Source organism: Kosakonia sp. AG348 (assembly GCF_003337365.1).
Classification (GTDB): Bacteria; Pseudomonadota; Gammaproteobacteria; order Enterobacterales; family Enterobacteriaceae; genus Kosakonia.
Genome location: NZ_QPJR01000002.1, coordinates 172,038 through 228,353, shown reverse-complemented (window position 1 = coordinate 228,353; position 56,316 = coordinate 172,038). Strand labels below are relative to the sequence as shown.

Sequence of the window (56,316 nt, the reverse complement as noted above, 5' to 3'; positions counted from 1 at the left end):
ATTTTAGCGATTTGCCCCACCGTGGCGCCTACCGGACCGGTTGCGGCGGCAACAACTAACGTTTCACCGGATTTCGGCTGGCCGATATCCAGCAATCCCATATAGGCGGTAAACCCTGGCATACCAAGAATGCCGAGCGACCACGACGGGTGCGGCGGGTTGTCTCCCAGTTTGACCAGGCCTTCGCCGCCCGAGATGTCGTAATCCTGCCAGCCGCTGTAGCCCAGCACCCAGTCACCTTCTGCGAAATCCGGGTGTTGCGATTTCACCACGCGGCTAACGGTGCCGCCGCACATCACTTCACCAATTTTCACCGGCGGCGAATACGACGGCGCATCGCTCATCCGCCCGCGCATATAGGGGTCTAACGAGAGGAAAACCGTGCGCAGCAACACCTGCCCTTCACCTGGCGTGGCGATAGCGTCTTCTTCAAGGCGGAAATTCTCTGCGACGGGCGCACCGTGCGGGCGGGAAGCCAGTACCCAGCGGCGGTTGCGGTGAGGATCTTGTTTCATTGTTCGCTCCTGTACGTGTCAGACTAACTATTGATACTAGTCCCTGACGGCCAGGAGCGCGTTTACATTACGAGCTGGAAGGATTTAGCCGTACCACCAGATAACGGCAAGGCGCGTGGCTTTCATTGATAAAGCGGCAATCATTTGGCGGGCCGAGCTCCAGACAATCTCCGGCGTGCATCTCATGTCGCGTGTCGCCTTCAACGAACACCAGTTCCCCCTCCTGTAACCAGATAAGCTGGCGCGCCAGCGCATAGGCGGACGCAGGCATCGGAATATCGCTCCCGGCGGGCAGCTCGATTTGCACCAGGTCGATAGGTAAATCACTGCGCGGTGAAACATGACGGCGCAGATAGTGGCTCTGCGGATCGCGCCAGACGGGCTGATCGGCGTGGCGCAGCAGTTTACCTTCCTGCATTTCCGCGCGTGCAATCAGCGTTGACATACTGATGCCAAACGCGCCGGAAAGCCGCGCCAGCAACGCCGCCGTCGGGCTACTTTCGCCGCGTTCAATTTTGTGGATCATCGCCCGCGACACGCCGGCGCGCTCCGCCAGTTCGCTCAGTGACCAGCTACGTGATTCACGTTCAACACGAATTCGCGCACTGATCCGTTGATTTATATTGTCTGAGATAGTATTCATAACGTAATACTATAGTGTACAAATTTGAGGTTCAACCATGAATATTCGTTACGCCGGGAAAGAAGATTGCGCGGCCATCGCCGTCATTTATAACCATGCAGTGGTTAATACCGCAGCCATCTGGAATGACCAGACGGTCGATGTCGACAACCGTATCGCCTGGTTTGAAGCACGCGCCGCGCTCGGCTATCCGGTGCTGGTCAGCGAAGAAAACGGCGCAATCACTGGCTATGCTTCGTTTGGCGACTGGCGCGCTTTTGACGGTTTTCGCCACACGGTTGAGCACTCGGTTTATGTCCACCCGGAACATCAGGGCAAAGGTATCGGCCTGGCGCTGATGGAGCGCTTAATTGAGGAAGCCAAACGCATCGGTAAACATGTGATGGTCGCGGGTATCGAAGCGCAGAATCACGGCTCGATTCATTTGCACAGCAAACTTGGGTTTGTGATTACCGGGCAAATGCCGCAGGTCGGCACGAAGTTTGGCCGCTGGCTGGATCTGACGTTTATGCAGCTGCAACTCGATGACCGCACCGAACCGGACGCCATTGCATGAATCAGTCGCTCACCCTCACCTTTTTGATTGCTGCCGGTATTGGCCTGGTGGTGCAAAACACGTTAATGGTGCGCATTACCCAGTCGGCCTCGACGATCCTTATCGCCATGCTGCTGAATTCGCTGGTCGGCATTGTGCTGTTTGTCTCTATTTTGCTGATCAAACACGGTGTGGCCGGGTTTCAGGAGTTGTACGCCAGTGTCAAATGGTGGACGCTCATTCCCGGTCTGCTGGGGTCGTTTTTTGTCTTTGCCAGTATCAGCGGTTATCAATATGTTGGTGCGGCAACCACCATTGCGGTACTGGTGGCAAGCCAGCTTATCGGTGGTCTGGTAATGGATGTGGTGAGAAGCCAGGGCGTGGCGCTGAAAGCGCTGATTGGCCCGGTATGCGGCGCGGTGCTGCTGGTGATTGGCGCCTGGCTGGTAGCCAGACGCCAGTTTTAATTACAGGATCTCGCCACCTTTGGTGAGCTGTTCACGGCGCGCTTCCATATCTTCTTTGTGCTGCCGACCATGGTGCGCAATTGCCTGACGCAGGCGCTGTTGCTGGGTGTAGCGTTCATCCCGGCTCAGTGCCGCATCATCGCTGAGTTCAACCAGTAACGCATTCATCCCGGTAATAACGCCCTGTTCGATAGCCGCGTCGACACGTGCGATAACCTCATCCAGATGTGACATAGCCTCTCCTTTAATTCAGCTTCGCTTTAGAAAAATCGCTGCCCATCAGGCTGACGGTATAACCGCTAACATTACTGCGGGTAGCGTAAAACGTTTTGCCGTTAGCCAGCGCGATCCACGGTGCCTGCTGGTAGAAAATCTCCTGCGCCTGGCTGTAAAGTTTGGCGCGCTCGGCAGGAGCGGCAGTGACTTTGGCTTTCTGCACCAGGGCATCATACCCCTTATCGCACCAGCGGGCGGCGTTGGAGCCGGTTTTGATGCTGTTGCAACCGAGCAGCACATCGGCAAAGTTGTCCGGGTCGCCGTTATCCGACATCCAGCCGAACAGCGCGGTATCGTGTTCCCCTTTGCGCATCCCGGCCAGATATTCACCCCACTCGTACGAGACGATCTTCGCCTTCACGCCAACTTTCGCCCAGTCCGCCTGAATCATCTCGGCGATGCGCCGCGAATTCGGGTTATACGGACGCTGCACCGGCATCGACCACAGCGTGGCTTCAAAGCCCTTTTCCAGCCCGGCCTGCTTGAGCAGTGCTTTGGCTTTTTCAGGATCGTAGCTGTAATCCTTCAGATCTTTATTAAACCCGAGCATGTTCGGCGGCAGCGGTGATTTTGCCACCGTACCGGAGCCGAGGAACACCGCATTGACGATAGCTTGTTTGTCGGTCGCATAGTTCAGCGCCTGGCGCACCAGCACATTATCAAACGGCTTTTTCTCGGTGTTAAACGCGAGGTAGCCCACATTCAGAGCATCAATGGTATGCAACGTTAAGTCTTTGTTGTTTTTGATCTGATCAAACTGCACCGGTGCCGGGGCGGGAATAATCTGGCATTCATTGGTTTGCAGCTTCGCCAGACGGGTTTGCACATCCGGCGTAATAGAGAAGATCAGATGTTTGGTAGGCACTTCACCTTCCCAGTAATTTGGATTGGCGATATAACGGATTTGCGCATCGGTTTTGTACTGCTGTAAAGCGTACGGGCCGGTGCCGATTGGCCAGTTATCGACGTTTTCCGGCGTGCCTTTTTTCAGCATCGCATCCGCGTATTCCGCAGAGAGAATCGAGGCGAAATCCATGCCCCAGTCGGCAAGAAACGCGGCATTCGGCTCATTCAGTACAAACTGAACATGGTTATCATCGATTTTTTTCACTTCTTTGATCAGCTTATCAAGGCCGACATCGGTGAAGTATTCGTAATTACCTTGCGAAACATTATGATAAGGATGTTTCGGATCCATCTGGCGCATCACAGAGAAGACGACGTCATCGGCGTTAAAGTCGCGCGTCGGTTTGAAATATTTATTGCTGTTAAATTTAACGCCCTGGCGCAGCGTAAAGGTCCAGGTTTTACCGTCTTCAGAGACTTTCCAGTCGGTCGCCAGCGACGGCACCGGTGTGTTTTTCTCCGGATCAAAGGTGACCAGGCGGTTATAAAGCACCTGCGAGCTGGCAACAAATGTCGGCCCGGAGCTGGCAATTTGCGGGTTGAAGGATTCCGGTGACGCTTCGGAGCAGTAAATGATTGTATCGTTGGACGCCGCCCATGCGGCACTTGCCGGTAACAGTGTGCTCAGCGCAAGGGCGAGCAGCGTTTTTCCCGTGGACATTATCAGGAGCCTTCTTTTTTTATATGGAGCATTAATCTCAGCACAGCAGATGAGAACTGGCAAATAATGATTCCGCATCAGGTTATTCTAAAGCATTTGTTTTTGCTGAAATATCCACCATTATTAATGAATAAATTTGCGTTAAATAAATTTCGTGCCGTCAAGCGGGTTCGACGCGCTCAATGCGTCGAGAATTCAATGGTTTTGCGCTTTCTTCTGCCTTTTACTGGTAAGAAGTTTGCGTATAGTAGACGCGTGAAGAAGTCTATGGGATGAAAACGTGGCAAAAACTCTCTTGCGTAGCGGCGATTTGGATGATTTCCAGGCCGTTGGCGGCGGCGGTCAGGCCGTATTCGATTCGGCATTGCAAATTCGTGAAGCACTGCGTCTGCGTAAGCAGCAGGCGCTGGTAGATTGCCTGGCAATACCCCAGGTCAATGATGAAGGGGATCGTGTCGACTGGTATTCGCCCATTGATGGTCGCGCCCAGTCATGGAAAGCGGCGGAACCCGAGGCGCGCGCCCGTGCGCTGCGTTACCTTGAGAGCACGCTGGACAGCGCCGCCGCGCTGAGCCGCAAATGCCTGCAATCACCGAAAACCGCGCAGCAACTGTTTGGCTCGCTGCTGGAAAAAGCGCTGCAATTCCCCGGCGAAAACCATGTTTTCCTTGTTGATGGCAAACCGGTCATCACCTTCTGGGGCTTTGTGAATCTCAATGAAAGCGCCCGCGAAAATGTGCTCGAGTGCCTGCAAGAGCCGGAGCCAGAAATCCCTGAAATTATTATCGAACCGGAGCCAGAGCCGGAAGAAGAGCCCGCTGTCGAGGTGACATTCAGCCAGGCAGATGCGCCGCTACTCACGCCGCAAGCGGAAATCAAACCGCAGCCCGTAGCCGCACCGCCCGTGCAGGAAGCAGCACCGGTGGTTGCCCCTGAACCCGCTCCTCAGCCTGAACCTGCACCGGTGGTGAAAAAACGCCGCCGCTACGGTCTGTGGGCATTACCCGTTGCCGCGGCAGTCGCGGCGGCAATTGCCGTGCCGCTGGTGCTTAATCAGCAACAACAAGCGCCTGCCCCTGCCCCCGCCGAACCAAAAGCTGAGCCGGTCGCTATTGCGCCGCCGCCGATGCAAGCCGAGCCGCTGCCTGAACTGGCGGGGAGATTGCCGCTGCATCAGGCTGAAATTGTTGCGCCTGCGGTCAAAACACCGGAAGTCAAACCGGTTGACAAAGGGACGGTGGTTATCGCCTCTATCCCGAAAGATGTACTGGTGATGGATGCGTTAGAAGTGAAAATTGGCTCTACCAAATTCCTTAACGGTAACTGGCGTGTGGCGATGGATGTGAAAGATCCGGTCACTGGCAAAGCCCCTGCCGTGCGTTACCAGATCCAGAACAATAAAGGGACGGCGCGTATTGTGATGGGTAAAAATGTGACCTGTCGCGCAGATCTGTTCTCCGGCCTGCATGAAACCGGCGAACTGTTGATTAAGAGCCGCAGCAACGCACGTTGCAGCGACGGGACGCGTTACCCGATGCCGGAAATTTCCTGTAAAGCAAGCAGCAATGACGTCGCGGAATGCAGCGCGCGTTTTGACGCCAACACCACCGTTCCGGTGACGTTCAGAAAAACAGGTGACTGAGTTTATGCTGGTTAATCTTTGCGACTACAAACAGAGCGTGACGCTGATTGCCAATAGCGGCGTGCAGTTTCTTGATTTTGGCCTGACACCGCAGGATTCTGCCAACAGCGGTCGATTTGTGCGTAAAACCGCCAACGGCCCGCTGCTGCGTCTGGATTTCGATCTGGTCAACGAGCGTTATACGCTGCCGAACCGCGACGGCGGTCAGCCGGAAGTGGTAAAACCCGAAAGCACGCATTCGCTGCAATATTCGTTGTCGATCCTCGATGGTATCTGGCTACCGATCCCGTTCCTGCGTTTCAACCCGCCCCGTACTTTCGTTGAAGGCCCGGATAACTGGGCACGCGTGCAGATCCGCAAGCTCAGCGAACCGGACAGCGCCGGAAATACCCACCGCGTGGCGCTGGCGCTCGACAGCCAGATTAACGGCAACTCGCCTGCCGCACTGGCGCCGCAGGAAAACGATATTCTCAATGGTACGCGGTTCTCACTGGCCTGGCGTGATGACGAAGTGGCGGATTTTCTCGATCAAACCTGGGTCGATGGCTGGCTGCGCGAAGCGTTTTTGCAATTCATTACGCAACACGAAACCCGCAGTGAGCGCGAAATTAACCAGGCATTGCGCGGTTTTGAATACCAGGCGCACTGGCTGAATCTGATGAGCCTGCTCGGCATGCAATTGCAGGTGCCGGAAGTCAAAATCGTCACGCACACGCTAAGCACCCCGGCGATCCCGGTCGATCTGATTCTGGATGTCGGCAACACCCACACCTGCGGCGTGATCATTGAAGATCACGGCGATGCCAACGATGGGTTGCGCCAGACGGCGGAATTGCAGGTGCGTTCGCTCAGTGAGCCTCAGTTCCTCAATGAGCCGCTGTTTACCAGCCGTCTCGAGTTTTCTGAAGCGCGCTTCGGCAAACAGCACTTCTCGGTCGAGAGCGGTCGCGAAGACGCCTTTATTTGGCCTTCAATTGTCCGCGTGGGCGATGAAGCCCGCAAACTGGCAACGCAGCGCCTTGGTACTGAAGGCAATAGCGGTATCTCCAGCCCGCGCCGCTATCTGTGGGACGAAACACCGGTATTGCAGGACTGGCGCTTTAGCCAGATGAACAGCAAAACCCAGCGTGAACCGCTGGCGACCGCCTTCCCGTTAATGAACCTGATGAACGACGAAGGCCAGCCGCTGTATAGCCTGCCGCTGGATGAGCGTTTACCGGTCTTCTCCCCCCAGTACAGCCGCAGCACGCTGATGACTCACATGCTGTGTGAATTGCTGTCGCAGGCGCTCGGGCAGATCAACAGTGTCGCCACGCGTCTGCGTTTGGGTTTTCCGGCGTCACCGCGCCAGTTGCGCACCATTATTCTTACCCTGCCCTCGGCGATGCCGAAGCAGGAGCGTGAAATTTTCCGTCGCCGCATGTTTGAGGCCATCGCGCTGGTGTGGAAAGCCATGGGCTGGCATCCGCAGGATGAAGACTTTGCTAACCGCAAACAGCAGGAAAAAAGCGTGGTGCCCGTGCCGCACATTCAGATGGAGTGGGACGAAGCCAGCTGTGGCCAACTGGTATGGCTGTATAACGAAGCGATTTCCCGTTTTGCCGGGCAAACTGAAACGTTTTTCGCCTCGCTTGCCCGTCCGGATCGCGAAGAAGCACCTGGCGCGGTAAAAGGCCGTTCGCTGCGCGTGGCCTCCGTCGATATCGGCGGCGGCACGACAGATATGGCGATTACCCATTATCAACTGGATGATGGCACCGGCAGTAACGTCAAAATCACCCCGCAACTGCTGTTCCGCGAAGGGTTTAAAGTCGCCGGGGATGACATTCTGCTGGATATCATTCAGCGCTGTGTGCTGCCGGCGCTGCAAACGCAGATGCAGAAAGCGGGCATTACCGATGCCGCGGCGATCATGGCGACGCTGTTTGGCGATTCCGGGCGTATTGATACTCAGGCCGTACTGCGCCAGCAGACGACGCTGCAACTGTTTATGCCGATTGGTCACGCCATTCTTGCCGCGTGGGAAGAGAGCGACATTAACGATCCGCTCGCCGGATTGCATGCAACCTTCGGCGAACTGCTCACGCAATTGCCGACGCGCAATGTCATGAACTACCTGAAGCAGGCGATCGATCATGCGCTGCCGTCCGGTTCAGCGGAATTCGATGTGCTGGCTGTCCCGCTGCAGGTCAATTTCCGCGAGTTGCAGGATGCGATGCTGGCCGGACAATTTACCCTGACCGCCCCGCTGCATGCGGTTTGCGAAGCCATCAGCCACTACTGCTGCGATGTGCTGCTGATCACCGGCCGTCCTGGCTGCTTACCCGGCGTGCAGGCGCTGATTCGCCATCTGCAACCCGTGCCGGTTAACCGCATGATCTGGCTTGATAAATACCGCGTACATGAGTGGTATCCGTTCAGCCAGCAGGGTAAGATCGGCAACCCGAAATCAACCGCCGCCGTTGGCGCGATGCTGTGCAGCCTGGCGCTCGATTTGCGTCTGCCGCGTTTTAACTTTAAAGCGGCAGACATCGGTGCCTATTCCACCGTGCGCTACCTCGGTGTGCTGGATAACGTCGTCAATACTTTGCGCGATGAGAATATCTGGTATCACGATATCGACCTTGATAAACCCGGCGCAAAACTGGACGCGCGTTTACACTTCCCGCTGCGCGGCAATGTTACGCTCGGTTTCCGCCAGCTCGCGAACGCCCGCTGGCCAGCTACGCCGCTCTACACGCTGAGTATCAACTCGCAGGAACTGGCGAAAACCATCGCGGGCGACGGCGTGCTGAATGTCCGTTTGCAGTTCAGCGGCGGCAATAAACAGCACGGGCCCGAATCGTTCACCTTGAGTGAGGCCTGGCTCCAGGACGGTACGCCGGTCGCCGCAGACGCGTTAACTTTTAAACTGAATACGCTGGCCGATCGCCGCCATAGCGGCAGCCATTACTGGATCGACAGCGGGAGTGTGTATCTGAAATGAGTGCGAGCGTAAAAACCACCCAGGCACTGGCGACATGGATCAACGAAAACCGCCAGCACGCACCTTTACTGGATGATGATGCCGACGCGCTGCTGTCGCGTCTGACGACTGCCGCCGCCGAGGAAAGCGCGCTGCGTGAAGCGGTTGACGCGCCCTGCACCGTTGGGTTGTATGGTCATTCACAAGCGGCCAAAGCGCATCTGTTGACAGCCCTGTGCGGCAGCGGTAACGGGCGGCTTAATGTACGTCCCGGTGAAAAAACACTGGATTACTTCACCCATATCAATCCCGGCCATGCCCTGACCAGCATGGCGCTGCGCTTTAGCCAGCATCTCGCGCCGATGGATGAGGGTTTCCCGCTGTGCCTGCGTATTATCAGCGAAGCCGAGCTGGTGCAGATCTTTATTGCTCATGCCGTTCAGCAGCCGGAATTGCGCGCCGTTGATAAATCGGTGATCGAAGACCGCGTCGCGAAATGGCGCTCACTGCGCCAGCCGAATGCAGTGCCGGGGATCACGGCGGAAGATATCGGCGCGATTGCCCGCTTCTGGCGCGCGGCAGTGCCTTCGTCGCAGCAACAGATGGATGATGCGTTGTGGTATCAGTTTGCCTGCCTGTTGCCATCCCTCGATCTCAGCGCCCGTGCCAGCGCCTGGTCGCTGTTATGGGGCGAGCAGCAGGAACTCACGCAGCAGTGGTTGTCGCTGGCGCATACCCTTCACCAGACCGGGAACGCGCAGGAACTGGCGGCGCCGCTCAGTATTCTGGTGGATACCTTTGCCCTGCCAACCGACGGTTTCTTAACGCCATCGGAACCCGGTAGCGATGAGATCCATGACGAAGTGGTGGTTCACCCGTGGTCAAACGAGCAGTTGCACAATGCGGTCAGTATTCCGCTGGCCACCCTTGCGCTGATTACGCGCGAACTGGTGTTGCCGGTGGAAAACGCGGTGTTAACGGCCGTGGATATTCTCGATATTCCGACACCTGGCCCACAGGATGGCCAGCCGTTGTGGCGTAGCAAATGCCGCTGGTTGCTGGAAAGTTACCGCCAGCGCCTGCAACCGGATGTATTGATGATTTGCAATGCGACGCTGGAGCGCTCAGCAACCGCAGCCACTGCGCGCGCATTATTAAACTGGGTCAAAGAGACACAATCCGGTCAGGAAACGGCGCTGCCGGGGCTGGTCTGGGCGATTACGCCGCAGGATGCGCGCTTTACGCTGGCGCAGAATCTGGACGAAGCCGTTCAGCAACTTATTGGTAAACCGGGTCAGCACTGGGGAACGTTGCAGGCGCTGGATGCCAGCAGTCTGCAGCGTCTGCTGGAGTGGCTGGTGCAGGCGACAGCGCCTGGCCTGCGTCAGCAGCGTCTGAAAGCGCTGACTGAGCGCCATCAGCGCGCCCTTCGCGATCTGCTGCAACCCTGGCTTGCCACCGCCGCGAAAGACGCGGCGGCGCAACGCGCGAGCGCGGAGTCCGTGGTGCGTGAACTGCAAGGCCAGGCTTCACGCCACGGTGAATTACTGGAAGGCTTACAGCCCGATATGCAGCAGTTCGATACGCTGTGGAAAGTTCAGCAGCCGCGCGAAGAGAAAGTCAGCGGCTTGTTTAATGAATCTATCGATCTGTTTGCTGAATCCGCAGAAAGCAGCGAACCGCAGGTGGTGTCGAAAGATATCGGTCAGCAGGCGCATGCCTTGTGGGTCAACCATGTGCGCCAGTGGAGCCGCAACGATGATAACGCCGCGCGTCTGGGGCTCAGCCCTGCCACGCTGCGCCAGATGGCGGAGATTGTTATCGTCAGCAGCTACCGGCTGAATTTACCCGATCAGTTGCAAAAAATTATGCAGCGCGATACCGCCTGCGCCGCGCAACTGTACGCCGCGATTGGTAACTTTGTCGCCTGGCTGGGTTACGCGGAGATCGCGCAAGCGGATCGCCCGGAAAGCCGTGTCAACAAAGGCAGTACCATTTTTTCCAGCGGTACGGATGGCGCTACCCAGGCGCGGTTAACCCGTCTGAGCGAACAGCCGGTACACGCCGCCACCCGCTATGTTTATGACTGGCTGGTGGCGTTGTACCACCGGGCTATCGAAAACATTGGTTACAGCCATCCGCTGGATATCAGCCCGGCGGCGCGCAAAAAACTCAAATCCCTGCTTCCCTGAAAATCACCCGGCCATGCAAATGTGCCGGGTTTCTTTTTACTCGTGTTCCGCAATAAATGCCGCTAATGACTGTGCCAGTAAGGCTGGCTGTTCGTCAGACATTGAATGACCGGCTCGCGGAATAATGCGCAGCTCAATCCCTTGTTGCAGCACACTGTCGGCATCGTTATCCGGTAGTGACAGCTCGCCAAAAATCAGCGTTTTAGGGCGCGGAAACCGGGCAAATAACGACATCCACGACGGCTCAATACCATCAACCAGGCTTTTCGCGCCGCGCCATACTGCCCAGGGCGCGCTGCTTTGCAGGCTTCCGGCCCAGGCGGTTTTTTCCTGCGCCAGCATCGCCGCGTAGCCGCAGGTGACAAAATCGGCCTCATCCTGGGCCGCGATAATGCGGCTAAACGCCCCGCCACTGGCGTGAAAATTAGGTTCAGATACCGCCAGCGCGTTGACACGCTGCGGGATACGCGAAGCGACTTCAATGGCGATACTGCCGCCCATGCTGTGGCCGTATAACCAGAATGCGTCAAGCCCAAGATGATCCAACAGTTCAATCACCACTTGCGCCTGATCGCTGGTGCGATAAGAGAAGCTCGCCGGACGTTCACTGTAACCGTAGCCCGGCAAATCGATAAGAATGGCGCACCTGCCAGCAAACGCCGGATCGGCGACGATGCGCGGGTATTCGTACGAAGACGCGCAACCCAGACCATGAATAAAAACCACCGGATCGCCTTTGCCCGGTAACGCGTGCCAGCGCACCTGCGCCTGCGCGTGGAGTGAATAGAGACTGTTCATACCTGCCCTCTCTGCTGCAATACTGTTTTTATATACAGTATCACAGCATTATGGCAAGGACACGATTAAAAGAGAGAAAAAAGTAACGCGACGGGAAAACTGATGGGCCAGGTCGCACCGACTAACAAAGCGCTAAGCAGGCGGATTTTGCGGCTATCTTTGGCGAGAAACCAGGTTGCCACGGCGCATAACACCGCCATGACAACGTAGAAAATAAGCAGTTTGGTGTAGAGTTCCAACGTCTGTCTCCTGTCCTTAGGTAAAACATCCGCCTAACATGTTGCACTAATTTTCAAGGCGTTATCGCTTTCGCCGTCACGCTTTGCTGGCAAAATTTAGAATATGGAAAATAACAGCGCAACCGGGAAGCTCATGGGCCATGTCGACCCCACTAAAAACGCGCTCAGCAGGCGAATACGTTTACGATCGTGAGAAAGAAACCAGGTTATCAGCGCGCAAATCAGCGCCATGACAAAGTAGAAAACCAACATTTTTTGGTATAACGACATAACAAACATTAACCCAGAAATAACAAAACGAACGCAATATGCTCTTTTTATTGATGTATATCAAGTCGAATAAGGATTACCACGAAAGGTGTAGCGGCGAGTTTTGATTTAACAGGCTGATAGTTCGAAAGAAGCAGTAAGCACTGTCTCGGCCTTCGACCTGCCAATACGCTTCACGCCGCTGTGCCACAACCGTGTAATTTGCTGAACAGAATGCTGATTTTGTCAGTGACAAAACGTTTCGGGACAAAGCGCGCTGGCAATCGCTTGCGACATGCCGGTATGAAGAAAAAGAGAAGCATGGTAAATCTTGCCTGTATTAAGGCGGTAGGCACTACCGAGTTGTCCCGGACGAAACAACCCAGCGCTCATTACAAGATTCTGCAAGGCTGCCGATCCAGCAATCTGGCGACGCCAGTGAAGGATATTGCAGACCCTGCTACGTCGCCGATAAGTGCTAAAAGCAACAAACTGCAGGCTGATAGCGTTCGGGTCTGCTTAAATAAGAGGTTTCGTGACGCCTGCTTAATCCTTGAATTTCCCCGGCATCATTCTTTTTAACGTGTTATCCCGCCAGATATAGTGATGCATCAGGGCTGCCGCGGCATGTATACCAATGATGAAATAACCGGTGTTAGCCAGTAGTTCGTGAATTTCCTTCAGGCTGTGTTGTAAAAAGGTATTTTTAATGCCCGCTACAGGCATTGTAATAAACAGGAAAACCCACTCTTTCTGCCCAAAATAGAGCGAAACTACGCCAAGAAGGGGAAGTACGATAAAAAGCGCATATAAAATAAAATGAACAACAGTGGCGCTGAGTTTCTGCCATTGCGGTAAAGGTGGGATAACCGGTGGCTCCGGCGTAACAAACCGGAATATCATTCTGACCAGCATCAGAATAAATACAGAAACGCCACACGTATAATGAGTAATAGCCATCCAGTAACGCCCTGCAGACTCTTTGGGGAAAATACCCTTAAATTCCATCGCTGCGTACGTTATCGCAATCAGTAATAAAACCAGCCAGTGTAACGCTATCTGACTACCCGAATATTTTTTCATTTCTTATCTTTCCTGAGAATTAAACGATCTTCTAAGCCAGTACATGGCCAGCAAGTGTGCCTGCGCCCATTGATACAGCCATTGCCATGGCACTCCAGAAAGTGATTCTGAGTATCGCTTTCAGTGGTGATGCTTTGCCCACAATCGATGAGATATAGCCAAGGAGAGTGAGTGAAAAGAGTGTGGAAAGGATGACGAAGGGAAAAACCAGTGTTGCGGGCGCCAGCCATGCAACAATCAACGGCAACACCGCGCCCGCAGAAAAACTCAGCGCCGAGAAAATGGCCGCTTGCAGAGGTTGTGCCGAATTGGTTTCCGTCAGGCCCAGCTCCTCACGGGCATGTGCGTCCAGCGCATCCTTTGCCATAAGCTGCTGTGCAACCTGATGAGCAAGAAGAGGCTCCAGACCCCGCTGAATGTACAACGAAGTCAGCTCCAGCACTTCGCCTTCATAGTCGTCAACCAGCTCCCTTTTCTCCTGAGCGAGAGCTGCGTTTTCTGTATCCGTCTGGGAGGAAACGGAGACATATTCTCCGGTTGCCATCGACATTGCGCCCGCGACAAGCCCGGCAATCCCCGCCAACAAAATACCTGATGATGGAGTACCCGCCGAGGCAATACCGAGCACGAGACTCGCCGTTGACACGATACCGTCATTTGCCCCCAGCACTGCCGCCCTTAACCATCCCACTGTTCCGATACTGTGTCGTTCCAGATGCATTGCGCGGTTTTCCTGTTAATCAATAATTAATAATTCATACATTACCGATATTAAAAAGCTGCGTTAGCCGATAATTTATTCTCTCAGCCTTAACACCACATTAAGATCACCTGAGTATAATCCTAAATCTGTTTTTTATTTCGCGTGGCAGCCATATGCGTAATGATAATGGGTGTCAGTAACGTTCAGCCCGTACACAAAAACATCTGCCAGCGCTGGCATTAATTTTATTTCACCGCTTATGCGGATGCTTAGTGGCATATTATCAGTAACGCAGGGAGTGATTGCTGATGGTATTCATTCTCTTTCTGATTTAGCCTCTTATTTTTTTGTGTTGCCCGACAATAAAAAAATCTGACCGCTTTCACCATTATGGGCAAAGCAGTATTTGCAAGATGCTTCAATGCGTTTGGGGACGATGTTAATGCAAATAAATTGCGGTATCTGGCAACGCTTGCTGAGTTATATATTGCCACTTTATGGCTGACGATGAGGGCAGTAATAATAAAACAAGGTTAATCCGCGTTGCCCTGTGTCTCCTGTTTGCAAACGCATGGCATCGCATCAGCGTGGTAGACGAAGGGCAATGAAACGATATATCCAGTAATTTAACTTAAGGATTAACTGATGTGTTATTGCGGCCGCTAATAATGTCGGGAAGTTTGGCGAGCCGCGATCATCTCTGATATTGTCTACCGGCAAGGCAGACATCAGATGAAACAAGGTAAGGTTATGCAGAAATATGACGACCTGTGGCAAGCCATAGAAGTTCGGGTGCGTGAAAACAATGACATAACGCACGTCGATATGACCACTGATACCGCCCGGGGTAATGCGGCCCGGCAGCGCATCGCGCAGATATTCGTCCTTGAAGTGTTGCTCTCTCGCCACCGGGAAAAGTACGCCAGCAGCTTCGTTCCGCTTGCCGGTGAAGAGGCGCTTTATCATTTAATATTTAAACGCACCGGCTGGAAACCCTTTGAAGTAAAACAACTCTCGTTTATTGATGCCATGTTCGTGCTGGCAGAATTATTCCGCGATGAAACGCTGCCGGCGGAAGTGCGCGCCGTTCTGCGTTCGCAGGGCGTAAAAGATGAGCCCTTCTCGACCTATGATTTTTCAGAGAAAGATTGGGCACCGCGTGAAAATGAGGTATTCCTGAAAAGGTAAGCCTGCAAATTAATTGCATTGTTAAATAAATAAGGGCTCTGATGAGCCCTTATTTTTTAATTCAGCATGGAGGGTGCTGTTTCATTACCTGCGAGACTTTCAACGCGGGCAAAATAAAACTCTTCACCTTCGCAATAGTAGGTTTCGATAGGCATGCTGGCACTTGCCGCCCCGCCATCAAGCCCCGCTATCGCCCATTGTACCGAGGTTTCGCCATCTTCAACGGTCAAAAATTCAGACGCGCCCCCTGGTACGAGCACGACTACGATTTTACTCATTACTCTTTTTTCCTTGCCTGATTTTTTTAAAAGCCAGACATTCTTGCCCACAGTAATGACTGCCATTTTTCGCGCTAATGACATTCATGTGACAACCAATCGGGGCAATGTCTGCGTGCGGTTTTATTTAAATGTTTTTATTTCGCCACTCCGCTGATGGCTGGCTATTATTAAACCAGTTTTTCATTAATAACAACACACTTAATTTACTATGCGATTTACCTCATGTTTCCTAAGGAAATAAACGTGATAAACGCCGTCCGTGGCGTTTATTTGTGGATTAATGTTTGATCATCACATGGCGAACTACGGTGTAATCTTCCAGGCCGTAGAGCGACATATCTTTGCCATAACCTGAGAGTTTCTGCCCGCCGTGCGGCATTTCACTCACCAGCATAAAATGCGTATTTACCCAGGTGCAGCCATATTGCAGACGCGCACTCAGGCGATGCGCGCGCCCCACATCCCTGGTCCACACCGATGACGCCAGGCCATATTGCGAATCGTTGGCCCAGCTCAGCACCTGCTCCTCATCATCAAACACCGTGACGCTCACCACCGGGCCAAACACTTCCCGCTGTACAATAGCGTCCTCCTGTTTTGCGCCTGCCAGCAGCGTTGGCGGGTAATAATAGCCTGCGCCTTCATGCCTTTGACCACCGGTCACCACACGAATATGGCTGAGCGCTTTGGCTTCATCGACTGCCTTGCTAACTCGCGCCAGATGCGCTGCGGAACTGAGCGGCCCAAGCTCTGTCGATTCATCGTCCGGCGCGCCCATTTTCAGGCTGGCGACCGCCGCACCCAGTTTTTCCACCAGTGCGTCGTAAATACCTTTTTGCGCGTAGATACGGCACGCGGCAGTGCAATCCTGCCCGGCATTGTAAAAACCGAAGGTACGAACGCCTTCCACCACCGCATCGAGATCCGCGTCGTCAAAGACGATCACCGGCGCTTTGCCGCCGAGTTCCATATGGGTGCGCTTAATCGACGAGGCAGTATGACCAATAATGTGTTCACCAGTGGCAATCGAGCCTGTCAGGGAAACCATGCGCACTTTTTCATGGCCGGTCAGCGGATCGCCCACGGTGCTGCCGCGCCCGAACAACACATTCAGTACACCCGCCGGGAAGATATCTTTCGCCAGTTCCGCCAGTTTTAACGCGGTGAGAGGCGTAATTTCCGACGGTTTGATCACCACGCAGTTCCCCGCCGCCAGCGCCGGGCCGAGCTTCCAGGCCGCCATCATCAGCGGGTAGTTCCAAGGCGCAATCGAGGCGACCACACCCAGCGGATCGCGGCGGATCATCGACGTGTGCCCTTCCAGATACTCGCCCGCCGCCAGCCCATTCAGGCAACGCGCTGCGCCAGCGAAGAAGCGGAACACATCTACTACCGCCGGAATTTCGTCATTCAGGACGCAGTGCAGAGGCTTACCGCAATTGAGGGATTCCAGCCGGGCGAGGATTTCCGCATTATCCTCAATTACCTGCGCCAGTTGCAGCAGGCATTCGGCGCGCGCCTTAGGCGTCGTTTGTCCCCAGCTTGCAAACGCGCGATCGGCAGCCTGCACGGCGGCGTCGACTTGCGCGGCAGACGCTTCGGCGATCTCCAGCAACACGTCACCGGTAGCCGGGTTATAAACGGGCTGCTTCTCACCTTCGCCGTTAACCAGTACTCCATTGATAAACAGTTGATGTTGCATAGTTCAGTCCTTTTAGCATGGTCAGTTATTTGCCGGTTCCGGCAATCGTGTCGGTATCACGGGTCAGCCACCAGGCCCCCAGAATCGGAATCATCGTCACCAGCATTACCAGCAACGCCACAACGTTAGTGACGGGCACATCGCGCGGACGCCCCAACTGGTTGAGCAACCACAGCGGCAGCGTACGCTCGTGACCTGCGGTAAACGTGGTGACAATGATTTCGTCAAATGACAACGCAAACGCCAGCATGCCGCCCGCCAGGAGCGCCGAACCCAGATTGGGTAACACCACATAACGGAAGGTTTGCCAGCCGTTCGCGCCCAAATCCATTGATGCTTCGACCAGGCTCCAGGAGGTTCGCCGAAACCTGGCTATCACGTTGTTAAACACCACCACGACGCAGAACGTGGCATGCCCCACGACAATGGTGAAAAAGCCCGGCTCCAGATTGACCGTTTTAAACGCGGTCAACAGTGCAAGCCCGGTGATAATTCCCGGTAAAGCAATCGGTAACAGCAGCAGCAAGGAAATGGCGTTTTTACCGAAAAATTCGCTGCGCCATAAGGCCATTGCAGCAAGTGTGCCAAGAACCAGGGCAATTGCCGTCGCCAGCGCCGCGATTTGCAGTGACAGTGTCACCGCATCGAGAATATCTCCCCTCGCCGCCGCCACGCTAAACCAGCGCAACGTAAAGCCCTGCGGCGGGAAGCTGAACGCGGCATCCTCAGTATTGAAAGCATAGATGGCGATGATCAAAAGCGGAAAGTGCAGAAAGATGACGCCGCCCCAGGTGGCGACTTTGAGCAAAAACGGTGCGCGTTCAGAGTGCATCAAACGCTCCCAGGCGTTTCACAAACGCCAGATAAAGGGCGATCAACACCATCGGGACAAGGGTAAACGCGGCGGCCATCGGCATATTACCAATCGCCCCTTGCTGCGAATAAACCATATTGCCGATGAAATAGCCCGGCGGGCCAACTAACTGCGGCACGATAAAATCTCCCAGCGTCAGCGAAAAGGTAAATATCGAACCGGCCGCCACGCCCGGTACCGCCAGCGGTAACACCACATAACGGAAGGTCTGCCGCGGATGGGCGCCTAAATCGGCTGAAGCTTGCAGCAGCGACGGGGGTAAGCGTTCGAGCGCCGCCTGAACCGGCAAAATCATAAACGGCAGCCAGATATAGACGAACACCAGAAAGCGGCCCAATCCTGAAGTGGAGAGCGTATTGCCGCCCACGGCGGGTAGTGTCAAAAACGCAGCAAGTAGCGGCTCCAGCCCAAGATGGCTTAAAAACCACTGCGCCACGCCATCTTTCGCCAGCAGCAACGTCCAGGCGTAGGCTTTAACGATGTAGCTCGCCCACATCGGCAACATCACTGCGATATAAAAGAAGGCTTTCCATTTGCCCTGCGCATAACGCGCCATATACCACGCCATCGGAAAAGCGAGAATGGCGCTCGCTACCGTCACACATAGTGCCATCAGCAGGGTACGAAGAATGATGTCGTAATTGGCCGGATTAAACAGCGCCAGCAGATTGGCGAACGTTAAATCCGGCGTGACCGACATGGTGAAATCATCGAAGGTGTAAAACCCCTGCCATAACAACGTGAGCAGTGAACCTAAATAGACAATGCCAAACCACATCAGCGGGCCGAGCAGCAGCAAAAGCAGCCCGTACACCGGTTTGCGCCAGAAGATGGCGCTAAGATTGAGGCGGCGCGGCGAGCGTTGCGCAATACTCATCACCCTTTCACCCCGCGCCCTGTAACGGCACCATCGCCTCGCGCGACCAGGAAACCCGTACCGATTGGCCCGGTGCCAGCGTTTCCGGCAGTAACGCATCGGAGAGGTTCGCCTGGCTGACTAACAGTTTTTCTCCGTGCGGCAGCGCCAGTTCAAAGCGGGTAGCTGCGCCCTGATATTGCACTGCCTGTACCACCGCGCTGGCTTCGATCTCCCCTGGCGTATTCAGGCGAATATGTTCCGGTCGCAGCGAGTAAACCCCGTTCATGCCGCAGAGTTTTTCCGAAAGCGCCGCATCAAACACATTCGAGGTACCGACAAACCCGGCGACAAACGGCGTGCGCGGGCGCAGGTAAAGCTCGCGTGGTGTATCGATTTGCTCGATACGACCATTATTGAACACCGCCACGCGGTCGGACATCGACAAGGCTTCGCCCTGATCGTGGGTAACAAAAATAAAGGTGATGCCGAGATCCTGTTGCAGCTTTTTCAGCTCCAGTTGCATCTGTTCGCGCAGCTTCAGATCCAGCGCGCCCAGGGGTTCATCGAGCAATAACACTCTGGGTTCATTTACCAGCGCGCGGGCGATGGCGACGCGTTGCCGCTGGCCGCCGGATAGCTGCGAGGGTTTACGCGCATGCACAAAACCGAGCGCCACTTTTTCCAGCGCGTCACGGGCGCGGGCATGGCGCTGTTTTTTGTCCATGCCTTTCACCATCAGCCCGTAGGCGACGTTATCGAGAACAGACATGTGCGGAAACAGCGCGTAATCCTGAAAGACGGTATTCACGTCCCGCTCCCAGGGCGGCAGCTCGCTGGCTTCGCGACCAAAAATACGAATGGCACCGCCGCTAAGCTGTTCAAACCCGGCAATCAGCCGCAGGCAGGTGGTTTTGCCGGAGCCGGATGGCCCCAGCATGGAGAAAAACTCCCCGTCGTTGACGGCGAACGTTACGCCGTCAACCGCCCGGACATCACCATAGACTCTGGCGACATCCAGGAATTCTACCGCATAGGTCATAGCGCGCTCCTGGCAGGTTAACGGCCGCCCATAATGGCGATGTAATCCTGCGTCCAGCGGCTGTAAGGCACATATTTGCCGCCTTGCGCTACCGGCGTTTTCCAGAAGGCGATTTTGTCAAAGAAGCTGTAACCGTTGGTTTCGCAGCCCTTTTCACCCAGCAAGGTGCTGGCTTTGCACCCTTCCGGTACCACCGGCAGTGAACCAAACCACGCCGCCACATCGCCCTGCACTTTTGGCGTCAGCGACCAGTTCATCCACTTATAGGCGCAGTTCGGGTGTTTTGCGTCGGCATGCAGCATGGTGGTATCCGCCCAGCCGGTTACCCCTTCTTTGGGAAAGACAGTGGCAATCGGCTGATTTTCACCTTTCAGGGCATTCGCCTGATAAGGCCACGCGCTGGAAGCCACCACGCCTTCATTCTTGAAGTCGCTCATCTGTACCGTGGTGTCATGCCAGTAACGGTGAATGAGCAAATGCTGATCGCGCAGGGTTTTCAGCACCGCCTGATACTGCGCTTCGGTAAGCTGATACGGATCGTCAATACCGAGTTGCGGTTGCGTAGCTTTCAGGAACAGCGCGGCATCGGCGATATAAATCGGGCCATCGTAGGCCTGCACGCGCCCTTTATTACTTTTGCCATCCGGCAGATTTTGCTGCACAAAGACCACCGACCAGCTATCCGGCGGCGTCGGGAACGTTTTGGTGTTATACATCAGCAGGTTGGGCCCCCACTGATACGGTGTGCCGTAGGTTTTTCCACCGACGTTAAACCATTCGCCTTTAACCAGCTTCGGATCAAGCGTTTTCCAGTTGGGAATAAGCGCGGTGTTTATTGGCTGGACGCGTTTCCCCATGATCAGGCGTAAAGAAGCATCGCCGGAGGCGGTCACCAGGTCGTAGTCGCCTTTCGCCATCAGGCTCACCATCTCATCGGACGTGGCGGCGGTTTTCACATTCACCGCGCAACCGGTCTCTTTTTCAAAGGCGGTTACCCAGTCATATTGCTTATCGGTCTGGCCGCGCTCGATATAGCCAGGCCAGGCGATAATATCCAGCCGACCTTCTCCCTTTCCCACTTCGGTTGGTTCGGCGGCGTGTGCGGTCATGACGGTCAGACCCAGCGCACACAGGCTGCTGCGGGCAAATTTCTTGCTCATTATTTTCTACTCCTGTCGCAATGAAAAAAGTGCGGCAGCCTTGCCGTAAATATATCTCCCTTAATAAAAATAGACGGCGCGCTGACGGCATGAATGTGGCCCGTCGGAAATTTCGCAAGGATGTGACAGATGACGCATTGCGTTAACAATGAAAATGCTACTGCGCGCCCTTTTGGAGTATAGACAAGGGGTTAGCGAACGTCCGTTAATCTGTGTTGCTATTCACATTTCCTATGAATACCAGGTTCGGGAGCGCAGAAAATAATGACGGCGCACGTCATATTTTCGCCGCCGTTATTTTTAACGGGAGAATAACTTATTCAGAAAATAAGAAAGGCGGGTGCGGTTAATTCATCATCTGGCGAATTAATTCACCCAATTGCATTGCCGCCCGCTCCTCTTTATCGCCCCAGACCCAGGCGCAATTAAAGCGGAAAAACGAACGCCAGTTGTCGGATGTCGAAAACATTTTCCCTGGCGCAATGCTGATATGGTGCGCCAGCGCCTGCTGGCTCAGTTCACCGGCATCCAGCCCGGCGGGCAACTCCAGCCATAAGAAATAGCCGCTCTCATTACGATAGATTTTCACTTCCGGCGGCAGATGCCGCAGCAGCGCCTGCCAGGCCAGATGTTTGCGCTCGGCAAGCTGTCGACGCAGGCGGCGCAAATGAGCGTCGTAGTGGTGCGTCGATAAGTAATCGACCAGCGCCAGTTGCAGCGGTGAACTGGTGGATAAGGTGCTCATTAATTGCAATTGCTGAATGCGCCTGGCGTGGCGTCCGGCCGCGACCCAGCCGACGCGAAACCCGGCGACCAGACATTTTGAAAAGGAGGAACAGTGCAACGTCATGTCTTGCGTGTCCCAGGCTTTGGCCGGTAATGGCTGTTCACGCCCGTAGTAAAGCTCGCTGTAAACATCGTCTTCAATCAGCGTGACGTTATGTTGTGCCAGCAGCGCGACCAGTTGCGCCTTTTTCGCAGCACTTAAGGTAAACCCGAGCGGGTTCTGCGCATTGGTCATCAGCCAGCAGGCTTTGACCGGATAGTCGCTTAACGCCTGCGCCAGCGCCTCAAGATCGATGCCCTCTTTTACATCAGTCGGTACCGACAGCGCTTTTAACTTCAGCCGTTCCAGCGCCTGCAACGCGCCGTAGAAACAGGGGCTTTCAATAATTACCCAGTCACCCGGTTCTGTCACCGCCTGCAGGCTGAGGTTCAGCGCTTCCAGCGCGCCTGCGGTGATGACAATCTCATCCGGCGAAATGTTCATCCCCTGGCGGGCATAGCGTTTGGCAATGGCGTGGCGCAACTGGCTGTTTCCCGGCGGCAGGTTTTCTATCACGCTCATGGCGGTGGCGCTTTTGCTCACCTTTGCCAGCGACCGGTTGAGCTGCGGCATCGGGAACAGTTTGGGGTCGGGAAAGGCGGAACCAAACGGCAGCACCGAAGCATCGCAGCTGGCCTGTAACACGTCAAAAATATAGGTATTGATATCCACCGCTTCGTCACGCGTGATCCTGGCCGCCGGTGCACGCGGTAGGCCCGGCGCTGGCGCGACAAAATAGCCGGACTGTGGCCTGGCAATCACCCGCCCCTGGCTTTCCAGCAACTGATACGCATGACCGACGGTCATAAAACTCAGCCCGCTGCTAACGACCTGCTCGCGCAGCGACGGCAGCTTCTCTCCGGGTCGCCAGACCCCAAGCTCAATTTGTTCTGCGATTTGCTGCGCCAGGCGCTGGTATTTTTTCATGATTTTTCACGTGTTAACAAAACGATTACATCATGGCACGCGGTGCGCCATCTTGCTATATCAGTTTATACAAAACAGCCCATTATGCGCACTGTTATGGTTACGGGTTACCGCTTCGTCTGGACTAATCCGCAACCTGCCATACCCTTTACAGGGAACTGTTATACGAAAATTACCTGTATCTGTTTCTGCAAGTTCACGCTTGTGCTCATTAACATTGACGCCACAACATTGACATTGGGGTTGTGCATGTTCGGTTTAGACGCGTTTTACCTGGCGAGAATACAGTTCGCCTTCACCGTTTCTTTTCATATCATTTTTCCGGCAATTACCATCGGCCTTGCCAGCTATCTGGCGGTGCTTGAAGGTTTGTGGCTTAAAACCCGCAACCCGGACTGGCGCACGCTGTACCATTTCTGGTCGAAGATCTTCGCCGTTAACTTCGGTATGGGGGTGGTGTCCGGGCTGGTGATGGCGTATCAGTTCGGCACGAACTGGAGCGGTTTTTCCCAGTTCGCCGGTAGCATTACCGGGCCATTACTGACCTATGAAGTGCTGACCGCCTTCTTCCTTGAAGCAGGTTTTCTTGGCGTGATGCTGTTTGGCTGGAACAAAGTCGGCCCTGGCCTGCACTTTTTGGCCACCTGTATGGTCGCGCTGGGCACCATTATGTCCACCTTCTGGATCCTCGCGTCCAATAGCTGGATGCATACGCCGCAGGGCTTTATCGTTGAAAATGGCCAGGTGGTGCCGGTCGACTGGTTTAAGGTTATCTTTAATCCCTCCTTCCCGTACCGGCTGATGCACATGACCATTGCGGCATTCTTAAGCAGTGCGTTGTTTGTCGGCGCGTCTGCCGCCTGGCATCTGTTACGCGGCAATAACACACCCGCTATCCGCAAGATGTTTTCTATGGCGATGTGGATGGCGCTGGTTGTGGCGCCGATTCAGGCGATGGTCGGCGATATGCACGGGCTGAATACGCTTGAACATCAACCGGCAAAAATTGCCGCCATCGAAGGCCACTGGGAGAACCCGCCCGGCGAAGCGACGCCGCTGCTGCTGTTTGGCCTGCCGGATATGGAGCAGGAGCGCACGCGTTATGCCGTGGCGATCCCGGCGCTCGGTAGCCTGATCCTGACGCACAGCTTCGACAAGCAAGTGCCGGCGTTGAAAGATTTCCCTAAAGATCAGCGCCCCTATTCCCCGATTGTCTTCTGGTCGTTTCGCATTATGGTCGGGCTTGGCGTGCTGATGATTGGTCTGGGCGTCGCGGCGCTATGGCTGCGTTTTCGCGACCGGCTCTATCAGTCGCGACCGTTTTTACACTTCGCGCTATGGATGGGGCCCGCGGGGTTGATTGCCATTCTTGCCGGTTGGGTAACGACAGAAGTGGGTCGTCAGCCGTGGGTGGTATACGGCTTGTTGCGTACGGCCGATGCGGTTTCCGCCCATGGCGATCTGCAAATGAGCCTCAGTTTGCTGGCGTTTTTTGTTGTCTACTGTTCCGTTTTTGGCGTGGGTTACAGCTACATGGTGCGGCTGATCACCAAAGGGCCGCAGGAGCGTGATGAGCACGCCACGCAAGGTACTCCGGCGCGACCGCTGTCTGCGGCGGGCGAACATCTCCAGGCGGATGAGGATAAATAATGGGCATCGATCTTTCGTTAATCTGGTTTGTCATTATCGTCTTCGCCACCCTGATGTATATCGTGATGGACGGTTTTGACCTTGGTATCGGTATCCTGTTTCCCGTCACGCGTGACGCTCACGATCGCGACGTGATGGTCAACAGTGTCGCGCCGGTCTGGGATGGCAACGAGACCTGGCTGGTGCTCGGCGGCGCGGGGTTGTTCGGCGCGTTTCCGCTGGCGTATGCGGTGATTGTCGATGCGCTGACCATTCCGCTGACCTTAATGCTGATCGGCCTTATCTTTCGCGGCGTGGCCTTTGAGTTTCGCTTCAAAGCCACACCCGGGCACCGGCCGTTCTGGGACAAAGCGTTTCTCTCCGGCTCGCTGCTTGCCACCTTTACCCAGGGGGTGGTGGTGGGCGCGGTGCTGAACGGTTTTCCGGTGACGGGCCGTACGTTTAGCGGCGGTGCCCTCGACTGGCTGACGCCGTTTAACCTGTTTTGCGGCGTCGGGCTGGTCATCACTTACGCCCTGCTCGGCACGAGCTGGCTGGTGATGAAAAGCGAAGAGCCGTTGCAGGGGAAAATGCGCAAGGCCGCGAGAAAACTGTTGCTGGCGATGTTGGTGGTGATTGCCGTGATTAGCCTGTGGACGCCGCTGACGCATTCCGCAATTGCCGATCGCTGGTTCAGCTTGCCGAATCTCTACTTCTTCTCGCCGGTGCCGCTGTTAGTTGTAGTGTTGAGTGCCTGGCTGTGGCGCAGCCTCGGCAACCCGGACTCCCACACGCTGCCATTTGTGCAGACACTGGGGCTGATTTTTCTCGGGTTTAGCGGCCTTGGCATCAGTATCTGGCCGCACATTATTCCGCCGGATATCACGTTGTGGCAGGCCGCGGCACCTCCGCAAAGCCAGGGCTTTATGCTGGTCGGCGCCCTGCTGATCATCCCGATTATTCTGGTTTATACCTTGTGGAGTTACTACGTGTTTCGCGGCAAGGTGCAACATGGCGCGGGGTACCATTAATGAAACAGTCGTTTTTTAACCGCCTGATGTGGATGTTAATAATCTGGGGAGGCAGCGTGCTGGCACTGTTTGCGGTCAGTATGGTGTTCCGGCTTCTGATGTCGGCGGCGGGGTTTAAATCGCACTAATTGGCCATTCGCAACGCACGATCCTGGCTAGAAATTTCCGGGATCGTTCACTACGCTTTTCGTTGTCAAATTTACATTAGAGCTGCGATTTTTCATGCGTTTAGGGAGAAATAATGATTAACCTCGTTCAGACGCCTTACAATCTCCGGTCGGGTTACCCGATTGTTCGCCGTACGCTGGAAGACAAAAAGAAGCTGGTTAAACAAGATGGTTTTGGCCCGGAATCGTGCTGCGCCACCGTCGAATACACGCTGCGCGGTAATGCCCGCTACGCCTTTGGCAATAGCCAGATGCGTATTGAGATGCCACCGGATATTTACACCAATAACTGGGTAAAATTGCATGGCGAAATGGCGGCGCTGATTGCGGCGATACGACGCATTGAGAACGCCGGCAACGGCGATGAACAGTTGCCGATCACCAGCGTGTATATCGAATTACGCCCCTGCGAAGCCAACTGCATGCAGGCGTTGCAAAATATCCTGCCTGATAACACCACCGTTTATTTCTCCTTTCTGCACCCCGATCAGGTTGATGAGTGGAAACAAAGCGCCCGCGCGCTTTGTGCGGCATAACACTGACCAGAGACGCTCATGATTAGCGTCTCTGGTCACCACGGCGTTACCCGTGCATCACCACACTTTGCTCAACGGGAATCCGCGGCATGCGTGTTTTCGCAGAGGGCGCAGACATATCGGCATAGCCAAACGAGATGCCGAACAGCAGCCGATAATCAGCGGAAACACCGAGTTCTTCGCGGATCATATCGGCGTGAAAACCCAGTAAAGTCTGCGGAATTCCGGCAAAACCACGCGCCGTCAATGACAGCAAAAAGCTTTGCGCATACATGCCAATGTCGGAGGCAACACGGATGTTGTCGCCAAAAGACGGCATAAACAGAAAAGCGGCGTGTGGCGCGTTAAAAAATTGATAATTTCGCAGATAAGCCTCTTTGCGCCGTGCTTTATCTTCACGCGCCACGCCTATCGCCTCGTAATAAATCCGCGCTTGCTCATGAGCGCGCTCAAAATAGTCGCCATGAAAATCATCATAAGAAAAGGTGAAATCCGGCGTCTGGTGCCCTTGCAGATCGTTTTCCGTCATCCTTTTTCCAAGACGATTTTTCGTTTCACCGGAAACCACATGCACATGCCACGGCTGAGTATTGCAGTTAGACGGGGAATATTGCGCATCCTGCAACACGTCCCGAATTTGCTCGTCCGTTAACGGGGTTGGTAAAAATGCGCGGGCGGAAAAACGCTGGCGGACGGTTTCATCGAAGGCTTTCACTACAGTGCTCATGATTCTTCTCCGTATTAATTGTTCGCGTAGCTTAACGATGAAACCTGTTCGCAAAAATACTACAATGCGCCATGGACCTTTGCGGATTACGCACAGATGAATAAGCTCAGTCAAATTAGCGCCCGCTCAATGCAGCTGTTTCTCGCCATTGTTCGCGAGGGAAATTTTTCCGAAGTCGCACGCAATGAAGGTCTGGCGGCCTCATCGCTGTCGCGCGTGGTTCAGCAACTGGAGCAGGCGCTGGAAACCCAGTTGTTGTACCGCAACACGCGCGCGGTGATTGCCACCGAGGCGGGTCATATCTATGCCGACACGTTTCGCGCCATGTTACAGCAGCTTGCGGACGCGCAAACGCAGGTGGACGAGCGTCGCGATGAGCCTGGCGGGCGCATTCGCATTAATGCGCCGATCTCGTTTGGCCTGCGCCATATTGGCCCCAAAATCAGCGAACTGAGCGAGCGCTATCCGCGTCTGCATATCGAACTGAACCTGAACGATGACTATATCGACCCGTTTGCCGACGGTACGGACCTGCTGCTGCGTATCGCGGCGCTGCAGGATTCTGAGTTGCACGGTCGGCTGATTGCGCATCAGCAGTGCCATTTGGTGGCGACCCCCGCCTACGTGCGCCGTTATGGTCAACCGAACACGCCAGAGGAGTTGCAGTCGCACCGGTTACTGGCGTATCGCGGGAAAAGTGGTTTGCAGCGCTGGCGTTTTCAGCGGGGGGAGAAATATGTCCAGTTTTCGCCGCAGGCCAAAATCGTTTCCGATAACGCGGAATTGCTGTTACAGGCCGCACTGAGTGATGCGGGAATATTACTTTTCCCGGACTGGCAAGTGGGTGAAATGCTGAATCGCAACGAGCTTGTAGCGCTCATGCCCGATTTTACCGCCAGTTATTCGGCAACGCAGCAGTCGCTATGGTTGCTCTACCCCGGCGGGAAATACCCATCGCTTAACACCCGCACGGTGATCGATTTTTTACTGGCGAGTTTCGGTTCACCGCCTTACTGGCGCTATCTTCCACCGCGCCGCCAGGAATAATCCCGAAGGCGTAACGCTCCATAATCCCTTCACTTTTTTATCGTCAAATCGTCGCCACGCAACAGAACGAGTAAGGATGAAAAAGATGAAAAAGAGTGCACTGGTGTCTGCCATTCTGGCGGTGAGCTTCTCTTCGATGGCGTTTGCTGACGAACGTCCGCCGCTACCGCCGGAACAGTACCAAAATGGCCCGCAGCATAACGGTGATAAAAAACCGTCGCACGATGCGCCGCCGCCGAAACATAAGCAAGATAAGCCGCCGCGCCCGGATGACAAACACCGCGACAAACACAACGGTAAGAAACCACCGCTGCCGGAAGAAAGTCGTCCGGGTGACGACCGCTAATCCAGCCCGCAATGCAAACAGGCCTTTCGTGATGGCGAAAGGCCTGTTTTTTTATCTGGCAGATACGGTTTTAACGCCGCTTGCTCAGGAGATTACGATCCCATCGCTTTGGATAACCAGGACTTGCAGATGCCACGGCGTAAATTCCACGGTTTCGCCGGTTTATCCTGATAACGGTCATACACTTTATCCAGATCGTCCTGGCTGGTGATATTCAAATCCGCCGGAATTTCGACCGCGCCGCGGGAGCTGATTGCCACATAGTGTTTTCCTTTTTCAAGGAAAAATGCGGTCTCATGGATCCACATCCTGCCGCTTGAATTATCCTGAACGATTAATGTCCAGTATTGATCGCCTTTCAGATGGCTGGTAAAAAGCCGGTCAACAACGCCTTCCAGCATATTATTGCTGATGTAAATCATCTCGGCGGAATTAAAGCAGTCGCCCTCTTTGTTATAACGCTGGAAATAAAAAAGCCCCTGATGAGCCTTATTCGCCTGAGTGTAGACCACTGTCGCGTCGCTACCGGTATAGGCCTGATAACGCTGCGTTCCGAGCGGGCCAGGCGTACAGGCAGACAATAAAAAAGCACCAGCAACAAGCAAGGCGCTTAACGTAAATTTACGCATTTCCTCTCCGTGAATATCATCAATAAGCCATTTCTTATTATTTTCGCCCGGCTAGATTAACGTATTACGGTTATTAACGCATGCTTGTTATTAGCGCAGCGGGATAATTTATAGCTATTCAGAAGAATTGTTTTAGGGACAGTAAAAAAAACAGGGTGGCATAGCGCCACCCTTTGTTTATTTGCGTTTTGGCAACGTTTTTACTAAGTCATCGGCGCTTATCGACGCCACTACGCTGCCCGGCAGGGGCATTTTCAGGATATGGTTCTTAATTTTGCCAATCACATGCATTTCACACGGACGGCAGTCAAACTTGAGCGTCAGCACTTCGTCGCCATGCACCAGTTGCATCGGCGTCGCGCGCCAGCTTTTGATGTTGCCTTTCGCCTGTTTCGGGCACAGGTTGAAGGCGAAGCGCAAACAGTGTTTGGTGATCATCACCGGCACATCGCCCTTCTCTTCATGCGCTTCGAAGGCGGCGTCAATCAGCTGCACACCGTAACGGTGATAAAATTCACGCGCTTTATGGTTATAGACGTTTGCCAGGAACGACAAGTGTGTTTCCGGGTAGATCGGCGCGGGTGTCGCCACCGGTTTGCGGCTGCCGCGCTGGTAATTCGCCAGCCGAGCCTCTTCCAGCATCTCTACCGTTTCGCGACGCAGCTGGTTGAGCAGGCTGTTGGGCACAAACAGCGCACCCGGCAGATTCACGGTGATCGCCTGCGCGTAATACCGGGTTTGCCCCAGTTTCGCCAGCCCGTCTTTCAGGCTTTCCAGCGCTTTTTGCGCATTATTGGCTTCGTCAAACTGCCCGTCCAGCGTGTGCGTCACGCTGACGCCATCTTCGCTGGTCAGCGTCAGCACCAGTTGCTCCTGCCAGCCGCCCAGCTCAATATCCACGCCGATGCGACGCTCGCTGGAGGTTTTCAATAATGCCTGCTGCCAGTTATGGTCAAGGTTACGGTTCAGCGCGTGGTGCGGGCGCAGTGTTCGCAGCACGTCCGGCATTTCGTTCGGGAATACGCGGTAGCGGTTCTCGCCCGTTTTCTCGGCGACGTTGACACGAAAACCCACCACTTCACGCTTCACCAGCACGTTCAGGCCATCACCGTTGGCCAGCGGTTCGGTCACTTCAACATCGAGATGATCTTTCGCCACTTTCAGCACTTCACCGACCGGCAGGCCGATAAATTTCGGTGAATCAAACGCGCCGATATCAATTTTGCGCGCATTGACAAAATAATCGGTGCTGCCGCGATGGAAAGTTTTGTCCGTCGAGGGAATAAAGAAATGTTCGGTACGTCCGGCGGACGCACGCGCCAGGTCGCCGCGATCTTCGATAATGGCGTCCAGCATCCGGCGATAATGCGCGGTGATGTTCTTCACGTAGCTCATATCTTTGTAGCGCCCTTCAATTTTGAAGGAGCGCACACCGGCATCGATCAGCGCCGCCAGGTTGGCAGTCTGATCGTTATCTTTCATCGACAGCAGGTGTTTTTCATAAGCCACCACGCGGCCCTGATCGTCTTTCAGCGTATAGGGCAAGCGGCACGCCTGAGAGCAGTCGCCGCGGTTGGCGCTGCGCCCGGTCTGCGCATGGGAGATATTGCACTGCCCGGAGTACGCCACGCACAGCGCGCCGTGGATAAAGAACTCAATGGTGGCGTCGGTCGCGTTATGAATGGCGCGGATCTGCTCCAGGTTCAGCTCACGCGCCAGCACAATCTGGCTAAAACCGACATCGGAGAGGAATTTGGCTTTTTCCACACTGCGAATGTCGCACTGCGTACTGGCGTGCAGCTCAATCGGCGGGATATCCAGCTCAAGCACGCCCATATCCTGCACGATCAGCGCATCAACCCCGGCCTGGTACAGGTCATGGATCAGGCTCTGCGCCGGTTCCAGCTCGTCATCATGAAGGATCGTGTTCAGGGTGATAAACACTTTCGCGCCGTAGCGATGCGCGAACGGCACCAGTTCGGCGATATCGCGCAGGCTGTTACCGGCGTTGTGGCGCGCGCCAAAGCCAGGGCCGCCAATGTAGACCGCGTCAGCGCCATGAAGGATCGCTTCACGGGCGATGGCGGTGTCGCGGGCCGGGCTTAACAGTTCAAGATGATGGGGGTGCAGGCGCATACAATCGTCGTTATCCATTATGTACAAAATGGCGGCTATTGTAGTCACAACCGGGGCGTTTCACCACCTGCCGCAGGGGGAATTTGCGTCTGTCGGCAATGCAATGTCGAAATTGCTATTTCCGCTGCGTTTCATGCGGCGATAGAGTGGTGGCTCGGACATTCCTCGTCACGTTTTATCCACCGTACTGCCGGTTGCAGGTGAGGCTGAACTTTCCTGCAGCCCGAAGTATCGCGGGTCAACGTTGTCATGTTATTTATCGTCGTCGTTTTTAGCCGCAGGCGTGCTTGCGGCTTTTTCTTTTGGATAATGGATCAACGAGTGGAAATGCACGGTGTGTGCGGAACTGTTGCGATAGGCATGGGCCTCATCGCCCGCAAAGCGCACACCCATTCCGCTGGTAAATGTTTTCCACTGCCCGCCGAGACATAAATCCAGCGCACCATTGATGACAATCACATGCTCAATCACCCCGCTTTCGTGCGGCGTCGATTCACTTATCGCCCCCGGCGCCAGCGCAATTGAAAAGAGATCAAAGTGCAGCTTTTCATCCCACGGGAAAATGGGCGTGATTACCATCGCCTGCTGTTCAGGATCGTAGGCGTGCGGGGTATCGCTCTCCGGTGGCGCAATAAAGGTAGAAAACGGCACGTTCAGGCCGGTGGCGATTTTCCAGAGCGTGGCCACCGTCGGGCTTGATTCATTACGCTCAATTTGCCCGAGCATCGCTTTGGAAACGCCCGTCTCTTCTGCCAGCCTGGAAAGGCTCCAGCCACGGCCCTGACGGAGAAGTTTTAAGGTGCTTGCCAGGTAGTCTGCGATGTTCATTACGCCTCCGGGAAGAAAAATCCGGGGCAGTATAGCGCAGCGTTTCTTTTTTAGAGAGTGAAACTATAACCACGCTAAATACCTTATTGCACTGCCAGCTTGTGCGCTATAACGGCCAGTGATACTTTATGCGGATGCTATAACGCACAAGGATTATTTCATGTCGCATGCCACCTTTTCTCGCGCGTCTGCCCTGCCTTTTTCCAGCCTGCTGGCTGGCTTTGTCGCGGTGCTGGTCGGTTATGCCAGCTCCGCCGCCATTATCTGGCAAGCGGCATCGGCGGCAGGCGCAACTGCCACGCAAATCGCCGGCTGGATGACCGCGCTCGGTCTGGGTATGGGCATCAGCACGCTGGTGTTAAGTCTTTGGTATCGCATGCCGGTGCTTACGGCCTGGTCAACACCTGGCGCCGCGCTGCTCGCGACCAGCTTACAAGGGGTTTCACTGAATGAAGTAGTGGGCGTATTTATCTTTGCCAATGCATTAATTGTCCTGTGTGGCATTACCGGGCTGTTCGCCAGGCTGATGAAAATCATTCCCCACACGCTGGCCGCGGCCATGCTGGCGGGCATTTTGCTGCGCTTCGGTTTGCAGGCGTTTAGCAATATTCAGGGGCATTTCGTCTTGTGTGGCAGCATGCTGCTGGCCTGGCTTATCTGCAAAGCGCTGGCACCGCGCTATGCCATTGTCGCCACACTTCTGGTCGGGGGGCTGGTTGCGTGGCTAAGCGGTGACGTTGTCACGCAAAAAATCACTATCGCGGTCGTTGCCCCGACTTATATCGCGCCGGAATTTCACTGGTCGTCGCTGGTGAGCATCGGTATACCCTTCTTTCTGGTAACGATGGCCTCACAGAATGCGCCCGGTTTTGCCACGATGCAGGCGGCGGGATACCACGTGCCGGTTTCACCGTTGATTATTTTTACCGGCGCGCTGGCACTGGTGTTCTCGCCGTTTGGTGTCTATTCCATTTGTATTGCCGCCATCACGGCGGCGATTTGCCAGAGTCCGGATGCTCACCCGCAGGCGGAAAAACGCTGGCTGGCCGCGGCGGCAGCCGGGGTGTTTTACCTGCTAGCCGGTCTGTTTGGCGGCTCGATAACCTCGCTGCTCACCGCCTTGCCATTAAGCTGGATCCAGACGCTGGCAGGGCTGGCACTGTTGGGCACGATGAGCGGCAGCCTGCACCAGGCGCTGATCACCGAACGCGATCGCGATGCCGCGATGGTCACCTTTCTGGTTACCGCAAGCGGCGTCACGCTACTGGGGATTGGTTCTGCATTCTGGGGCTTAGCGATCGGCGGGATCTGCTACAGCGCATTACGCTTAGCGCGACGCGCGTAACTGCGAGGGCGTAATGCCTTTCGCCGCTTTGAAGCGGTTACTGAAGTGGCTGGCCGAGTTAAAACCGCAGGCCAGCGCAATGGTGGTCAGCGGCTGATCGCTATGAAGCAGCAGATCTTTCGCCCGCGCCATGCGCCGTTGCATCACGAACTGGTGCGGCGCCACGCCCATTGACTGGCGGAACATGCGGGCAAAATGGTATTCGCTCAGCGCGGCCTGCGCGGCCAGATCCGCCAGCAGCAGCGGTTCTGCCAGATGCGCATCGATATACTCCAGCACCGTGCGAAGCACCACGGGCGCTAAGCCGCCCGTTACGGTCGGCAGTTGCCACTGCACGTTACTGTAGTGCTGCACCAGGTGCGTCAGTAACAGCGTCGATGCGGTACTCAGCGTTAACTGGTTGGCGTTTTGCTGCCAGTCGCAACCGAGCAAAAACTGGCGATAAAGCGCGGTGATACGCGCATCCTGGGAGAATGTTTTCTCATCCAGCGTGAACGATGCCGGGCTGCGATCCCACACCTGCTCACCCACTTCACGCAGATGCTCATCGGTGCAGTAAAGGTGGACAAAGGACAACGTATCGCGGATATCCCACACCGATTCGCTCTCTTTCGGCATCAGGCAAAAGCGATCCGGCCCGCCGCCATTTTTCCAGCCGTAGGCGGTTTTGTGATAGCTCTCATAGCCGTCGGCAACGTACAAACTCAGGGTATGGTGATTGCAATATTGGGTGATGTTGTCGCGTTTGTTCGACCAGGCCGCCAGTTGAATGCCAGAGTGCAGCGCCACCGAGTTGTGCAATACGGCGTTGTGTTTACTCAAGTTTTCAAAGGCTTCGTAGTGTTCAGACATTCACGGAAATTATCATAAATTCACCAGAACCCCAGTCTATGAATAGCTGGCGGCGGATACCAGCGTTGTGTAAAGAAAAGCGCAAGAATATGCAAGTCCGGCGCAAACCGGTGCAATCGGCTGCGTTGCGGTTTTGCCACACTCAGCATTCGTTTTACGCACTGGAACTCAATATGAACGCATTGCTGTACGGTTTGGTGGTGGTTATCTGGGGGACAACCTGGATTGCGATTTTTCTACAACAAGGGCCGGTCGCCGCGCCGGTGTCGATCTTCTGGCGCTTTGCACTGGCCACAGTGGCAATGATGCTGGTACTGCTGGCGCAGCGTAAGTTGTGCGCCCTGCCGCTGCGCGATCATCTGTTTTGCCTGCTCCAGGGCTGCTGCGTGTTTGGTTTTAACTTCTGGTGCTTCTATACCGCTGCGGCGTGGATCAGCACCGGGCTGGAGTCGGTGATCTTCTCGATGGCGGTCTTATTTAACGCGGTAAACAGTTATCTCTTTTTTGGTCAAAAGCCACCGGCGCGCTTTTTTGTCGCGGCGCTCCTCGGCCTGACGGGGATTGTCACGTTGTTCTGGGAGGATCTGGTCACCAGCGGCTGGAGCATAACGTTACTGATGGGGATTGGCCTGTCGGCGCTGGGCACGCTGGGTTTCTCGTTTGGCAATATGATAAGCCTCCGCCATCAGCGCAAAGGGCTGGAAACCATTACCACCAACAGTTGGGCGATGCTTTACGGCACGTTGATTATGGGAGCGATTGGCCTGCTGCGCGGTGACGATTTCACCCCGCAATGGACGGCCAGTTACCTGGGCGCGCTGGTCTACCTGGCGCTGTTCGGATCGGTGATTGGCTTTGGCGCGTATTTTACGCTGGTCGGGCGCATTGGCCCCAGCAAAGCGGCTTACAGCACCCTGCTGTTTCCGCTGGTTGCGCTGACGGTTTCGACGTTTTTCGAGGGCTATATCTGGCATTTCAATGGCGTTGCCGGTTTACTGCTGATCCTTACCGGCAATCTGGTGATGTTTGCCCGCCCGGAAATCTGGCTGGGCGGGCGCGGAACACGGCGAAAAGCTAACGCTTGCTGATATCAAACATCGTCGCGTCGGTCGCCATATCGTCAATGACTTGTTTCAGAGAGTCGACGGTGACCGGCGCATTTTCGTTATTCACATCTTTCCCTTGCCCCTGGCGCACCACTTTCAGCACCGGCGCATTGGTCTGCGCGTCAATTAGCTCGCCTTCAAAATAGAGATGCGTGTTCATCGTGCGATGACCGGTTGCCATCTGCGTTCCCGCCACGACCATGGCCACCGGCACCACTTCATAGAACTGCAACCCCTGTTTGCTGGCGTCCACGCCGGTTATCGCCCCGCGGAAAATCAGGCTGTGCTGACCTGGCGATGTCACCAGCGGTTTACGCGCGGCGGCGGCAGCTTTCAATTTGCTGTTGGTGTAGTTGAGAACGCCATCCAGCACCTGCTGATTTACCTGGCTGGTAGGTTTCGCCACCGGATAATAGACTACCGGGTGATAGACAATACTGTCGTATTTCGCCGGATCAAAACCCGGCGCCACCCAGCGAAGTACCGGTTTACCGGTGGCGGAAGTGGTTTCCTGCAGCCCTGAATAATCTTTTAGAAACCCGGAGTATTTTTCCGGTTGCGTCACTTTTGACGCGCAGCCTGATAACGCCAGCAGGCCGGAAAAGACGGCAACGCTAACCAATGCATGAGTACGCATGAGGATGTCCCTGTGAGTGCGGAATTGCTCTTAAGGTATAGCAAACGCAGCGGCGTTTTGTGGGGGGAAAAACGACAGCGTTGACAACGCCGATACCCTCATGGTTAACGCGCAGAGAAATGGACGAGCAAACCGCTAACGTACAGGGTTCGCTCGCCCATTGATGGCTATTTCTTCAGATCTACTTGCCAGAAAATATGTTTGCCAAACGGGTCGATTTCATAGCCCTGCACCTCTTTGCGTACCGGTTCGAAAATCGTTGAGTGGGCAATCATCACCGCCGGCATTTGATCATGCATCATCTGCTGCGCCTCTTTATACAGCGCGACGCGTTTGTCATGATCGGTCGTGGCCTTCGCTTCGGCGATAATTTTGTCAAATGGCGCGTAACACCATTTCGCCGAGTTAGAGCCGCCATTGGCTGAGGTACAGGTAAACAGCGGGCCAAAGAAGTTATCCGGATCGCCGGTGGCGGTAGTCCAGCCCATCAAGGCTGCCTGGTGTTCGCCGCCCTTCACCCGTTTCAGGTATTCGCCCCACTCGTAAGTGACGATTTTGGTCTGCACGCCCACTTTCGCCCAGTCGGCCTGGATCATCTCGGCCATCCGTTTGGCGTTCGGGTTATAGGGGCGTTGCACCGGCATGGCCCATAAATCGATGGTTGTTCCCGGCGCAAATCCGGCCTCTTTTAGCAGCGCTTTGGCTTTTTCCGGATCGTAGTCGTAATCCTTCAGTTCGCTATCCGCGCTCCAGACGCCCGGCGGCAGCAGGTTTTTCGCTGCGGTGCCCGTTCCCTGGAACACGGCCTGAATGATCGCCGGTTTGTTGATCGCCATCGCCAGCGCCTGGCGAACTTTGACATTATCCAGCGGCGCTTTTTGCGTATTGAACGACAGGAACCCGGTGTTCAACCCGGCTTTGCTCATCAGCGTGATGTCTTTATTCTCTTTCAGGCGCGGTAAATCGGCCGGATTGGGGAATGGCATGACCTGGCACTCGTTCTTCTCCAGTTTTGCCACCCGCACGGACGCATCCGGCGTGATGCTGAAGACCAGACGATCAATTTTGGCTTTGCCCTGCCAGTAGCCGTCGAACGCGGTAAACAGAATGCGCGAATCTTTCTGGTACTGCGCCAGGCGGAACGGGCCGGTGCCAATCGGATCCATATCGACACGTTCCGGGGTTCCTGCCTTTAACATCGCATCGGCGTATTCCGCTGAGAGGATCGACGCAAAATACCAGCCAAGATCGGCGACAAACGGCGCTTCCGGGTGCGCCAGCGTAAAGCGCACCGTATGGTCGTCAAGTTTATCAATCGCGGTGATCAGCGAACCGAACTCCAGGCTTTCAAAGTTCGAGTAAGTGCCGTTAGAGACATTGTGGTAGGGATTACTGGCGTCTTTTTGCCGCATAAACGAGAAGATCACATCATCGGCATTGAAGTCGCGCGTTGGCGTGAAGTATTTATTGCTCTGGAATTTCACCCCCTTGCGCAGATGGAAGGTGTAAATCTTGCCGTCTTCACTGACATCCCAGCTTTCCGCGAGGCTGGGTTGCAGTTGCGTGGTGCCCACTTTGAAATCCACCAGCCGGTTGTAGACCGGCACCGCGCTGGCATCCACGCTGGTGCCCGAGGTATAGAGTTGTGGGTTGAAGTTTTCCGGCGAGCCTTCCGAGCAATAGACCAGCGTTTTCGCCGCCACAGAAGAACTCACTATCATCGCGGCCAACGCCAGAGCAAGTGTTGTCGGTTTGCTAATCATAGTTTTTCCTGTTGTTTTATTGTAAAGGCTTGTTGTTTGCCCTCTCATAAATAACATTAAAGTGAATTTGCAAACACCTGATAATTCGAATAAAGAAGGAATCACTATGACGTCGTCGCTCTCCAGTCAATTAACGCATCGCTTCTTTCGCTATCTCAGCATCACCAGCCAAAGCGATCCGGCGGCCACCACTTTACCCACCACCGTCGGGCAGTTTGATATGGCGCGTGAACTGGCTAATGAGTTGAAAACACTGGGTCTTGAAGAGATCATTATTGACGATCACGCGACCGTCACCGCCGTCAAAAAAGGCAATGTTCCCGGTGCGCCGCGTATCGGTTTTATCACCCATATCGACACCGTGGACGTCGGTTTATCCCCGCATATTCATCCGCAGATCCTGCGCTTTGAGGGGCAAGATCTCTGCCTGAACCGCGCGCAGGATATCTGGCTGCGCGTTGATGAGCATCCGGAGATCCTCGCTTATCCGAATGAGGAGATAATCTTCAGTGACGGCACCAGCGTACTCGGTGCGGATAACAAAGCCGCGGTTACCGTGGTGATGACGCTGCTGGAAAACCTGACGCCAGAACAGCGTCACGGCGATATCGTGGTGGCTTTTGTACCCGATGAAGAAGTGGGCCTGCGTGGCGCGAAGGCGCTGGATTTAGCGCGTTTTGATGTTGATTTTGCCTGGACAATCGACTGCTGCGAACTGGGCGAAATCGTTTACGAGAACTTTAACGCCGCCAGCGCGCAAATTCAGTTTACCGGGGTGACCGCGCACCCGATGTCGGCGAAAGGCGTGCTGGTGAACCCGCTGTTAATGGCAATGGATTACATCAGCCACTTTGATCGTCAACAAACGCCGGAGCACACGGAAGGACGCGAAGGTTATATCTGGTTTAACGGTATCAATGCCGTACAGAGCTACGCCACGCTGAACGCCAACATTCGTGATTTCGACAGTAAGAGTTTTGCTAAACGCAAACAGCAAATTGCCGATGTTGCGGCAAAAATTGCGGCTCAGTATCCCACCGCGAAAGTGGAGTACAGCATCAGCGATACCTACAGCAATATCAGTAACGCGATTGGCGAAGATCGCCGGGCGATTGATTTACTGTTCACAGCCATGGAATCACTGGGTATCACGCCAAAACCGACCCCGATGCGCGGCGGCACCGACGGTGCGGCGCTTTCTGCTAAAGGTTTGCTGACGCCAAATTTCTTCACCGGCGCGCATAACTTCCACTCGCGTTTTGAGTTCCTGCCGCTACGCGCTTTCGAAGCCTCTTATAACGTTGCGCTACAACTTTGCCTGCTGGCGGCGCGTTAAAACAGACCGGGGATGGCGTCGGAACGGCGTTCACCCCGTAATGATAGTCCGATCTAACCTGCCGGATGACCTTGTAATCCGGCATTTGCTACCCATGCGATGACAATTCATCACTGTAATCCTTCAACCCTTTGCAGGAGGCATTTACCCGGCGAATAGCGGGAAGTGGCGCAGTAGAGATTAAAAGAGAAATACGGAGGGCTGGCAGTAAAAACCGGAGGCCAGCTTCCGGCGCTTTTACTGCCGCAGCAGGATAAGTTACGCGGATTTGCGTGCCAGCATCGTGGCGAAACGTAATTTGATGCGGTTACCGTTGGCATCGGTGCGGTGAAGTTCACCCACCTCTTCGTTGTATTTCAGCAGTTCCCAACCGGCGTAGTAATCGCGTAACTCCCCCTCTTTAAAGGCAAACGGGAAGCCGATCGTGCACGGGAAATCTGCCGTGTCCATTGCCGCGACAATCAGGTTATAGCCGCCGGGTTTGGTGCAGCGCTGCATATTGGCAATCAGCCCTGGGATGGTTTTCGCTTCCAGAAACATCAGCACTACGGTCGAGAGAATAAAATCGTACTCGCCGTCAAAACTGAGATGGTTGAGATCAACCGCCTCAATATGTAAGTTTTCCAGCCCTTCTGTTTCACGAATATTTTGTAAGTTGCTCAGACTATTAGGGTTTTTATCCCACGCGGTGACATCAAAACCCCGGTTGGCGAGAAACAGACTGTTGCGGCCATTACCGCAGCCGAGATCCAGCGCTTTACCCGGCTGGACATAATTCATGGCGTTAAGCACTTCCGAATGGGTCGGGGTCATGCTGTATTTTTCAGTAAAGTAGTTATCAGTGCGGGTGGTCATGCTGTTCCTCAATACGTCGCGAATTTATAAGTTGCATTTTTTGTGCATTTTATTGGTTTCGCTGGCGGATAGCCAGCGGCGTAAAATTTGCTACGTTTAACTCAGGCAGATGGGGGAAATGTAGCATGAATAAGTATCGGCTCAGTGATGAGCAACGGACAATGAATTACCAGATTGGCGGCGAGAAGCGATCCGTCGCCCTGCGCCAGATTATTGCCCTGCGCGATTTCAACGATGTTGTGGCGGGCAGCGCCGGTGGCTGGGTCGATAATGAAAATGTGCTCGATCAGCAAGGAAACTGCTGGATTTACGATGAAAACAGCATGGTTTTTCTTGGCAGCGCAGTGCGTGGCAATGCGCGGATCACCCAGCCGTGCGTGATTTGCCACGATGTCATGATTGCGGATAACGCCTGGGTTGACGGCAGTGAGATAAGCCACGGCGCGCAATTAAGTGACAACGTCACCGTTCAGGCCTCTACGGTGCGCGGTGGATGTCATTTACGCGGCGATGCGCGCATTCTCAGCGGCTGCGACATCATTGCCGCGAAAGGTTTAACGCTGGATAACGAACAAATTTTACAGATTTACGATCGCGCCACCGTCAGCCATTCGCGCGTGGTGCATCAGGCGCAAATTTATGGCGATGCCATCGTCAATTACGCCTTTATTGAACACCGCGCCGAAGTCTTTGATTTCGCTCTGCTCGAAGGCAACGAGCTCAATGATGTCTGGGTGTGCGACTGCGCCAAAGTGTATGGCTCCGCACGCGTGGTCGCCGGGACGCTTGACGATGAGATCCCGACCATTCGCTACAGCTCGCAGGTAGCCGAAAACGCCGTCGTTGAAGGCAACTGTATTTTAAAACACCACGTGCTGGTAGGCGGTCGCGCCTGGCTACGCGGCGGGCCATTGCAGCTGGATGAAAAAGTGGTGATTCAGGGCAATGCGCGCATTCACGGCAATGTGCTGATCGAGCATCAGATTGAAATTTACGGCGATGCGGTCGTCGAGGCGCAGGAAGGCGAAAGCATTCTGTTACGCGGGCCGAAAGTGATTAACGACACGCAGCACATTACCCGCACGCCGCTGGTTGGCTCTTTGTAAGGCGCTTGTCTGTTATCAAAGCCGACGTCGTTTATCCGCGACTTTTCATATTGTTGCAGGTGGTTTATGAGGCACCCGGCGGAGAAAACGCCCCCCCTGACCTGTTCACTTTTCTCCTGCCAGGCTGCAGGATTTTCGCTTCAACAACCTTTGCGCCGTTTTTGTAAACCGTAGCGGCCGTCACCCGGCTGGCGGCAAAGACGGCACCTTTGCCACGCGCTTTGCGACGAGACATCCCGGATAACACCGGGCCTGCAACGAACACTCTGTTGCAGGCTTTTTTCATAAAAAATTTTTTTCTTTCGTGTGGAATAAACCCGCCGTTGCTTCGTCTTATCCGCTCATGATTAGCAGGTGAGCGACTATGACAAACACTCCTTTTACGACCGGCCAGATCCTTGCACGCCTTGCGGCAATCGCATTTGTTCCGCTGGTGTTGATTGTGCTGTTTCTGTGGGGCGGAGGCTGGTTAACTCCTGCGCGCCTGAGCGCAGATAAACTGGTTAATGTCTTACAACAAGCGGGCGGCGAGCATCCGGGCTATCGGCGAAATCACGCCAAAGGGCTCTGCGTTACGGGCAGTTTTATCTCTAACGGTAATGCCAGCACGCTATCGCGCGCCTCGGTATTTGCTGTCGGAGAAACGCCAGTAACCGGGCGTTTTGCCATTGCCGGAGGAAATCCCGCCGCGCCGGATTATGCTGTGCCTGTGCGCAGCCTGGCGCTGGCGTTTCAGTTAGCAAACGGTGAACAGTGGCGCACCGGCATGAACGCAATGCCCTTCTTCCCGGTCTCCACTGTTGAGCAATTCTATGAATTACAGGTTGCCTCGCTGCCCGATGCGGCAACCGGCAAACCGGATGCCGGGAAATTCAAAGCCTTCGTGCAAAAGAACCCGGAGGTCGCGCCGTTTCTGGCATGGGCAAAACAGAATGTGCCTTCGTCGAGCTGGGCCAGCGATCGGTTTAACAGCCTGAACGCATTCCGGTTTATGGATAAAGCAAATGTCGCGCATCTGGTGCGCTGGAGCATGGTGCCACACACCGATTATCAGCCCATCAGCGCCGAGGAAAAGCGTGATAAAAATTTCCTGCAAACGGATCTCAAACAGCGTCTGGCGCAGGGGCCACTGAAATGGGATCTGCTGATCACCGTCGCCCGGCCGGGTGATGATGGCAGCAATGCGGCGAAAGTCTGGCCGGCCGACCGGCAAAACATCAACGCCGGAACGCTGGTTCTCACCCGGGCAACCGAACAGCAAAACGGGCCATGCAATGACATCAATTACGATCCGCTGATCCTGCCGGACGGCATTGCCGCCTCCGACGATCCGTTACTCAATGCGCGTTCTGCGGCTTATGCTAAATCTTACAATGCGCGCACCCGTGAACAATCCGCCCAGGCTGGAGCTCATTTATGAAACAGGTTGCCTATTTCCACCCGGCGCTGCGCGTGCTGCACTGGTTAATGGCGGCGGCGATCATCGCGATGCTGTTTATTGGCGTCGTGATGGTTTCCACCGTCTCATCCCTGCACAGTTTGCTGGTGTCGATCCACAAACCACTGGGTTTGATGATTTTTGTGCTGGTGCTGGTTCGTCTGTGGCTGCGGTTTTATACTGCCACGCCGGCGTTACCGGCGACGCTTGCGGGCTGGCAACGCGCCATGGCGCATCTTTCACACTGGGCGCTCTATGCCATGATGCTTGCGCAACCGCTGATTGGCTGGGGAATGCTCTCGGCAGCGGGCTATCCGGTGACTGTCGCCGGGTGGGTGTTGCCGCCCGTCCTGCCGGTGAATAATGATACTTACGCACTACTGCGGCCACTGCATTCCCTGGTGGCGCTGGCGCTGTTCGCAACGGTGATGCTGCATCTGGCCGCCGCACTGTTTCATGCCCTCGTGCTCCGCGATGGCGTTTTTGAAAGTATGTCGGGAACCCGTAAGCGATGAAGGCAAGCTATGCAACTGACTGATGATGAGATTCGTCAGGTGATGCCACATTTGCAACGCTTTGCGCTGTGGCTAACCCGCAACCCGCACAGCGCAGAAGATTTGGTGCAAAGCTGCCTGATGAAAGCGCTGACGCGTAGCCCAAATAGTGATGGCGAACGGAGCCTGCGCGCCTGGCTGTTCGCCATTCTTTACCGTCAATTTATTGACGGCGAGCGGCGTAAGCGGCGGTATATGAAAATCCTCGCCTTTTTCACCGGCGAGGAGGCCACCGGCGCGTCAACCGAGTCACTGGCCATGGCGGATGATACGCTGGCGGTGTTCGCCACGCTGCCGACCGATTATCGTGCCATTCTGTTGCTGGTGAGCATTGAAGGGCTGAGTTATAAAGAAGTCGCCCAAACGCTCGATATCCCGACCGGCACCGTGATGTCGCGCCTGTCGCGCGCACGTAAATTGCTACATGAGAAATTAGACGGTACGGCAGCGCCGCTGCCGCTGAGGAGACTGAAATGACGTTGCCACCGGATGAACACGATCTGCATGCCTGGATGGATGGCGAAACCGATGAGGCGACCTCAGCGCGTATCGAGCGCTATCTGGCAGAAAACCCCGACGCCGCCGCGCAGGTTGCAGGCTGGCGGCGTGACGCGCAGCAACTCCGCCAGGCCATGAGCCAGCAAACTATCGCCCTGGAAAAACCGGAGCCACACTATTTACGCCGCCAGGTACGCCAGCAGCGACAGTGGAAACTGGCCACCGCGTTCGCGCTGGTACTGGCGTTAAGCGTGGGCGGTTATACGGGCTGGGAGCTGAAAGAGTCGCAGATGTTAATGACTCATCAGCCGATGGAGGACGCGGTTCAGGCTTATAAACTCTTTGATAACGCCGCCGTCACGCCAATGGATGTGGTGGCAAGCCAGCAAACCGAACTCACCCGCTGGGTCGCCCGGTATTTTATTAACGGTAACCAGCCGCCGAATCTCGAACAGTATGGTTTCACCTTATCCGGTGCGCGGCTTATCGCCACCGCGCAAGGCCCGGCGGCGCTGATTATGTATCAGGACAGGAACGGAACGCGGGTCGGCTGGTATATCCGCCCGTTAAGCCCGGTCAAACTCCCTCACGGGGAACGCGAGGCCGAAGATGTGATGGCCCAGTACTGGAGTGATGATCACTACAACTACGCGCTGGTCACACCGATGAACTCACCGGCGGTATACGGTCTGCGCAAAGCGGTGTCGCAGGCCACCAGTTAGCGCGATCAGGCCTTATCGACGATCTTCGCCCAGATATTCTGATCGTCGTAGCTGCCGTTGAGAAACTCCGCCTGTTTAAGGCAGCCTTCGAGCGTAAAGCCGTTGCGCCCGGCAACCTGATTGCTGGCATGATTCGCCACCCGGCATTTGATGACAAAGCGGCGGATATCGCCGCGGCGGGCATAAAAATCGATCATTGCCTGCATGGCCTGAGACAATATCCCCTGACGCTGGCACTCTTCATCCAGCCAGTAGCCGATATAAGCCGTTTTGTTTAACGGCTCTATCGCGTTAAACGCCAGCACGCCCACCAGCACATCGTCGCGCACAATCATGAACATTTTGGCGTAGCCGCGCTGGTGCAACAGTATATTGCTCTGCACGGTTTTACGGGTGTCATCAACGGACGTGACCGACTGCGGCCAGTTGAGAAACTGCTGTAGCCAGTCGCGGTTTTTGACAATTAACTGGTGCAGATCGTGCACAAACCGCTCGTCGGCGGCATGCAGCGTCAGATGGTCATTCACCGGTATAACGGTATCGTCCATTGCGGCTCCATAAAGCATTCGCCCCCTGACGGGGGCGAAGTGGGTTTAGCGCATGACGCGGTCATCAACGTAGTTACGTTTGTCTGGCGCAGGCGGGAAGTATTGATAAAGCCAGGTTTCGCTGATGGCGTCGCCCTGGCAGCGCAGGAACAGACGCATGTCTACCGGATCGGTGGAATCATTGGTCGGATACCAGTCGAACAGAATACGATAACCGTCAAACGGTTCGACATAGAGGATCTCAACCTGTTTCGCTTCCCCGTTTGAAAGCGTGATCACCGGTTCAATGCCTTTCGGCGCGGCCGCTTTCAGGTCACCGCCAACAAAATCAATGGCGAAACGACGCGCCCATTTATCCGGATAGTGTTCGCCCGGCGCCCAGCCTTCCGGGAAACCGCCCATGCCGGTACGGGTGGCGTAAACGCGGGCCAGTGGAGAACGCACCGGCGGCATCGCACTCCAGTACAAGCGGTACTGGAAGGCAAAATCATCGCCCGCTTTGACCGGTTTTTCCGGCTGCCAGAAGCAGACAATGTTATCCAGCGTTTCGCCGGTGGTCGGGATCTCCATCAGGCTAACCGCCCCTTTGCCCCACTTGTTACGCGGCTCCACCCACAGACTCGGACGTTTGTTGTACCAGCCCATCACATCCTGGTAGTGGGAGAAATCACGATCGAGTTGCAGCAGGCCGAACCCTTTCGGGTTTTCATCCTGATAAGCGTTGAACTGCAATTTTTGCGGGTTGTTCAGCGGGCGGCAGATCCACTCGCCGTTCCCGCGCCACATCGCCAGACGATCGGAGTCGTGGATTTGCGGATGAATGGTATCGCAGACGCGGCGCTCGTTATTACCGCAGCTGAACATACTGGTCATCGGCGCGATACCCAGTTGCTTAATATCTTTGCGCGCATACAGGCGGTTATCGACATCCATGATCACCTGGCTCTCTTCGCAGTGGATCACGAACTTATACGCGCCGGTAATACTCGGGCTGTCGAGCAACGCATAAACGGTAAAGGTGGTGTCGGCGGGTTTGGCCGTCTCAAACCAGAAGGCGGTGAAATCCGGGAACTCTTCCGGCGTATCGGTAAAGGTATCAATCGCCACGCCGCGTGCGGAAAGACCGTACTGGAAGGTGCTGTCTACCGCGCGGAAATAACTTGCGCCAAGGAACGAGACGATATCGCGGCGCGCCAGTTCAGGCGCTTTAAACGCGCGGAAACCGGCGAAACCGAGATCGCTTTGCCCTTCCAGCTGTTTGGTATCGACGCCCGCGTCGTGGTAGTTAAACAGCTCCGGGCGGAAGTGAATTTCACGCGCCTGGTGCGTCTCCTGGTCGAGGGAGAACATGCGAACGCGGCGGCGAAATCCCATGCCGACGTGGAAAAACTGCACGTCCAGCAGGCGGCCATCAACGTTGTTCCACAGCGAGTGCTGCGCATCGTACTGAATGCTGTTGTAAGCCTGCGGCGTCAGGTTCGCCAGCGTATTGGGGAGCGCTTTTGGCGCGCCGCCCCACTGCTGTTGCGCCAGATCGTGCGCCATGGACTGCAGCACGGAGAAATCAAAACGGCGGCTCTGGCCATCGGCGATGTCCGTTTCCGCCGCGAACGCCGCGCGGGAAAAGAGCGATGCAACACCGGTGGTGCCGTAAGTTGCGGCAAGGGCCATGGATGCTTGAATAAATCGTCTGCGGTTCATGCCTGGTAACACGTCCTTCTGGTCGTCAAATGGCATTTCGCGATGGCGCGAAACAGCGGCAAAAGCGTTCATTAATGAACGCATCACTCTAGACAAAATTCATTGAGAATCCAATTGTTGGCTGCCGAATATATGAACGAAACATGAAATATTTTCTGTCGATAAGAGCAGCCCGAAAGCGGCGTAAAGATCTGTATAACGGCAGGCGTTTGCGGCGGAAATAAAAAAGCGCCTGCCGGACATCAACGGCAGGCGCCAGAGTGGTCATGCTTTATTGTGCGCTGACACTAACATCAATGCCGGGGAAGTACTTCTCCGCCAGTTTTTTGATGGTGCCATCAGCGCGGATTTTATCGATGGCGGCATCAAGTTGCTTTTTGGTGGCCTCATCACCTTTACGCAGCCCGAAACCGATACCACTGCCGAGGATCGTATCGTCCGATACCGGTTTGCCAATAAAGCCAAACCCTTTCCCCTGCGGCTTGCTGAGGAAACCTGCCTGCCCCGCCGCCGACATCACCAGTGAGGCGTCAATGCGGCCGTTCAGCAAATCTCCCCACGCCATATTCTGATCTTTATACGACACCACCGTGACACCGTGCTTTTCCCAGTGCTCTTTGGCGTAGGTTTCCTGAATTGATCCCTGCAACACGCCAATGGTTTTGCCTTTCAGCCCCTCGGCGGTCGCTTCCATGCCGTCGCCACTTTTGCCGACCAGTTGTGATGGAATGCGATAAATCGGTTGGGTGAAATCGATGCTTTTACGCCGCTGTTCGGTAATGTTCATCGCCGAGTTGATGGCATCGAATTTCTTGGCAGTCAGCCCTGGGATCAAGGCGTCAAACGAGGTTTCCACCCAGCTACATTTCAGTTGCGCCGCTTTGCAGACAGCGTTCCCCAGTTCGATATCAAAACCTTCCAGTTCGCCTGACGCGTTGCGGCTTTCAAACGGCGGATATTCCGCTTCCACGCCGTAACGCAGCGCGTTTTCGGCAAATGAGGAGAATGAGCAGAGCAAACCCATGCCCAGACAGAGTGCTTTAAATTTCATCATTAACGCTCCTTAGCGTGGCTTAACACGACACAGGGCCTGCGCGCCTGCTCTTAATGTTGCCTCGTCTTTCGCAAAAGAGAGGCGGATCAACTTGTTATCTGTACCATCGGTATAAAACGCCGACAACGGAATGGTGGCGACCCCGCAGTCAATAATCAGCCTTTTTACCATCTCGCTGTCGCTTTCATCGCTGAAGTGGCTGTAATCCGCCAGCAGGAAAAACGATCCGGCGCTGGGTAGTAAACGAAACGGCGACTCAGCGAGCAAGGTTTGCAGCAGGTCGCGCTTACGCTGGTAAAACGCCGCCAGCGACAGCCAACCCTGCGGGTCACGCATATGATCAGCAAAGGCATGCTGCATGGGGGTATCGGCGGAAAACATCAAAAACTGGTGTACTTTGCAGATCTCATCCATCAGTTCCGCAGGCGCAACGCAGTATCCCACGCGCCAGCCCGTCACATGGTAGGTCTTGCCAAACGACGAGATAATCACGCTGCGCTCCGCCAGTTGCGGATGGGTTGCCATGCCGTGATGCGGCTCGCCGTCGAATACCACATGTTCGTAAACTTCATCGGAGAGGATCACAATATCGGTGTGCCGGGTGATCGCCGCCAGTTGCTCAAGATCGGCGCGGGAAAACACCTGCCCGCTGGGGTTGTGCGGCGTGTTCACGATAATCATGCGCGTGCGCGGTGTGATTGCCGCGCGCACTTCGTTCCAGTTCACCGCGAAATCCGGCACCGTCAGTTTGATGGCTACAGGCGTTGCGCCCTGCAAACGGACAATGGGCGCGTAGCTGTCGAACGAGGGTTCAAAGTAAATCACTTCATCACCCGGATGCACCAGCCCGCTGATAGCGGAGTACAACCCTTCGCTGGCGCTGGCGGTGATAAGAATTTCACTGTCTACGTCGTAATCCGTGCGGTACAGCTCGCTGATTTTCTGCGCAATCCGCTCTTTTAACGGGCGCAGACCGGTCATTGATGCGTACTGGTTATGATTGGCCTGCATGGCACGCGTCACCCCGGCAATCAGCTGCGGATCGCAAGGAAAGTTGGGCGCGCCCTGAGAAAGGTTTATCGCATTATGTTCGGCGGAAAGCTGGCCGATAACGGTAAAAATGGTGGTGCCGACATCGGGTAATTTGGAGCGAGTTTTCACCGGGGTACGCAGAGTCATGCCTGATCCTTTCACATAAAAAGTGCATAACCATTCAAACTAAACCCTGTTGAGCCGACAACCGAATTGTTGTCATAATAGCCATGAATAAATTGCATAGCTGGAGTTGTCATGTCGCCCCGAACTTTGCCGCTCAATGCCATCGACGCTTTTCTGATCACCGCCCGCCATCTTAATTTGACGCACGCAGCAAAAGAGTTGTGCCTGACACAAGGCGCGGTTAGCCGCAAAATCGCCGCGCTGGAAAACTGGTTCGGCTTTCCGCTGTTTGAGCGCCACGCGCGCGGTTTACACCTGTCGCCGCAGGGCAGCGCCCTGTTACCGGAACTGCGCGGCGCGTATGAACAACTGGTAGCGGTCGCCTTGCAGGCGCGCTCGCAACAAACGGTGGTGCGCCTGAAAGCGCCGACCTGTGCGATTCGCTGGCTGGTGCCGCGACTGGTGAATCTGGAACAACGTTACCCGGAATTACAGGTGGCATTGACGACTACCACCGATCACACCATTAACTTCAAAACAGAACCTTATGACGCGGCGATTGTGTTTGGCACCCAATTAAGCGCCGGGGATCTGCTGTTTGAGGAAGCGCTAACGCCGGTGATTAGCCACGCGCTGGCGCAGCGCAATGCGCTGGAAACCGCCACGTTATTACATCCGACGCGGGATAAAACCGACTGGTCGCTGTGGCTGGCAAGACAAAGCGCTTTTCAGCCCGTCATGAGTAAAAATCAACACTTCGACACCATGGATTTAGCCATTACCGCCGCCATTCAGGGGCTGGGGATGGCCATCGCCGATGAAACGCTGGTAGCGGAAGATATCGAGGCCGGACGCTTGCTACGCCCGTTTTCACAGAGTGTCAAAACCGGTGCCAGTTACCGCCTGGTGCTGCGGGAAACGGAGAATAAAGCCGCCGGGCTGGCGGCGTTCAGAGAGGGGTTACTGAGTGCTAATCAAGCTTCACATGGTGGCGCATAACCCGGCGAAAGAAGCTCAGACGGGCACGCATAAAGCGGTTAACCAGGCGAAATCCTGCATGTTTATTCAATCCCATGCGTAACAACCGATCGCGGCCGCGCACGCAGGCCAGCCAGTTGACCGGGCCGGGTAACGCTTCTGTACGGCGACTGGCCTGGGCGGCAAAACGGCCCCAGTAATCGGCAATATGCGCGGCAAAGGCGAGATCGCGCGGGTTGACATAATGGCAGGACGGCTCCGAAAGCATAAGGTTGTCGAATACATACGGCACTTCATTACCGTGCCACGCGCCGTTGATATAGGTGTCGTGTGCCGCTTCGGCAACATAATCAAACCAGTAACGCCAGCAGGGTTGCCCGACACGCTGCTGCGCCTGCATCACCACCAGGCCAAGCGTGGTAAAGGCCATATCGCGGCACACCTGGCGACCCAGTTCTGCATCCCCTTTCACCCCCGGATAAAGCAGGCGGATAAGCCCCAGTCCGAGCCGCTGTTCGCGGCGCATCTTTTCGATTTGCCCGGCGAGATCGACGCCAAACTCGGCCATCACGCTGGCTTCATCACTGTTCGACCCGATAATGACCGGCATCGGATGTTGTCGACCGGCGAAAAAGGTATCAAGCATCGGTTCCGGTAACACGCAGTCACCCGCGATGGGCGCAGGCGCAATTTTCAATGGCGCTTCCAGCGGCCAGAAGGCTTCTGCCGGCAGCGCGCGCAGCTGCCCGGCACTGGCATTTTCCAGGCCAAAATGTGCGGCAATCGCTTCACCTTTTGCCAGCGCCGCTTCGCGCGGCGTATCCGGCAAGGTATAACTGCTCTGAATAATGGCTTTGTGAAACAACCCTTCTGCCAGCGGCGAGGCCATCAGCGCCATCACGCTACGCGCACCCGCCGATTCGCCAAACAGCGTCACATTTGTCGCATCACCACCGAAAGCAGCAATATTCTCCTGTACCCAACGCAGCGCGGCTATCTGATCAAGCAAGCCAAAGTTGTAGACACGCTCACCGCTCTCCTGCTCAAGCGCCGGATGGGCGAAAAAGCCAAGATGGCCAAGGCGATAATTGATCGTCACCAGCACGACGCCGCGTGCCGCAAGCGCTTTTCCGTCATACGGCGGCAACCCGCCGGAGCCGATAGTAAACCCGCCGCCGTGCAGCCAGACCATCACCGGCAGCGGTTTTGTCCGCGAAGCCGGTGACCAGATATTCAGATAGAGACAATCTTCGGAGAAACTCCCCGGATCGCCGCCGCCGACCTGCTGGCAATAATCACTGTTTTGCCAGCTGGCGGCGGAAAACGTGTCGGCGATGCGCACCCCCTGCCAGGGTTGCGGCGGCTGTGGCGCGCGCCAGCGCAGCGCACCAGTGGGCGGCGCGGCAAAGGGAATACCGCGCCAGACATGAAAGGCGTCTTCACTGCATCCCAGCACACTGCCCTGGCGGGTGTGTGCCAGCGGCGTTAATGGATTTTCCATAACAATATCCAGAAATAACTGATTTCTGGCAGATTACCTGTTTTACAGCAGACCGCAACGCCGTTTGCTGCGCGCTTCGGCTTCCGCATAGAGTGTGAATTCATCGAACACCGGGCAACCCAGCGCGGCCTCAAACTGCGCCTGGCTGGCATTGCCGTGGCTACGCGCCTGGGTTTCGTTGCCGAGGTTAGACTGGAAGATCCCCGCCGCGCTGACCGGCAGAAAATCCTCATAGGTAATGGGTTGCGCCACCACCCAGCCGCGCTCGATCAACGGCTGGGGATCGTCGCCGGGATGAATCGCCTGCCGGTGCGCTTCACCCGTTGGCGTCAGGCGATAGCGGAACCACGCCAGCCCCTGCTTGCGCAGCAGCATCTCGCTGTCAGGGAAGGCTTTAAACACCTCCTGCAAATGCAACTGGTGCGTCAGGTTATCTTTGCCGGTTCCGGCGCTGGTCAGCAGTTGATCATAGAGGGCGCGCCCTTTCTGCGTTAACGCGATGCCACGCTGTTCGATTTCGCCAAAACGCGCGGTATGCGTGCCCTGGTGCTCACCGTTAAACAGCACCGGTTCATCCAGCGCTTTGAAACTGGTCTGGCGCAGCAAAATCGGCACATCGCGACGCGGTGGCCCTTCAATGAGGATTTTCGGTTCTATGCCGTACTCCGGCATCAGCGCCTGAACACGGTCAATATCCAGCGTGCGTGGCGTTAAGTGATTGATATGGCAGCCAGGGAAACAGACCACATCGGCAATCAGGCGGTGCTCATCATGCAGCGCCTGATAGGTTTGCGCATCCACCGTGGCATGGCGGTGCCAGCGGAACGTTTCCAGCGCTTCCTCAACAAAGGCTTTGGCTTGCTGCGGGGTAAAACCGCCATTCAGTTCATGCAGCTCAATCAGCTGGCGGCATGCCGGGGTGAATATGTCACGCTTTGCCAGAATGGCGGCGGCTTTATCACGCAGCGTGTCGTTCTCGATAAGCTCCAGGCGCAGCAGCGAGGTAAAAATACGAAACGGGTTACGCGCCAGCGCCGCGTCTTCGATCGGGCGAAAGGCGGTGGAGTGCACCGGAACGCCCGCCTGCGAGAGATCGTAATAGCTGACCGGAAACATCCCCATAATGGCAAACATGCGCCGCAAAGTAGAAAGCTCCTCGGCCGTCCCTACCCTGATGGCGCCGTGACGCTCGACATTGAGCCGCGCTAATTCATCGGCGTTGGCCAGTTGTTCATGCAGACGCGGGTTGTTCTCCAGCACCGCCAGATTCACATCCGCGACCAGCTCCAGCAGCGTGCCGTATTGTGGAACTTCCTGCTGGTACATGGCTGACATCGCCTGTGAAAATTGTTCCCGAATCTCATCAGCCGTGATGCTGTACGCCATAGTGTAATCCCTCCAGTGTGTTCTCTCTGGAGTGTAGAGAAGCCTTTTTACGTGCGTGATGGGAAATTTACAAAGTGTGATCGTGGCAGAAAACGCGCGTGCGCCGCGCGGTAACGAACATAACGAAAGATTATGGAACAGCGCCGCCAAAAACCCTTATCAACATGCAGGTTACGTCACATTGCGGGCAGAATCCGTTTGTAACTCAAAGAGATTAAATGTTAATAATATTTTGCTATCTGGTTATCAAAATTAAACAACTTAACTTGCCAGCGGTTCTGCACGGTTTTTAACATCATCTTATGGAAAAAAACGGTCTGTTTTCACAGCGCATTCGTCTGCGCCATTTGCATACATTCGTTGCCGTCGCTCAACAAGGAACTTTGGGGCGCGCGGCTGAAACCCTTAACTTAAGTCAGCCTGCGCTGTCGAAAACCCTCAACGAACTCGAGCAACTCACCGGTAAGCGCCTGTTTGAACGTGGCCGCATGGGCGCGCAACTCACGCTGGTCGGCGAACAGTTTCTTACCCACGCGGTTCGCGTACTGGACGCGGTTAACATTGCCGGGCAGTCGCTGAGCCACAAAACCGAACTCAAAAACGACCTGATCCGCATCGGCGCGCTGCCGACCGCCGCGCTGGGGATCTTACCGGCGGTCATTGGCCAGCTGCACAAGCAGCAGCCGGATATCACCATTCAGGTTGCCACCGCCAATAACCCGATGATCCTCGCCGGGCTGAAATCCGGTGAACTGGATCTGGGCATTGGTCGCATGTCAGACCCGGATTTGATGAGCGGCTTGAGTTATGAGCTGCTGTTTCTCGAGTCGCTAAAACTGGTGGTACGCCCGCGACATCCATTGCTGCAAACCACCGTCACGCTAAGCAAAGTGCTGGAATGGCCAGTGGTGGTCTTGCCGGAAGGCACCGTGCCACGGCAAAACACAGAGGATCTGCTCGCCAGCCAGAACTGCGCGCTGCCGTCTGGCTGCCTGGAGACGCTTTCCGCGTCGCTGTCACGCCAGCTCACGGTGGAATATGACTACGTGTGGTTTGTCCCTTCCGGTGCGGTAAAAGATGATTTGCGGCTGGGCTCGCTGGTCGCGCTGCCCATTACGCCGCCCGGTATTGGCGATCCGATTGGCATCATCACCCGCGTGGATAGCCCCCTGCCACCTGCCGCTCACGCGCTGATAGCGGCGATTCGCAAAACGATGCCGGGTTGATCCCGGCTGGCTTATCTTCTCTTCCGTTTGCGCAACAGGTGAATAGCTCGTTAATTGTGTGATAAAAATAGGTTGTTGAATAAGGGTTGTTGTTACGCAACTTACACTAACGCTGTAACAATCCGCAGCCGGAAGAAGAGATGAAATTCAAAACCGCTATTAAACCCTACCACGCTGCTGCCGGTGGTCTGGGCTCGCTGGAAGCGACAACGCGCTTCGTTATTGACAGTAAAAACGCGCTGAAAAATATGCGCAACCTGTTGCGCATGAACAAAGCGCGCGGCTTCGACTGCCCCGGCTGCGCCTGGGGTGATGACAATAAAAGTACCTTCAGTTTTTGCGAAAACGGCGCGAAAGCCGTGACCTGGGAAGCGACCCGTCGCCAGATTGACGCCACCTTTTTTGCGCAACACAGCGTGACAGCGCTTAACCGCCAGAGCGACTATTTCCTTGAATACCAGGGCCGGTTGACCGAACCACTGCGTTACAACCCGCAAACCGATCACTACGAACCGATTTCCTGGGACGATGCGCTGGCGATGATTGGCGAGCATATTAAGGCAATGGATAACCCCAATCAGCTCGAACTGTATACCTCCGGTCGTGCCAGCAACGAATCGTCCTGGCTTTATCAGCTGTTTGGCCGCATGGTCGGCACCAATAACTTCCCGGATTGCTCCAACATGTGCCACGAAGCGAGCGGCGCGGGGCTGAAACGCAGCATTGGCGTGGGTAAAGGCACCATTCACCTGGCCGATTTTGAGAAAGCAGACGCCATTTTTGTCTTCGGGCAAAACCCCGGCACCAACCACCCGCGTATGCTGCACAGCTTGCGGCACGCCGCCGATCGCGGGGCACGCATTGTCACCTTTAACACCCTGCGCGAACGCGGTCTTGAGCGATTTGCCGATCCGCAAAAACCGCTGGAAGTGGTTACGCCGATGGCGGGTGCGATCAGCTCCTCTTACTATCAGCCCAATCTCGGCGGTGATATGGCGGCGGTGCGCGGAATGGCGAAAGCGTTGCTGGAAACACAGCGCCAGCGGCTGGCTAACGGTGAAGCGAGCATTTTTGACGATGCCTTTATTGCGCAGCACACCCACGGCATTGACGCGTGGTTTGCGCAAATCGATGCCACCGACTGGCAGACCATTGAGCAACAGTCCGGTCTCACTCAGCAACAGTTGCGCGACGCAGCCGCCATCTGGCAGAACGCAAAACGGGTGATTTGTACCTGGGCGATGGGTATTACCCAGCATAAACACTCGCTGGACACGGTACGGGAAATCACCAACCTGCAACTGCTTGGCGGTCACTTAGGCAAACCGGGCGCGGGGTTGTGTCCGGTTCGCGGGCACAGCAATGTGCAGGGCAACCGCACGATGGGGATTGACGAAAAACCGCCGGCTGCCCTGCTCGACAGCCTTGCTCGCCATTTCAGTTTCGAGCCGCCGCGCGAGCACGGGCACCATACGGTAGAGGCCATTTCGGCAATGCTGCGTGACGAAGTGAAAGTGCTGCTTGCCCTCGGTGGCAATCTGGCCGCCGCCGCGCCGGATACGCCACTGACCTGCGCCGCGCTGCGCCGTTGCGGGCTGACGGTCTACATCAGCACCAAACTGAACCGCAGCCATTTAATGCCGGGTAAACAGTCGCTGATCCTGCCGACACTTGGCCGCACCGAAGAAGATATGCAGGCAAGCGGGCGTCAGTTCGTCACCGTGGAAGACTCTTTCAGCATGGTGCATGCCTCTGAAGGCATTGGCAAACCGCTGGCCGCCACGCAGCGTTCGGAAACCGCGATTGTCGCTGGCATCGCCCATGCCACGCTGGGCAGTGACAAGGTTGACTGGCTGGCGCTGGCGGGTGATTACAACCTGATCCGCGATCATATCGCCGCCACTATTCCCGGCTTTCAGAACTTTAATGTTCGTTGCGAAGAACCGGGTGGTTTCTGGCTGGGGAATGCTGCCGCAGAGTTGCGTTTTAATACGCCTTCCGGCAAAGCGGAATTCAGCGCCGCCGCCCTGCCGCTGTCGGTCTGCCCGGAGACGCAAGCGCCGTTTGTCCTGCAGACATTACGCTCGCATGACCAGTACAACACCACCATTTACGGGCTCGATGACCGTTACCGTGGGGTTTATGGGCAGCGCGACGTGCTGTTTATGCATCCGCAAGATATTCGCGCGCTCGGGCTGAATGATGGCGACCGGGTGGATATTGAAACCCAGTCGACTGATGGCGTGCAGCGCCGCGTTGAGGATTTCCGTCTTGTCGCTTATGACATCCCGCGCGGCAACCTGGCGGCCTATTATCCGGAAACGAACCCACTGGTTCCGCTGACGCGTTTTGGCGACGGCACCGGTACGCCAACCTCGAAATCCATTCCTGTCATTATCACGCCGGCAAAAACACGCGAAACGCTGCGTATTGCCTGATCACAACGCCCGCGTTCAGCGGGCGTTCTCAAAAGCGCTTCCTGTTTAACCGGTTTACGGATGCATTACGGCGCGATCCGCTTACCGTTGCAATCAACAACCTGCTCCCCATCCTCTTTCGTAAACGCGCCTTTCTGCGCTTCAGGCAGGATCTCCAGCACCACTTCCGACGGGCGGCAAAGGCGCGTACCGCGCGAGGTAACAACAATCGGGCGGTTAATCAAAATCGGATGCTCAAGCATAAAATCGATCAGCTGAGCATCGGTGAAGCGATCTTCTGCCAGCCCCAGTTGTTCGTACGGCGCAAC

54 protein-coding genes (2 of these 54 running past the window's edge) are annotated in these 56,316 nt (G+C 55.4%); 23 read left to right on the top strand and 31 right to left on the bottom strand.

The window, feature by feature from the left end; genetic code table 11:
- Both DFO56_RS04920 and DFO56_RS04915 read right to left on the bottom strand, forming a co-directional pair.
- On the bottom strand, positions 1–515 hold the beginning of the coding sequence (locus DFO56_RS04920; RefSeq protein ID WP_045508272.1) for an NADP-dependent oxidoreductase. It extends 523 nt beyond the left edge of the window; the window shows 515 of its 1,038 coding nt (coding positions 1–515); it begins with the start codon at positions 513–515; its stop codon lies beyond the left edge, outside the window.
- A gap of 67 nt (positions 516–582) precedes the next feature.
- A complete protein-coding gene (locus DFO56_RS04915) occupies positions 583–1,158 on the bottom strand; it encodes a helix-turn-helix transcriptional regulator (protein ID WP_045508270.1) in 576 nt (191 codons plus the stop codon).
- A 37-nt stretch (positions 1,159–1,195) separates the two neighbouring features.
- Between DFO56_RS04915 and DFO56_RS04910 the strand changes: the two genes are divergently transcribed.
- Together DFO56_RS04910 and DFO56_RS04905 are read left to right on the top strand one after the other, a co-directional pair.
- Positions 1,196–1,714, top strand: a complete 519-nt coding sequence (locus DFO56_RS04910) for a GNAT family N-acetyltransferase (RefSeq protein WP_045508267.1) — start codon at positions 1,196–1,198, stop codon at positions 1,712–1,714.
- Entirely contained in the window at positions 1,711–2,160 is a 450-nt protein-coding gene (locus DFO56_RS04905) for a DMT family transporter (RefSeq protein ID WP_016496003.1), read from the top strand. Before DFO56_RS04910 ends, DFO56_RS04905 begins: the two co-directional genes overlap by 4 nt.
- Here the strand turns inward: DFO56_RS04905 and DFO56_RS04900 are convergent, their stop codons facing one another.
- The gene (locus DFO56_RS04900; RefSeq protein ID WP_045508264.1) at positions 2,161–2,394 is read right to left on the bottom strand and encodes a YdcY family protein; all 234 of its coding nucleotides are present in this window, start codon (positions 2,392–2,394) and stop codon (positions 2,161–2,163) included.
- A gap of 10 nt (positions 2,395–2,404) precedes the next feature.
- Positions 2,405–4,003 (bottom strand): ABC transporter substrate-binding protein, encoded by a 1,599-nt coding sequence (locus DFO56_RS04895; RefSeq protein ID WP_045508261.1) that lies wholly within the window; start codon positions 4,001–4,003, stop codon positions 2,405–2,407.
- A gap of 280 nt (positions 4,004–4,283) precedes the next feature.
- Here DFO56_RS04895 and DFO56_RS04890 point away from each other — a divergent pair, with 280 nt between their 5' ends.
- From DFO56_RS04890 to DFO56_RS04880, 3 genes are read left to right on the top strand one after another with little or no spacing between them, the layout of a single operon-like run.
- Entirely contained in the window at positions 4,284–5,645 is a 1,362-nt protein-coding gene (locus DFO56_RS04890; RefSeq protein WP_045508258.1) for an SrfA family protein, read from the top strand.
- A 4-nt stretch (positions 5,646–5,649) separates the two neighbouring features.
- On the top strand, positions 5,650–8,631 hold the full coding sequence (locus tag DFO56_RS04885; RefSeq protein WP_045508256.1) for a virulence factor SrfB: 2,982 nt from the start codon (positions 5,650–5,652) through the stop codon (positions 8,629–8,631).
- A complete protein-coding gene (locus DFO56_RS04880) occupies positions 8,628–10,802 on the top strand; it encodes a virulence factor SrfC family protein (protein ID WP_045508253.1) in 2,175 nt (724 codons plus the stop codon). Before DFO56_RS04885 ends, DFO56_RS04880 begins: the two co-directional genes overlap by 4 nt.
- A gap of 36 nt (positions 10,803–10,838) precedes the next feature.
- Here the strand turns inward: DFO56_RS04880 and DFO56_RS04875 are convergent, their stop codons facing one another.
- From DFO56_RS04875 to DFO56_RS04855, 5 genes are all read right to left on the bottom strand, one after another.
- Complete coding sequence (locus DFO56_RS04875) at positions 10,839–11,600, bottom strand: alpha/beta fold hydrolase (protein WP_045508250.1); 762 nt, start codon at positions 11,598–11,600, stop codon at positions 10,839–10,841.
- A 65-nt stretch (positions 11,601–11,665) separates the two neighbouring features.
- Positions 11,666–11,839 carry a GhoT/OrtT family toxin gene (locus DFO56_RS04870; RefSeq protein ID WP_017456865.1) on the bottom strand — a complete coding sequence of 58 codons (174 nt, stop codon included), beginning with the start codon at positions 11,837–11,839 and terminating at the stop codon, positions 11,666–11,668.
- A gap of 96 nt (positions 11,840–11,935) precedes the next feature.
- Positions 11,936–12,109 (bottom strand): GhoT/OrtT family toxin, encoded by a 174-nt coding sequence (locus DFO56_RS04865; RefSeq protein ID WP_071925283.1) that lies wholly within the window; start codon positions 12,107–12,109, stop codon positions 11,936–11,938.
- Positions 12,110–12,634: 525 nt separating this feature from the next.
- The gene (gene cybB / locus DFO56_RS04860; protein WP_045508247.1) at positions 12,635–13,171 is read right to left on the bottom strand and encodes a cytochrome b561; all 537 of its coding nucleotides are present in this window, start codon (positions 13,169–13,171) and stop codon (positions 12,635–12,637) included.
- Between the two features lie 31 nt (positions 13,172–13,202).
- A complete protein-coding gene (locus DFO56_RS04855) occupies positions 13,203–13,892 on the bottom strand; it encodes a VIT family protein (protein WP_016495992.1) in 690 nt (229 codons plus the stop codon).
- Positions 13,893–14,606: 714 nt separating this feature from the next.
- Here DFO56_RS04855 and DFO56_RS04850 point away from each other — a divergent pair.
- On the top strand, positions 14,607–15,062 hold the full coding sequence (locus DFO56_RS04850) for a hypothetical protein (protein ID WP_016495991.1): 456 nt from the start codon (positions 14,607–14,609) through the stop codon (positions 15,060–15,062).
- Positions 15,063–15,118: 56 nt separating this feature from the next.
- Here DFO56_RS04850 and DFO56_RS04845 read toward each other — a convergent pair whose 3' ends face one another.
- The 7 genes from DFO56_RS04845 to DFO56_RS04815 all read right to left on the bottom strand — a co-directional run bounded on the left by DFO56_RS04845 (position 15,119) and on the right by DFO56_RS04815 (position 22,730).
- On the bottom strand, positions 15,119–15,340 hold the full coding sequence (locus DFO56_RS04845) for a hypothetical protein (protein ID WP_016495990.1): 222 nt from the start codon (positions 15,338–15,340) through the stop codon (positions 15,119–15,121).
- Positions 15,341–15,620: 280 nt separating this feature from the next.
- Positions 15,621–17,045 carry an aminobutyraldehyde dehydrogenase gene (gene patD / locus DFO56_RS04840; protein ID WP_045508244.1) on the bottom strand — a complete coding sequence of 475 codons (1,425 nt, stop codon included), beginning with the start codon at positions 17,043–17,045 and terminating at the stop codon, positions 15,621–15,623.
- A 25-nt stretch (positions 17,046–17,070) separates the two neighbouring features.
- Complete coding sequence (locus DFO56_RS04835) at positions 17,071–17,877, bottom strand: ABC transporter permease (protein ID WP_016495988.1); 807 nt, start codon at positions 17,875–17,877, stop codon at positions 17,071–17,073.
- Complete coding sequence (locus tag DFO56_RS04830) at positions 17,867–18,796, bottom strand: ABC transporter permease (protein WP_045508241.1); 930 nt, start codon at positions 18,794–18,796, stop codon at positions 17,867–17,869. The genes DFO56_RS04835 and DFO56_RS04830 overlap by 11 nt, the downstream gene beginning before the upstream one ends.
- A 7-nt stretch (positions 18,797–18,803) precedes the next feature.
- Complete coding sequence (locus tag DFO56_RS04825) at positions 18,804–19,817, bottom strand: ABC transporter ATP-binding protein (RefSeq protein ID WP_045508238.1); 1,014 nt, start codon at positions 19,815–19,817, stop codon at positions 18,804–18,806.
- Positions 19,818–19,834: 17 nt separating this feature from the next.
- A complete protein-coding gene (gene ydcS, locus DFO56_RS04820) occupies positions 19,835–20,977 on the bottom strand; it encodes a putative ABC transporter substrate-binding protein YdcS (protein WP_045508235.1) in 1,143 nt (380 codons plus the stop codon).
- Between the two features lie 346 nt (positions 20,978–21,323).
- Positions 21,324–22,730: a PLP-dependent aminotransferase family protein gene (locus DFO56_RS04815; protein WP_045508232.1), complete on the bottom strand. Its 1,407-nt coding sequence runs from the start codon at positions 22,728–22,730 to the stop codon at positions 21,324–21,326.
- 249 nt (positions 22,731–22,979) lie between these two features.
- Between DFO56_RS04815 and DFO56_RS04810 the strand changes: the two genes are divergently transcribed.
- From DFO56_RS04810 to DFO56_RS04795, 4 genes are all read left to right on the top strand, one after another.
- Positions 22,980–24,380 carry a cytochrome ubiquinol oxidase subunit I gene (locus DFO56_RS04810; protein WP_016495983.1) on the top strand — a complete coding sequence of 467 codons (1,401 nt, stop codon included), beginning with the start codon at positions 22,980–22,982 and terminating at the stop codon, positions 24,378–24,380.
- Positions 24,380–25,390 (top strand): cytochrome d ubiquinol oxidase subunit II, encoded by a 1,011-nt coding sequence (gene cydB / locus DFO56_RS04805; protein WP_045508228.1) that lies wholly within the window; start codon positions 24,380–24,382, stop codon positions 25,388–25,390. The genes DFO56_RS04810 and cydB overlap by 1 nt, the downstream gene beginning before the upstream one ends.
- On the top strand, positions 25,390–25,518 hold the full coding sequence (locus DFO56_RS04800; RefSeq protein WP_016495981.1) for a DUF2474 domain-containing protein: 129 nt from the start codon (positions 25,390–25,392) through the stop codon (positions 25,516–25,518). Before cydB ends, DFO56_RS04800 begins: the two co-directional genes overlap by 1 nt.
- A 113-nt stretch (positions 25,519–25,631) precedes the next feature.
- A complete protein-coding gene (locus DFO56_RS04795) occupies positions 25,632–26,093 on the top strand; it encodes a hypothetical protein (protein WP_045508225.1) in 462 nt (153 codons plus the stop codon).
- 46 nt (positions 26,094–26,139) lie between these two features.
- Here the strand turns inward: DFO56_RS04795 and DFO56_RS04790 are convergent, their stop codons facing one another.
- Positions 26,140–26,820: a nitroreductase gene (locus DFO56_RS04790; protein ID WP_045508222.1), complete on the bottom strand. Its 681-nt coding sequence runs from the start codon at positions 26,818–26,820 to the stop codon at positions 26,140–26,142.
- A gap of 96 nt (positions 26,821–26,916) precedes the next feature.
- Between DFO56_RS04790 and DFO56_RS04785 the strand changes: the two genes are divergently transcribed.
- Both DFO56_RS04785 and DFO56_RS04780 read left to right on the top strand, forming a co-directional pair.
- Positions 26,917–27,867, top strand: coding sequence for a LysR family transcriptional regulator (locus DFO56_RS04785; RefSeq protein WP_045508219.1), 951 nt, complete (start codon positions 26,917–26,919; stop codon positions 27,865–27,867).
- Positions 27,868–27,952: 85 nt separating this feature from the next.
- Positions 27,953–28,213, top strand: coding sequence for a hypothetical protein (locus tag DFO56_RS04780; protein ID WP_045508216.1), 261 nt, complete (start codon positions 27,953–27,955; stop codon positions 28,211–28,213).
- Positions 28,214–28,305: 92 nt separating this feature from the next.
- Here DFO56_RS04780 and DFO56_RS04775 read toward each other — a convergent pair whose 3' ends face one another.
- From DFO56_RS04775 to DFO56_RS04765, 3 genes are all read right to left on the bottom strand, one after another.
- Positions 28,306–28,842, bottom strand: coding sequence for a hypothetical protein (locus tag DFO56_RS04775; RefSeq protein ID WP_045508213.1), 537 nt, complete (start codon positions 28,840–28,842; stop codon positions 28,306–28,308).
- Positions 28,843–29,019: 177 nt separating this feature from the next.
- Positions 29,020–30,978 carry a U32 family peptidase gene (locus DFO56_RS04770; RefSeq protein ID WP_045508210.1) on the bottom strand — a complete coding sequence of 653 codons (1,959 nt, stop codon included), beginning with the start codon at positions 30,976–30,978 and terminating at the stop codon, positions 29,020–29,022.
- A gap of 252 nt (positions 30,979–31,230) precedes the next feature.
- Positions 31,231–31,806: a helix-turn-helix domain-containing protein gene (locus DFO56_RS04765; RefSeq protein WP_016495974.1), complete on the bottom strand. Its 576-nt coding sequence runs from the start codon at positions 31,804–31,806 to the stop codon at positions 31,231–31,233.
- A gap of 160 nt (positions 31,807–31,966) precedes the next feature.
- On the opposite strand from DFO56_RS04765, the gene DFO56_RS04760 reads away from it, so the two are divergent.
- Complete coding sequence (locus tag DFO56_RS04760; RefSeq protein WP_045508207.1) at positions 31,967–33,151, top strand: benzoate/H(+) symporter BenE family transporter; 1,185 nt, start codon at positions 31,967–31,969, stop codon at positions 33,149–33,151.
- Here the strand turns inward: DFO56_RS04760 and DFO56_RS04755 are convergent.
- On the bottom strand, positions 33,134–34,003 hold the full coding sequence (locus tag DFO56_RS04755; RefSeq protein ID WP_045508204.1) for a helix-turn-helix transcriptional regulator: 870 nt from the start codon (positions 34,001–34,003) through the stop codon (positions 33,134–33,136). The genes DFO56_RS04760 and DFO56_RS04755 overlap by 18 nt on opposite strands.
- A gap of 173 nt (positions 34,004–34,176) precedes the next feature.
- On the opposite strand from DFO56_RS04755, the gene DFO56_RS04750 reads away from it, so the two are divergent.
- Positions 34,177–35,091 carry a DMT family transporter gene (locus DFO56_RS04750; RefSeq protein WP_045508201.1) on the top strand — a complete coding sequence of 305 codons (915 nt, stop codon included), beginning with the start codon at positions 34,177–34,179 and terminating at the stop codon, positions 35,089–35,091.
- On the opposite strand, the gene DFO56_RS04745 is transcribed toward DFO56_RS04750, so the two are convergent.
- Together DFO56_RS04745 and DFO56_RS04740 are read right to left on the bottom strand one after the other, a co-directional pair.
- Entirely contained in the window at positions 35,078–35,746 is a 669-nt protein-coding gene (locus DFO56_RS04745) for a DUF3313 domain-containing protein (protein WP_045508198.1), read from the bottom strand. The genes DFO56_RS04750 and DFO56_RS04745 overlap by 14 nt on opposite strands.
- 167 nt (positions 35,747–35,913) lie before the next feature.
- Positions 35,914–37,509 carry an ABC transporter substrate-binding protein gene (locus DFO56_RS04740; protein ID WP_045508195.1) on the bottom strand — a complete coding sequence of 532 codons (1,596 nt, stop codon included), beginning with the start codon at positions 37,507–37,509 and terminating at the stop codon, positions 35,914–35,916.
- Positions 37,510–37,615: 106 nt separating this feature from the next.
- Here DFO56_RS04740 and pepT point away from each other — a divergent pair, with 106 nt between their 5' ends.
- Complete coding sequence (gene pepT / locus DFO56_RS04735; RefSeq protein ID WP_045508192.1) at positions 37,616–38,845, top strand: peptidase T; 1,230 nt, start codon at positions 37,616–37,618, stop codon at positions 38,843–38,845.
- Positions 38,846–39,103: 258 nt separating this feature from the next.
- Here the strand turns inward: pepT and tehB are convergent, their stop codons facing one another.
- On the bottom strand, positions 39,104–39,700 hold the full coding sequence (gene tehB, locus DFO56_RS04730; protein WP_045508189.1) for a tellurite resistance methyltransferase TehB: 597 nt from the start codon (positions 39,698–39,700) through the stop codon (positions 39,104–39,106).
- Between the two features lie 125 nt (positions 39,701–39,825).
- On the opposite strand from tehB, the gene ydcK reads away from it, so the two are divergent.
- From ydcK to DFO56_RS04700, 5 genes are all read left to right on the top strand, one after another.
- Entirely contained in the window at positions 39,826–40,806 is a 981-nt protein-coding gene (gene ydcK, locus DFO56_RS04725) for a YdcK family protein (protein WP_199496494.1), read from the top strand.
- A gap of 364 nt (positions 40,807–41,170) precedes the next feature.
- A complete protein-coding gene (locus tag DFO56_RS04715; RefSeq protein WP_045508181.1) occupies positions 41,171–42,226 on the top strand; it encodes a catalase family peroxidase in 1,056 nt (351 codons plus the stop codon).
- On the top strand, positions 42,223–42,759 hold the full coding sequence (locus DFO56_RS04710; RefSeq protein WP_016495964.1) for a cytochrome b: 537 nt from the start codon (positions 42,223–42,225) through the stop codon (positions 42,757–42,759). Before DFO56_RS04715 ends, DFO56_RS04710 begins: the two co-directional genes overlap by 4 nt.
- 9 nt (positions 42,760–42,768) lie before the next feature.
- The gene (locus DFO56_RS04705) at positions 42,769–43,275 is read left to right on the top strand and encodes an RNA polymerase sigma factor (RefSeq protein WP_016495963.1); all 507 of its coding nucleotides are present in this window, start codon (positions 42,769–42,771) and stop codon (positions 43,273–43,275) included.
- Positions 43,272–44,018, top strand: coding sequence for an anti-sigma factor (locus tag DFO56_RS04700; RefSeq protein WP_045508177.1), 747 nt, complete (start codon positions 43,272–43,274; stop codon positions 44,016–44,018). Before DFO56_RS04705 ends, DFO56_RS04700 begins: the two co-directional genes overlap by 4 nt.
- Before the next feature lie 5 nt (positions 44,019–44,023).
- Here the strand turns inward: DFO56_RS04700 and rimL are convergent, their stop codons facing one another.
- The 4 genes from rimL to DFO56_RS04680 form a co-directional block, all read right to left on the bottom strand.
- Positions 44,024–44,566, bottom strand: coding sequence for a 50S ribosomal protein L7/L12-serine acetyltransferase (gene rimL / locus DFO56_RS04695; protein WP_045508174.1), 543 nt, complete (start codon positions 44,564–44,566; stop codon positions 44,024–44,026).
- Positions 44,567–44,611: 45 nt separating this feature from the next.
- Entirely contained in the window at positions 44,612–46,267 is a 1,656-nt protein-coding gene (locus DFO56_RS04690; RefSeq protein ID WP_044489646.1) for a glucan biosynthesis protein D, read from the bottom strand.
- 271 nt (positions 46,268–46,538) lie between these two features.
- Entirely contained in the window at positions 46,539–47,318 is a 780-nt protein-coding gene (locus tag DFO56_RS04685; RefSeq protein WP_097406822.1) for an ABC transporter substrate-binding protein, read from the bottom strand.
- A gap of 12 nt (positions 47,319–47,330) precedes the next feature.
- Entirely contained in the window at positions 47,331–48,500 is a 1,170-nt protein-coding gene (locus tag DFO56_RS04680; protein WP_016495958.1) for a pyridoxal phosphate-dependent aminotransferase, read from the bottom strand.
- A gap of 111 nt (positions 48,501–48,611) precedes the next feature.
- On the opposite strand from DFO56_RS04680, the gene DFO56_RS04675 reads away from it, so the two are divergent.
- Entirely contained in the window at positions 48,612–49,478 is an 867-nt protein-coding gene (locus tag DFO56_RS04675) for a LysR family transcriptional regulator (protein WP_045508171.1), read from the top strand.
- Here DFO56_RS04675 and DFO56_RS04670 read toward each other — a convergent pair.
- A complete protein-coding gene (locus tag DFO56_RS04670; protein WP_045508168.1) occupies positions 49,450–50,958 on the bottom strand; it encodes a carboxylesterase/lipase family protein in 1,509 nt (502 codons plus the stop codon). The genes DFO56_RS04675 and DFO56_RS04670 overlap by 29 nt on opposite strands.
- A 42-nt stretch (positions 50,959–51,000) precedes the next feature.
- Positions 51,001–52,344, bottom strand: a complete 1,344-nt coding sequence (locus DFO56_RS04665) for a VOC family protein (RefSeq protein ID WP_016495955.1) — start codon at positions 52,342–52,344, stop codon at positions 51,001–51,003.
- Between the two features lie 302 nt (positions 52,345–52,646).
- Here DFO56_RS04665 and DFO56_RS04660 point away from each other — a divergent pair, with 302 nt between their 5' ends.
- Positions 52,647–53,570 carry a LysR substrate-binding domain-containing protein gene (locus DFO56_RS04660; protein ID WP_016495954.1) on the top strand — a complete coding sequence of 308 codons (924 nt, stop codon included), beginning with the start codon at positions 52,647–52,649 and terminating at the stop codon, positions 53,568–53,570.
- Positions 53,571–53,710: 140 nt separating this feature from the next.
- Positions 53,711–56,008 (top strand): FdhF/YdeP family oxidoreductase, encoded by a 2,298-nt coding sequence (locus DFO56_RS04655; RefSeq protein ID WP_045508166.1) that lies wholly within the window; start codon positions 53,711–53,713, stop codon positions 56,006–56,008.
- A gap of 65 nt (positions 56,009–56,073) precedes the next feature.
- Here the strand turns inward: DFO56_RS04655 and arsC are convergent, their stop codons facing one another.
- Positions 56,074–56,316 carry the 3' portion of a glutaredoxin-dependent arsenate reductase gene (gene arsC / locus DFO56_RS04650; protein WP_016495952.1) on the bottom strand. Its footprint extends 186 nt past the window's final position, so 243 of the gene's 429 nt are visible here — the last part of the coding sequence; its start codon lies off the right edge, out of view; its stop codon occupies positions 56,074–56,076.

What these genes read in the sequence shown, in the direction of transcription:
- DFO56_RS04690 (WP_044489646.1), bottom strand. Translation starts at nt 46,267, where the DNA reads ATGAACCGCAGACGATTTATTCAAGCATCCATGGCCCTTGCCGCAACT.
- DFO56_RS04795 (WP_045508225.1), top strand. Translation starts at nt 25,632, where the DNA reads ATGATTAACCTCGTTCAGACGCCTTACAATCTCCGGTCGGGTTACCCG.
- DFO56_RS04900 (WP_045508264.1), bottom strand. Translation starts at nt 2,394, where the DNA reads ATGTCACATCTGGATGAGGTTATCGCACGTGTCGACGCGGCTATCGAA.
- DFO56_RS04780 (WP_045508216.1), top strand. Translation starts at nt 27,953, where the DNA reads ATGAAAAAGAGTGCACTGGTGTCTGCCATTCTGGCGGTGAGCTTCTCT.
- DFO56_RS04845 (WP_016495990.1), bottom strand. Translation starts at nt 15,340, where the DNA reads ATGAGTAAAATCGTAGTCGTGCTCGTACCAGGGGGCGCGTCTGAATTT.
- DFO56_RS04850 (WP_016495991.1), top strand. Translation starts at nt 14,607, where the DNA reads ATGAAACAAGGTAAGGTTATGCAGAAATATGACGACCTGTGGCAAGCC.
- DFO56_RS04810 (WP_016495983.1), top strand. Translation starts at nt 22,980, where the DNA reads ATGTTCGGTTTAGACGCGTTTTACCTGGCGAGAATACAGTTCGCCTTC.
- DFO56_RS04915 (WP_045508270.1), bottom strand. Translation starts at nt 1,158, where the DNA reads ATGAATACTATCTCAGACAATATAAATCAACGGATCAGTGCGCGAATT.
- DFO56_RS04665 (WP_016495955.1), bottom strand. Translation starts at nt 52,344, where the DNA reads ATGGCGTACAGCATCACGGCTGATGAGATTCGGGAACAATTTTCACAG.
- DFO56_RS04895 (WP_045508261.1), bottom strand. Translation starts at nt 4,003, where the DNA reads ATGTCCACGGGAAAAACGCTGCTCGCCCTTGCGCTGAGCACACTGTTA.
- DFO56_RS04905 (WP_016496003.1), top strand. Translation starts at nt 1,711, where the DNA reads ATGAATCAGTCGCTCACCCTCACCTTTTTGATTGCTGCCGGTATTGGC.
- tehB (WP_045508189.1), bottom strand. Translation starts at nt 39,700, where the DNA reads ATGACCACCCGCACTGATAACTACTTTACTGAAAAATACAGCATGACC.
- DFO56_RS04705 (WP_016495963.1), top strand. Translation starts at nt 42,769, where the DNA reads ATGCAACTGACTGATGATGAGATTCGTCAGGTGATGCCACATTTGCAA.
- DFO56_RS04800 (WP_016495981.1), top strand. Translation starts at nt 25,390, where the DNA reads ATGAAACAGTCGTTTTTTAACCGCCTGATGTGGATGTTAATAATCTGG.
- DFO56_RS04790 (WP_045508222.1), bottom strand. Translation starts at nt 26,820, where the DNA reads ATGAGCACTGTAGTGAAAGCCTTCGATGAAACCGTCCGCCAGCGTTTT.
- DFO56_RS04750 (WP_045508201.1), top strand. Translation starts at nt 34,177, where the DNA reads ATGAACGCATTGCTGTACGGTTTGGTGGTGGTTATCTGGGGGACAACC.
- DFO56_RS04655 (WP_045508166.1), top strand. Translation starts at nt 53,711, where the DNA reads ATGAAATTCAAAACCGCTATTAAACCCTACCACGCTGCTGCCGGTGGT.
- DFO56_RS04835 (WP_016495988.1), bottom strand. Translation starts at nt 17,877, where the DNA reads ATGCACTCTGAACGCGCACCGTTTTTGCTCAAAGTCGCCACCTGGGGC.
- DFO56_RS04830 (WP_045508241.1), bottom strand. Translation starts at nt 18,796, where the DNA reads ATGAGTATTGCGCAACGCTCGCCGCGCCGCCTCAATCTTAGCGCCATC.
- DFO56_RS04775 (WP_045508213.1), bottom strand. Translation starts at nt 28,842, where the DNA reads ATGCGTAAATTTACGTTAAGCGCCTTGCTTGTTGCTGGTGCTTTTTTA.
- DFO56_RS04910 (WP_045508267.1), top strand. Translation starts at nt 1,196, where the DNA reads ATGAATATTCGTTACGCCGGGAAAGAAGATTGCGCGGCCATCGCCGTC.
- DFO56_RS04670 (WP_045508168.1), bottom strand. Translation starts at nt 50,958, where the DNA reads ATGGAAAATCCATTAACGCCGCTGGCACACACCCGCCAGGGCAGTGTG.
- patD (WP_045508244.1), bottom strand. Translation starts at nt 17,045, where the DNA reads ATGCAACATCAACTGTTTATCAATGGAGTACTGGTTAACGGCGAAGGT.
- ydcS (WP_045508235.1), bottom strand. Translation starts at nt 20,977, where the DNA reads ATGAGCAAGAAATTTGCCCGCAGCAGCCTGTGTGCGCTGGGTCTGACC.
- DFO56_RS04815 (WP_045508232.1), bottom strand. Translation starts at nt 22,730, where the DNA reads ATGAAAAAATACCAGCGCCTGGCGCAGCAAATCGCAGAACAAATTGAG.
- DFO56_RS04865 (WP_071925283.1), bottom strand. Translation starts at nt 12,109, where the DNA reads ATGTCGTTATACCAAAAAATGTTGGTTTTCTACTTTGTCATGGCGCTG.
- DFO56_RS04875 (WP_045508250.1), bottom strand. Translation starts at nt 11,600, where the DNA reads ATGAACAGTCTCTATTCACTCCACGCGCAGGCGCAGGTGCGCTGGCAC.
- DFO56_RS04685 (WP_097406822.1), bottom strand. Translation starts at nt 47,318, where the DNA reads ATGAAATTTAAAGCACTCTGTCTGGGCATGGGTTTGCTCTGCTCATTC.
- DFO56_RS04760 (WP_045508207.1), top strand. Translation starts at nt 31,967, where the DNA reads ATGTCGCATGCCACCTTTTCTCGCGCGTCTGCCCTGCCTTTTTCCAGC.
- DFO56_RS04785 (WP_045508219.1), top strand. Translation starts at nt 26,917, where the DNA reads ATGAATAAGCTCAGTCAAATTAGCGCCCGCTCAATGCAGCTGTTTCTC.
- cydB (WP_045508228.1), top strand. Translation starts at nt 24,380, where the DNA reads ATGGGCATCGATCTTTCGTTAATCTGGTTTGTCATTATCGTCTTCGCC.
- DFO56_RS04855 (WP_016495992.1), bottom strand. Translation starts at nt 13,892, where the DNA reads ATGCATCTGGAACGACACAGTATCGGAACAGTGGGATGGTTAAGGGCG.
- DFO56_RS04880 (WP_045508253.1), top strand. Translation starts at nt 8,628, where the DNA reads ATGAGTGCGAGCGTAAAAACCACCCAGGCACTGGCGACATGGATCAAC.
- DFO56_RS04740 (WP_045508195.1), bottom strand. Translation starts at nt 37,509, where the DNA reads ATGATTAGCAAACCGACAACACTTGCTCTGGCGTTGGCCGCGATGATA.
- DFO56_RS04770 (WP_045508210.1), bottom strand. Translation starts at nt 30,978, where the DNA reads ATGCGCCTGCACCCCCATCATCTTGAACTGTTAAGCCCGGCCCGCGAC.
- DFO56_RS04765 (WP_016495974.1), bottom strand. Translation starts at nt 31,806, where the DNA reads ATGAACATCGCAGACTACCTGGCAAGCACCTTAAAACTTCTCCGTCAG.
- DFO56_RS04825 (WP_045508238.1), bottom strand. Translation starts at nt 19,817, where the DNA reads ATGACCTATGCGGTAGAATTCCTGGATGTCGCCAGAGTCTATGGTGAT.
- DFO56_RS04710 (WP_016495964.1), top strand. Translation starts at nt 42,223, where the DNA reads ATGAAACAGGTTGCCTATTTCCACCCGGCGCTGCGCGTGCTGCACTGG.
- cybB (WP_045508247.1), bottom strand. Translation starts at nt 13,171, where the DNA reads ATGAAAAAATATTCGGGTAGTCAGATAGCGTTACACTGGCTGGTTTTA.
- ydcK (WP_199496494.1), top strand. Translation starts at nt 39,826, where the DNA reads ATGAATAAGTATCGGCTCAGTGATGAGCAACGGACAATGAATTACCAG.
- rimL (WP_045508174.1), bottom strand. Translation starts at nt 44,566, where the DNA reads ATGGACGATACCGTTATACCGGTGAATGACCATCTGACGCTGCATGCC.
- DFO56_RS04715 (WP_045508181.1), top strand. Translation starts at nt 41,171, where the DNA reads ATGACAAACACTCCTTTTACGACCGGCCAGATCCTTGCACGCCTTGCG.
- DFO56_RS04745 (WP_045508198.1), bottom strand. Translation starts at nt 35,746, where the DNA reads ATGCGTACTCATGCATTGGTTAGCGTTGCCGTCTTTTCCGGCCTGCTG.
- DFO56_RS04680 (WP_016495958.1), bottom strand. Translation starts at nt 48,500, where the DNA reads ATGACTCTGCGTACCCCGGTGAAAACTCGCTCCAAATTACCCGATGTC.
- DFO56_RS04700 (WP_045508177.1), top strand. Translation starts at nt 43,272, where the DNA reads ATGACGTTGCCACCGGATGAACACGATCTGCATGCCTGGATGGATGGC.
- DFO56_RS04755 (WP_045508204.1), bottom strand. Translation starts at nt 34,003, where the DNA reads ATGTCTGAACACTACGAAGCCTTTGAAAACTTGAGTAAACACAACGCC.
- DFO56_RS04675 (WP_045508171.1), top strand. Translation starts at nt 48,612, where the DNA reads ATGTCGCCCCGAACTTTGCCGCTCAATGCCATCGACGCTTTTCTGATC.
- DFO56_RS04660 (WP_016495954.1), top strand. Translation starts at nt 52,647, where the DNA reads ATGGAAAAAAACGGTCTGTTTTCACAGCGCATTCGTCTGCGCCATTTG.
- DFO56_RS04885 (WP_045508256.1), top strand. Translation starts at nt 5,650, where the DNA reads ATGCTGGTTAATCTTTGCGACTACAAACAGAGCGTGACGCTGATTGCC.
- pepT (WP_045508192.1), top strand. Translation starts at nt 37,616, where the DNA reads ATGACGTCGTCGCTCTCCAGTCAATTAACGCATCGCTTCTTTCGCTAT.